Here is a 57,671-nt window from a genome sequence, read left to right as displayed (position 1 = left end):
CCAGCAGCAAATGGTTGATTTCGTCACAAAGAATGGTGAAAAGCCAGCATATGGATTTGTTTCTTATGGTTTTGCTGATCCTTCAGGAAAAGATTTCCGTGAAGTTTCGGGAGATCTTGTAAAAACAAATGCAGAAGAAGCAAAGGCATTACTTGAAAAAGGCATGGAAGAAGAAGGCTATGATAAGCTTCCGGAAGTTACCTTAACATACAGCACGGATGATACACACAAGAAAATAGCTGAAGCACTTCAGCAAATGTTCAAAGAAAACCTTGGCGTGGAAGTAAAGCTTGCCAACATGGAATGGAATGTATTCGCTGAAGAACAAAAAGCGCTTAAATTCCAATTATCACGCAGCTCATTCCTTGCTGACTATGCAGACCCGATCAACTTCCTTGAAAACTTCCAGACAGGACATTCCATGAACCGCACTGGCTGGAGCAGCGAGAAATACGATCAGCTGATTAAAGATGCAAAGAATGAAGCAGACGAAGCCAAACGCTTTGAACTGATGTATGAAGCTGAAAAGATCTTATTCGAAGAAATGCCGATTATCCCTATCCATTTCTACAACCAGGTTTATCTCTATAATGATGCTGTTTCAGGAATTGTCCGCCATCCGGTTGGATACATGGAGCTTAAATGGGCAGATAAGAAGTAATACATTCGGCTTGATGTGAAAGTGACAGGAAAAGGGGTGTTCGTGTGAACATCCCTTTTTTTCAGAAGATCATTTTTTTGAAGAACAGGGATCTTTGAAACTTGATAACTGTCTAGCTCCGAGCACCATCGGCTCGAGGTCTTAAGCTTGTCGCCGATAAGCGGGCGCTCTGCGCTTTTCGAATTATTTCCCGAAAAATAATACATTTTCCCGAATTTTAGCTTATATCCTCGACAATCATTTCATTTCCCAAACAATGCTTTTGCTGAAGGAGCATATAATGCTAATAAACAATTAAAAGGATGTGGCAGCATGGCAATGAAACCTCAGCGCCTGGAAAAAGGCGATGCGATTGGAATTATAGCACCGGCAAGTCCGCCCAATCAGGATAACCTGAAGCGATCCCTGGCCTTTTTGAATGAACTTGGCGTAAAGGTTAAGATGGGCGAGCATGTGACTGATCAATATGGTTACCTGGCCGGGAAGGATGAAGACCGGCTGGCGGATTTACATAACATGTTTAAGGATGAGGAAGTCAAAGCCATTATTTGCGCAGGCGGCGGCTATGGCACAGGAAGAATTGCATCCCAAATTGACTACAGCCTTATTAAAGAAAACCCGAAAATTTTCTGGGGCTACAGTGATATTACTTTCCTGCACACCGCAATTCGCCAGCAGACGGGATTGGTCACCTTCCATGGCCCGATGCTGGCATCCGATATTGGCAAGGAGGATGCGGATCCGCTATCAAAGCAATATTTTAACCAGTTATTCAACCCTGTAAGCCTTGACTATCCTGACGGTATTTCCAATCTGGAGACAATGGTAAGCGGGAGTGCCTCAGGAACCTTAACTGGCGGAAATTTGTCTCTCCTGGCCAGTACAATAGGAACACCATATGAAATAGATACAAAAGATAAGCTTGTGCTTATTGAAGACATCAATGAAGAGCCCCGTGCGGTCGACCGCATGCTAAACCAGCTGCATATGGCCGGGAAGCTTGAGGATGCGGCCGGCTTTATCATCGGGGACTTTAATAATTGCGTCCCGGAAAGAGAACTTTCCTTAGAACTGGATGAAGTGCTGGATACGTATATAAAAAGGGTGAATAAGCCGGCTGTAAAAGGCTTTAATATCGGCCATTGCTCTCCTCATATTTCTGTGCCTTTAGGTGTCATGGCGGAATTGGATGCGGCCGGTAAAAAGCTGATAATCGAAAGCGGCGTTAAGTAAAAGGGTGGTATAGATGAAAATAAACACGATCGAAACATTTAGAGCTGCGGTACCACTGAAAAAACCATTTAAAACAGCTTTGAGAACGGTTGAGACAGCTGAAACGATTGTTGTAAAGGTAACTTGCGATAACGGTATTGCCGGATGGGGGGAGGCCCCTCCAACTGTGGTGATCACAGGAGACAGCCTATCAAGCATAGAATCCGCCATTCATCATGTATTAAAGCCAATGCTGGTCAATAAGAGCCTGCTAAACTATGAGGATATCTTCCAGGGAATTCAGTCAGCTTTAATAGGAAATTCAAGTGCAAAGGCAGCAGTGGATATGGCATTGTATGATTGTCTTGCACAGCAATGCAAACTGCCCCTTTACCAATTTTTGGGCGGTCATAAAAATGAGGTGGAAACGGATTATACGGTAAGCGTGAATGGGCCGGAGGAAATGGGAGAAGATGCTGTTTCTTATGTTCAGCAAGGCTTTAATGTCCTTAAGGTGAAGGTCGGCAAGGATGATATTTTAACAGATATTGAGAGAATTAGAGAAATCCGCACACGGGTCGGATCTAAGATTAAAATCCGGCTGGATGCCAATCAGGGCTGGAAATCAAAGGATGCTATCTATGCCATCCGAAAAATGGAAGCATTGGACTTGAATATTGAGCTAGTCGAACAGCCTGTGAAGGCCTGGGATATAGAGGGCCTTAAGCAGGTTACCGATGCGGTAGATACACCGATTATGGCAGACGAAAGTGTCTTTTCCCCGAAGCAGGCATTTGAAGTCATTAAAACGCGAAGTGCTGATTTAATCAATATTAAGCTGATGAAATCAGGCGGCATTTATCAGGCGCAGATCATCAATCAGCTCGCTGAAGTATGCGGGATGGAGTGCATGGTGGGCAGCATGATTGAAACCAAGATTGGCATTACGGCCGCAGCACATTTTGCCGCAAGCAAAAAGAATATAACCCGTTTTGATTTTGACGCCCCATTGATGATGGCAAAAGAAATTGTGGAAGGCGGAATCCATTATTCCGGCCGCAAAATCACCCTTCCGTCCGAACATGGTCTTGGCATCAGGAATGTATCGTTAATAATGAACAAGCAGGAACTGACTTCCTGATGAATTAAGAATATTAAAAAGGAGGAATTCGTTTTGGCAATTCAGCAAAAATGGCTGGTTTCGGTTCCTGCTGCGACCTTGTGGACAGCAAGCGATTCATCGAGAGAAATAGACCTTGAAGCCATCACTAATCCAGTTAATCTGGATTCCTGGCTTGAAAAGCTCACATATGAGCCCCGGCTGGAACTTTGCAACCGGAATCTTGTGCAATCACAAGTTCTGTACGGAGAAGAAGTGATTGTATTGGAGGAGAAGGATGGGTGGGTACATGTTGTTGTCCCGAGCCAGCCTTCTTCAAAAGACGAGAGGGGATACCCCGGCTGGGTGCCAAAAGCCCAGCTGACGAAAAATGAAGATTGGAAGCTTGATAGCAGAAAGACTGCGGTCATTCAGAAGAAAAAGGCAACTCTCTATTCTAATGATAGAGAGCCCGAACTTGTTCTAAGCTATCAAACCATACTCCCAGTGTTGAAAGAAGAGGCAGATTGGATTCAGGTGCAGATACCAGAGGGAGCAGGATATCTAAAACCTGAAGATGTGCAGGTGTATGAATCAATAGAGGCTATAGGGAAAGGCAGCGGAAAAGACATCATCGATGCGGGGGAACAATTTATAGGCCTGCCATATCTATGGGGCGGCATGAGCAGCTTTGGATATGACTGCTCAGGCTTCAGCTATTCTATGTGCAAAGCAAATGGATTTATCATCCCCCGTGATGCCCATGATCAGGCGGAAGCAGGAAATCCGGTTGAACTTGACGCTATTGAATCCGGGGACTTATTATTTTTTGCTTATGAAGAAGGAAAAGGTAAACTCCATCATGTAGGAATCTATTATGGTGATGGAAAGCTGCTTCATTCTCCTAATACCGGTAAAACCATCGAAATTATTGACTTGAAAGACACCATCTATGAAAAGGAATTGTGTGCAGCTAGACGTTACTGGCAAGAGACGGGGGAATAAACATGTCAAAAGAAGCACTGTTAAAGGTCAATCATTTGAAAAAGCACTTTTCAATGGGGAAAGGACAGACTCTGAAGGCTGTTGATGATGTCTCCTTTCAAATCAAACGAGGAGAAACCTTCGGGATTGTCGGCGAATCCGGCTGCGGAAAGTCAACCGCGGGGCGTACGATTATTGGTTTATATAACCGTACAGAAGGCGAAGTCATTTATGACGGAAAAAATGTCCATGCCATGACTGAAAAAGAAAGATTTGCTTTTCATAGAAAGATGCAGATGATCTTTCAGGATCCATATGCTTCGTTGAATCCGCGTTCAACCGTCCAGGAGATTATTTCGGAGCCCATGGAAGTGCATGGGTTATATCGGAACAAGAAGGAACGGCTTGAGCGGGTCTATCAGCTTCTGGAGGATGTGGGTCTTAACCGCGATCATGCCAACCGCTATCCGCATGAATTCAGCGGCGGACAGAGGCAAAGAATTGGAATTGCCCGCGCTTTGGCGCTTGATCCGGAATTTATTATTGCTGATGAGCCGATCTCCGCACTGGATGTATCGGTACAAGCCCAGGTAGTAAATCTGCTTAAGGGGCTTCAAAAGAAAAAAGGCCTGACCTACTTATTTATCGCCCATGATCTCTCGATGGTTAAACATATCAGCGACAGAATTGGCGTTATGTATTTGGGGAATTTAGTGGAATTAACAACAAGCGAAAACTTATATAAAAATCCGCTTCACCCTTATACACAGGCCTTGCTGTCTGCGATTCCCATCCCTGACCCTGATGTCGAGGATCACCGGGAAAGAATCATTTTGGAAGGGGAACTCCCGAGTCCAATGAATCCGCCAAGCGGCTGCGTATTCCGAACGCGCTGTCCTTATGCGATGGAGGCTTGTGCTTCCATGAAGCCTGAATGGCAGGAGATTGAGAAGGGTCACTTTGTGGCCTGCCATTTATATAATGAAAAGGTAACGGGCGACCATAACCGGCCGCAAGTAGCCGCTGCGAAATAAAATGAACTTTCATACTCTTAAAAAAGAAATTCTTGATTTGGCCAGCTGCTGTGAAGGACGTGTGGCCGTATACATCCATACAGAGGATGGTGTAATCGAAACAAATGCCGATGACGTTTTTTCATCCGCAAGCTTAATTAAGGTTCCGATTTTACTTGCAGGGCTTTCACAGGCGGAGAAAGGGCTGCTTCAGCTTGATGAAGCAGCAGAAGTGAAGGATGCTGCCCGGGTTGGCGGAGCCGGGGTATTGCAGGCCATGTCCAAGGGTCTGAAGATGAAGTTCATAGACTTAATGACGCTCATGATCATTGTATCTGATAATACAGCGACTAATCTCATCATTGAAAGACTGGGAATAGAGAAAATCAATCAGCTAATCAAAGGTTTGGGATATAATTGCACAGAATTAAACAGGAAGATGATGGATTTTGAGGCATTGAAAAACGGCATGGACAACACCACGACTGCCAGGGATATAGTTTATGGCATAAAGGCATTGGCAGAGCAGTCCCTTTTATCCGGGAAATATACACAAAAAGCACTGGAGATATTGGAAAAACAGCAGTATAAGAACAAACTTGCAAACACAATGGATACGGAAAAAGTCAAGGTTGCCAGCAAAACAGGCGAACTTCCCGGAATAGAGCATGATTGCGCCATATTTACCCATAAAGGAAACACAGTTTACGCCGCTGTACTTGTTGACCAGCTTCAAAGTCAGGCAGCCGGCGGAGAAGTACTGTCCTCAATCGGCAGTCGCATTAATCAATATATAACTCATAAATAAGGAACCGTTTACAAAGAACGGCTCCTTATTTATTTATGCAGTTTTTGCACGCCAGGCAGATCACCGATTTACCCGCTTAGTTCATTGGAGCGGAAGGCGGAAGATCCTCCAAAATAATTCGTGCGCAAGGCGCTGTGCTTTCAAAATTATTTATGATGAAAAGGGCATTTCCCTTCGATTGGTTTAATGTCATCACCGATAAAGTATTGTTTCCACTCACGGTGTTCGGGATCGCCATAGTGGCTGATGTTTGGATGGGTAGGGAGGCCGTCCCATTTTTCAACCCGTTCCCTTACTTTTTCTCTGGACATGATGCCGCCTTTAGAGGTGCCTTCAAGGCCTTCAAAAATGCGGCGCGGCTGGAAACCGAGCACAAGGCTGCTGCCTAGATCCCTCGTCTTTCTCTGCTTGTAGGCAGGCGCATTTCCAAACACAAAGAATGGCTCCTCCGCAAAAGAAAATGCCCATAAATGATGGTCAGGATCTGTCGGATAATCCTTCGGCCAAGGCTTTGTATCAACCTTATGCAAATACTGCAGGATATTCCAGAAATATTCTCTGTAATGTTCAAGCGGTTTTTCGTCTTTTTCCGGCTCCACAAATACAAACAGTCCATGGCGAATCAGTTTTGGTGCGTCAAAAAGCTCGATAAATGATTCGAGGGCTTCCGGCAGGTTAGACCAGTCCTCCTGTGTAATATAGGCATATCTCAATTCGCCGCGCATTTCAGCAGTCATTCCAAAATAGCACGGGAAGGTTTTATCTGTAACCGTATCATGAAATGTTTTATATTCTTGAATAACCCACTCTGGCACAATTTCGGGGTTAGTCATATCTTCTTTTGTTAAAAGAAACTTACTGGCAGTTTTCATTTTTTCACCTCAGAATGATTTACTTATGAAATATGTACCCCTTAAAAAGTCCTTTGAAACTAGCTGGGTGGAAAAGGAAAAGAAAAAGACAGCCATGGTGGCTGCCTTAAGCTTTATCTAACGATTTTCGGTATTTATATTGATTGAGCTGAAAGCGGATAAAACAGCCTATGCAAAATCCCAGAATGGCAATAAATGCTGATAGAGCTACCATAGCTGTAAAAACATACCCTGCAGCTGTCCAGCCCAGGAGAAAGCTGATTAGGCCAAGCGCCAGGCAGGCAACGGCAATCACTTGATTAAATTGCTGCTGCTCCCAGTCTTCGGGAATGTAATCAGCAGGATTTTTTCTTAGAAAATGTTTTGCTGTACGCATAATGGGATTGTAGCCGAACAATAGGCCCATTATACCTGAAAGGAGGGGAATGGCGAGAATCCATGCTTCTCCGGTAAGCCACGAAGCTAAAACACTTAATACGATCGACCATTGATTGGTTCTTACGAGCGGACGGGGAATAGAAACCGGTGTATTTGCCAATTATTTTCCGACCTTTCTCATTGGTTTTATAGGTATTATTAGTTTACTTAAATTGCAGGTTTTTGTGAAGAGAAAAAGCCTGGAAAATAAAAAAGCACGCCCAAAGGGACGTGCTTCCAATATTATTTCAATGGCCCATTGTTTTCATCCATCCGGTTATTGCGCGGATTTAACGGGTCATTTGCCGGATTCATAGATGGATCCGGACTTGTTGGGTTAATCGGTTTATCAGCACTGCCAGGGGCATAGCCTGGTTTCATCTCCGGCATAGCCTTTTTAATCACTGCTTTCGTATCAGCATCTTTATTAATGGTTGTTTCTTCAATTTTCCGATCAAGCTTTTGAAGATACTTGGCAGCAAAGTCTTTCCCTCCCAGACCAAATGATAAGCCGAATGCCAGTGCAAGTGCACCAAGCGTCAGAATGAACGCAGCATTGACAATGGAAGCGGCAAGACCAAGCTGATCAAGTGCCATAAAGACTGAAATCGCGATAATGGCTGCCTGAGCGACATTGGCAAGGAAATTATAATGCGGTCCTTGAAGAACCGTGCTCAGCAATTTCTTAACCAGACTGCCCAGCCACAAACCTACACCAAGAATGACAAGAGCTGCAATCACATGAGGAAGATAGGCAATTACACCTGTCGCCAATGTTACCAGGAAGTCAAGTCCAAGGATATTAAGAGCCTGCACCACAAACAACAGGACAATAATCACTTCTGCAATATAGCCAATTACCTGGGAGAAGCTTAAACCATTGCCTGCTGCAGCAGACTTGTTTAATCCCATACCGGAGAAGTAAGAATTCAATCCGATTCGCTCGAGTAAACTGGAGACGAATTTGCGGACCCATTTTCCGAGCCAAACACCAATCAGCACGAAGAATATAGCTACAGCAATATTCGGCAGCATCGTCAGGACATCATTCAGCATGGCAATAGCAGGTCCTGAAATGCCTTCAATATCCAATCTCTCGAGAGCGGCAATGACTGTTGGAATTAGAATAAGAACAAACACAACTGTGCCAATCACAGATGCCAGGCTTGTCCCTTCAAACAATCGGTTTAAGCCTAATCTTGCCGTCAGTTTTTCACTCCCAATAGCCTGCAGGAAATTCGTTACGATATCGCGGACGATTTTCGCAACAAACCAGCCGACAAATAAAATCAGGGCTGCTGCGAGAAGCTTAGGCAAAAAGGCCAGGATGCTTTCAAGCATGCCGGTGAACGGTCCGGCGATTCCATTCAGGTTTAGAGCTCCCAATACAGCCGGCAGGAATACCAGCAATGTCAGGTAGAAAACAATTTTAGCTAGGTTATCAATAACATTGGCAGGCTGCTCTTTATTGTCTGTTAAATTCCATTTGTTCAGCTTTTCATGAACTTTGAGCGTTTTGCCGCTTTTTCTGATCAGCAGGCTGAGTCCAGTGGCGATAAGCCATGCGAATAATAGAATTAGAGCTGCCTTTAAAATGCTCGGAACTGCTGCCATTATGGAAGAGAACATGCCCACAAGCGGTGCAGCAATAATATCGAGATCTAAAATATTGAAGAACAGAATAAATACGAACACTAACAGCAGATAAAAAATAATCTTGCTGATTATTTTTTCAGAAGAATATTTTCTATTTGCTTTATCGGGGAATACTCTGTCATCAAGGCTGGTTTTGCGCAGACCCTTTAAAACGGCCTTTTCGATTGCTTTTGCAATAATCCATCCAACTAATAATACTAATAATGCTAATAATAAATCAGGCAGTTTGGCCAAAAGGTAATCAAATCCGCCCCAGTACCGATTATTGTCCAATATTGTCACTCCTTAAAAGAATTTGTAGAATTGCATACTTTCATATACCCACTGCTTTTAGGAGTAAACAGTCTTCTTTAAATAGACTTTTATGAAAGAGAATATCGTAAAGAACCCTGCGCTAATTTCGGACAGTAGGAGGTGAATTCTGGTCAAGAGAGTCCGAACCTGGTGCAACTTCGGACAGTAGGAGGTGAATTCTGGTCAAGAGAGTCCGAACCTGGTGCAACTTCGGACAGTAGGAGGTGAATTCTGGTCAAGAGAGTCTGAACCTGGTGCAACTTCGGACAGGGGAAGATGAATTCTGGTCAAGAGAGTCCGAACCTGGTGCAACTTCGGACAGTAGGAGGTGAAATCTGATCAAATGAGTCCGAACCCGGTGCAACTTCGGACAGTATGAGGTGAAATCTGGTCAAGAGAGTCCGAAGCTGGTGCAACTTCGGACAGTAAGAGGTGAATTCTGGTCAAATGAGTCCGAACCTGGTGCAACTTCGGACAGGAGAAGAAGAAATCCGCAGGAGAGAGTCCGAACCCATGCAACAGCCTTTAAAGAAAAAAGACTTTGGAGTGGATCTCCAAAGTCTTCTGAAAATAATTTTTGCCGTAAAACTCCTTACGTGCTAAAACGATTCTTTGCTGCTTTTTTAAATGAGAACTGCGGAATGCTGATTCCAATCAGGATCAGCACAATTCCAAAAGTCTGTGCTTCAGATATTCTTTCGCCAAGAATCAGCATGGCAGCAGCGACAGCAGCCGGGAGTTCGGCAGAACCTACAATTGTGGCAAGCCCTGAATCTAAATGGGGTGAACCGATTGCAAAGAATACAATTGGGAAAATGGCGCCAAACAATGCCATCAGCAGCCCGAATTTCCATAGGCCTTCAAGCTGAATGCCGCCGCTTATTAAGACCGGGCCGGAAACAGCTGCAACCAAAAGAAGTCCGCCAAATGTGATGAAGATGCTCCTCTGGATGGTTGGAATTCCTTTTCCAGCCTTGCCGCTCGCAAAAATGAATACGGCAAATGTAACCGCTGATAATAAGCCATAGATCAGTCCATCAGCTTGAATAGGATGTGACCCGGAATTCATCAGGTTGCTTGCAAATACAGTTCCTATAATAAGCAAGATCGAAGAAATGATTTTTGTTTTGCTGGGCATCTTTCTTTCATATAGGGCTTCTAAAAGAATCCCTATCCAGGTGAACTGAAATAAGAGAACAACAGCGATGGAGGCCGGATTCCGATCAAGGCTCATTCCATACAGAATGCCTGTTAAACTTAAGGAAGCACCGGTCAATAACAAAGCTGCTGTTTGTTTAAGGGTGATTCTCGTTCTTTTGATAAATGGGAAAGAAAGCAATAGCAAAAGGAGCCCAAATAAATATTGGCTTCCGGTCAATTCAGGGACAGAGTGGCCGGCCTGTAGTCCGAGCTTTACAATGGATGCCAGAATGCCATAACTGCATGCGCCAAGAAAAATAAATAAAGAATATTTTAAGTTTGCCATTATGGATACTCCTTTCTGAAGATGATATCAGGCAATCAGGTCAATCATAACATCTCAGTGAGCCTTCAGGGGAAAGACTTTTTCTGCACAAAAATAAGAGCCAGTGATTTTTCTCACTGACTCTTTCTTTATTATCGATTATTCTCCTAAGTAGGCATTTAACATCCAAATATGCGTATCCAATTTTTCCATAAGACCGATGGCAAAGTCGCCTGTCACTTGATCTTCCTGCTCCTCAGCAAGCTGGGCTAAAGAAATTAATTGTTCTTTAATATGTCTATAATCGGAAGCAAGAGCGGCAACCATGTCTTCTGCTTTCTTTTCCCCATTGGACTCTTCAAGAGTTGTGATGTTTAAGAATTCCTTAAATGTCGCTGCTGGTGAGCCGCCGATTGCAAGCAGGCGTTCAGCTGCCTCATCCACAACTTCCGCTGCTTCATTATATAATTCTTCGAACTTTTCATGAAGGGTAAAGAAAAGCGGGCCTTTTACAAACCAGTGGTAGCGGTGCAATTTAGTATAAAGAACACTCCAGTTTGAGATTTGTACATTTAATGCTGCATGTAATTTTTCCATTTTTATATTCCCCCTATGTCATTTATATAATTATTATAACAAATATTAAATTAAAATCAATACTTATTTATAATAATTATAAATAAAGTAAATTCATAATCCACAGTATAACCTTGGCTGATTATGGTAAAGTGGTATAGTGCCGCTCAATTGGCAAGACATACAGGTTAGTGAGGATTTTTTTCATGGAATATTTCTTATTTATTACGCTCGGAGCGCTTATTAGTGTGCTCTCTGGATTTTTTGGGGTAGGGGGGGGATTCATTCTTACTCCGACACTCATGCTGTTTGGCTTTTCTCCGGTAGAAGCAATCACCACGAGTTTGCTTTTTTCAATTGGAACCTCTCTTTCAGGCATCTTCGCTCATATCAGGATGAAGAATATACGGCTTAAGCAAGGGCTGATTCTTGGACTAAGCGGCATGGCAGCTACTCAGGCCGCCCATCCCTTTGTGCTGTTTCTTGAGGAAAAGGGATGGGATATGTGGGCAGTTCCTTTGTTTTATATCATTCTGCTGTCTTATTTTGCTTTAGGTATGTTAAAAAGAGGGAAAAAGTCCGGCTCAGGTGCCAGTCAGCCTTCTGAACATTCTCCGGCCATTGTAAAAATGTTGCTGATTGGATTTTTTGCAGGGTTTGTTTCTACAACATTAGGTGTGGGCGGGGGCTTTATTATGGTGCCTTTATCGGTTGCCTATTTAGGGATGATGCCGAAAAAAGCAGTAGGAACCAGCTTGTTTGCTATTCTGCTGATCGTCACTGCAGGCTTTGTTTCTTATGCTTCCACCATATCCATTGACTATTGGATTGGCATTTCCCTGGTAGGAGGAGGCCTGGCTGGGTCACAATTTGGAGCGAAGCTTACCTCCTATTTTGAAAACGAAGAGATCACCTATATGCTCGGAGCCTTATATATGGCTACTGTGGCAAGTGTGATTCTGAAATTAATACACTTGAATTATACCGGCTTACTGGTGATGGCCATCTTTGTCGGCGGATTTTTAGTAAGAAGCCTTGTGAAAATGCAGAAAGCAAATACCCGCACAAAGGCAAAAAAGGAGAGACCATAATGGCCTCTCCTTTTACATTTGACGGGGCACCTTCATGCCGAGCGTTTGCATGCCGTCGGAAAGAACAATTGTGACTGCTTTGACAAGGGCAAGCCTTGATTTGATGCCGTTATCTTTCTCCAATATTCTTACCTGTCCGTAATATTTATTGAAGGCTTGAGCCACATCAATCAAATATTTAGCCAGGACAGAAGGGGAAAGCTGCATATACGACTGTCTGATTTTTTCAGGATACTGATAGAGCAGCTTGATAATTTCCCAGCTGTAAAAATCAGATAGCCCATTTTCGGCAGATGGGAGGTCGTCTGCCTTGCGGAGCAGGGAATAGGCCCGGGCATTAGTGTATTGCAGATAAGGCCCTGTTTCTCCTTCAAATGTCAGCATTTCTTCAAGTGAAAAATCAATATTATTCATGCGGTCATTTTTCAGATCATGGAACAGAATAGCCCCGATGCCGACTGCTTCAGCGACTTCATCTTTATTTTCCAAGCCGGGATTTTTAGCCTCAATATTATTCTTTGCGAGAAGGATTGCTTCATTCAGGACCTCCTCAAGAAGGATGACTCTGCCTTTCCGGGTAGACATCTTTTTTCCATCTTTTAAATAGAGGCCAAACGGGACATGTGTCATATTATCCGCCCACTCATAGCCCATCTTTTTGATAACGTTTTTAACCTGCCTGAAATGGATGCTCTGTTCCTGACCGACAATGTATAGGGAGTGATCAAACTGATAGGTTTCTTTTCTGTAAAAAGCGGCAGCCAGATCCCGTGTTGCATACAGAGTCGCTCCGTCGGATTTTTTTATCAGGCATGGAGGAAGGTCTTCATCAGGCAGCTGAACCACCTCTGCACCATCAGACACAGCCAGCAGGTCTTTTGCCATCAGCTCAACTATGACGGGTTCCATTTTATCATTATAAAAAGCTTCGCCATTGTATGAGTCAAAATGTATGCCAAGCATATCATAAACCCGCTGGAATTCTTTCAATGATTCATCTCTAAACCAGCTCCAGAGTGCTTGAGCTTGCTCATTTCCGTTTTCAAGCTCTTTGAACCAGGAACGCGCTTCATCTTCAAGGGCTGGGTTAGCTTCTGCTTCTACATGGAAGCGTACATAAAGGCTCAGGAGTTCCTTTATTGGATTTTCCTTCACTTTTTCCGGGCTGCCCCACTTTTTATAAGCAGTGATCAGCTTGCCGAATTGTGTGCCCCAATCGCCTAAGTGGTTAATTCTGACCGCTGTATAACCGCATTTTTCGGCTAGGCTGCCGAGGGCGTTTCCAATGACCGTAGACCGCAAATGGCCCATGGAAAAGGGCTTTGCGATGTTTGGCGAAGAGAAATCAAGTACGGCTGTTTTGCCTGCGCCATCATTCAGCTGCCCATATTCTTTTCCTTCGTTCAAGATTTTTTTCATTATGACGGCACTGGCTGACTCTTTGGAAAAGAAGATATTAATGTAAGGACCAGCAGCCTCTGTCTTTTCTATATGCGATCCCTGAATCAGGCACGCTGTCTCTTCAGCAATGAAGGCAGGTGATTTCCTGAATGCTTTTGCAAGTGTAAAACAGGGAAAAGCAAGATCGCCATGTGCCGGATTCCTTGGCGTTTCGATTAAGTCTGCAATTGCTTCTTCAGAAAGCTGACCTTTCAGCACTGAAGCCAGCTGAGCTGTGAAAATAGCTTTGAAATTGATCATATTAACACCTCCTGGAAAATAAAAAAGCCCGTCTCTATATAAATATAGAGACGAGCTGAAATCCACCCGCGGTACCACTCTGATTGTCCAAAGGACCTCTTCTGAAAGGACGTTTCAAAATATGTTTGAACGCATTTCCTAAAGGGGTTTGGTAACGGGACTCCTTACCCGGCATAGCCTATTTTTCTTTCAGCTATGCATCTCCGAAGTGCGCTTCACGAAAGGGCTTTCCGACAGGCTTGCACCCTCCCTGTCTCGCTTTTAGGAAAGAGCCCTTTGCTACTCTCTTCATCATAGACACTAAATATATTAATGTTATTATACGCTGTTGGAATTATTTTGCAACATAATTTGAATCGGTTGAAAACATATAAGTTCTGTGATGGTAGCGAATGCTGAAAATCAAACCCATCGCCATCATGTTCCCCATAAGCGAGCTTCCGCCGTAGCTGATAAACGGCAGCGGAATGCCGGTGATTGGCAGCACCTGAATAGTCATACCGATGTTTTGAAATACATGGAAGGTGATCATACTGATGACCCCGACGCAAATATAGGTATTAAAAGGGTCGGTCGTCTCCAAGCCGGTTTTAGTTAAGTGATAGATGAGCAGAAAGAAAAGACTGATTACTACACTGGCACCAAAGAAGCCGTACTCCTCGCCAATGACGCTAAAAATAAAATCAGTATGGGCATCAGGCACATACACCTGTCTGTCAGTAAACCCTTTTCCGGATATTAATCCTGAGCCTATTGCGAGCATGGAGTTGTACAGCTGCATTCCGGCTCCCTGCTTGTGGTTAACCGGGTCAAGCCAGGAATAAATCCGGCTGAACTGATAGGGGTCTATCCCAAGATACTTCTCCAAAATTTCCGGTGCTATGATGACCAGATAGAGCACCGTTCCCGCGAAAGCGCCAAGGATTCCATAAATCGGAACAAGGATTTTCCAGGTGATCCCGGAAACCAGGATGATTCCAGTTAATATGGCGATGATGACAAGGGCGGTACCAAGGTCTTCAATAATAATCAATCCTAATGGAGGCAATGTGGCTGCCCCTAATTTGATTAGAAGGAAAAAGTCCGTGCCTGCGGTCTTTGCCTGATATTTCAGATGGTGGTCAGCGATGATTTTGCTAAGGGCAATGATAAGGAATACCTTAACAAACTCTGAGGGCTGCACAGAACCAAGTCCAGGAATGATATACCACAATGTAGCCCCTTTGCGCTCTGGTGCAATGCTTTCCGGTGCAATGAATAACCCGACAAGCAATAGGATGCCTAAACCGTACAGCGGCCAAGTAAGCCTTCTGATTTGCTCGCTGTCAAAATACATGACAATTGCCACAATGATAGCTCCGACAACATAATTTTTTATTTGTGAGATGACAAAATTCCCTTCATATTGATTGGAGGATTGTCCGCTGTAAATAGCGATGCAGCTGATGAGGAAAAATAGCAGCAGTAGAAAGCATAACGTCCAATCGAATCGGTCTGAGAATCTATTATTCTTGTTCATTTGTATACACCTGGTTTCTTTACCTTTTTACATTTTTATCCTAACAAAGAAAAATAGCCCTTACAATGGAGAGCAGATTACATTTTTTCTTTGCATGTAGTTAGACGAATGAATCAGCATGATGGTTTCTTGTATTTTCAAAAAAACCGGGCATTCTGTTATTTAAAATTTTTTCTCATCAGCAAAGATATTTTCAGCCATTTTTGCTACAATAGGAGAATAAAATACTGGATGTTTGACAGGCAGTTTCAAAAAGAAGCTGTCTTTTTACTAATTTGTGGAGGCGCTTGCGCTATTTTTATCTGCCTAGCCCAGCGCTTTTTTTGAAAACACCAATTTGGGTAACGGTTCGGAGGTTTCGTCATTGAAAAGAAGGAATCATGCTATTCGTGATCTCATCTACATCCATCTAAATGAACAGAATCAGTATGTGATGACTTATGGAATTGAGTTTGCAGAGTTTGCCCAAACTCTTTCAGATTCTATTAATAATCTGCTGTTGTTAAAGCATCGTTTTGAACATGGGGACTTTAATACCCACACGATGTTCGATTATGTGTCAAGGGACAAGCTGGGCAGGCTGGTTGAGGATGATGTATACGGCTATGGCGATTTTTGCTGGATCGACTTTGAGGAAGAGGAAGCGGTGAATGAGCTTCCCGGCCAGACAATTGCAGAGCTTCTTTATCTCGGCCATGTCAAAGAACATCTTAAGCCGCCTTTTTACAATTACCTGAGCAATCGTTATGTGTACCTTGCTCATGATGATGGCTGGTTTAATCGCACATATTATCGTGATCTGAACGATTTTTACCGCATGCTTGGGGAAGTAATCCCCGGTAAAATGGGACAGATGAAAGTTGAAAAAACGCTCCTTGGCATAAAAAAGAAAAAGACGTATCCTCCAATCACCAGAGATGTCCTGCTTTCCTTAAAGTCTCTTATGAAAGAAGGAGCGGTCCTTTCCATTAAGGATATCGAACAGAATCGGGTCCGGATAGAAATTCCTATTTGGATTATTGGGGACTTTGCGAATATGGATGATATGTATGATGAGTATGAAGCTATTGTGAAAGAGCCATGTGAGGCGAAGGTTGTGTTTGATAAGAAAACAAGGGAATGGAAAATATACTCGCGTTAGAATTCTGAACTTTTTTACAACATTCAGCAAATTTCTCTTACTTTTTCTGCGTGATGGTGTATAATCGGAGATAGAAAATTTTATATTCGCATAGAACAGGTGTCTTCTCAAAAGGGTTTTAAAACAGGCTCTTTTGAAGACTTAATAGGGAAGCTGGTGAAATTCCAGCGCGGTCCCGCCACTGTAAATGGAAGCTGTCTGCAAATCCACTGTACAGGAATGTATGGGAAGGAGCAGAACGCACTGACCATGAGCCAGGAGACCTGCCTGAGTCTTAAGCACCCATAAACCTACGAGGATAGGGAGGTGTTTGGTCCGGCCATCCTTTCTCCACTAACTGATAAATGACCATACCAACATCTCCTTACCGTTCGAGGAGATGTTTTTTATTTGGTTGTTTCTAAAAGTCTATGGGTGGCTAACTTAGCTTCTGCCACTGAGTTGATTGCAGCGAAGGGCACTTGACTCCTGCGGGAAGTGAGGGAAGTGAGAGACCCCACAGGCGAAGCCGAGGAGGCTCTCATCTCTCCCCGCGGAAAGCAAGTGCCTGCAGCGGAAATCAACGCGCTTGGTTTGTAAGCTAAAAAATATTATGAGAACCAGCCTTTAATTATTTTAAGATGGTGTTAGACACCACCCGAATTTTGTCGAAAGTTCTAGGAGGATTGCTGAGTATGAAAAAGTTTTATGCATTTTTATTAACGATGCTACTGGCTGCAGGAGTGCTTGCAGGCTGCGGCGAGAGTGCTGAACAGCCTAAAGAAGAGAAAAAGGTTGAGGAAGGGCAGAATGACGGCGGGGAAGAGGCTGCTTTTCCTGTAACGATAAAGGATGCTCTTGATAATGAAATCGTCATTGAATCCAAGCCTGAAAGAATCGTGTCCATGATTCCGAGCAACACCGAAATTGCTTTTGAATTGGGGCTTGGAGAAGAAGTTGTCGGTGTCTCCGATTTTGATAACTACCCGCCCGAAGCTACAGAAAAAGAAAAGATTGGCGGCATGGAATTTAATGTCGAGAAAATTATTTCTTTAAACCCGGATCTTGTCCTTGCTCACGCTTCAAGCGCACATAATTCGGAAGCAGGTCTTCAGCAATTAAGAGATGCAGGTGTGACCGTCCTTGTTGTCAATGATGCGAAGAGCTTTGATCAGGTTTTTGAATCCATTGTAATGGTTGGAACCGCAGCGGGAGAGAAAGATAAAGCAGAGCAGCTCGTTTCAGGCATGAAGAGCAAGCTCGAGGAAATCAAAACAAAAGCTCAGGGCATAAAAGAAGAAGACCGCAAATCGGTATTCGTGGAAGTCTCACCTGCTCCTGAAATCTATACAGCAGGTACAAAAACATTTATGGACGAAATGTTAAGTGCCATCAATGCAGAAAATATCATTACCGAAGAAGGATGGCCAAAAATGGATCCGGAAGCGATTATCGAACGGAATCCGGATGTAATCATCACAACTCATGGCTATTACACTGAAGATGCTGTCGGCAATGTAATGGGCAGGGATGGCTGGCAGGATATAACCGCAGTGAAGAATAAGCAGGTTGCCGATGTTGATTCCGATATGGTAACCCGCTCTGGCCCTCGTATTATTGAAGGAGTCGAGGAACTTGCAAAAGCAGTATATCCGGACGTATTTAAATAATAAGTTTTTAGCTTATATAACAGCAGCGGCTTTCCTGCTTTTTGCCATGCTGATGGGGATTTCAATTGGAACAGTGTCTGTTCACCCCATGACGATTATCAGAGTAATAAGCTCTGAGTTATTTCCTTTTATTTCATTGGAAAACACGGATGCTATGCATTCAAATATCATTATGAATATTCGCCTGCCGCGCGTATTGCTGGCTGGCTTAGTGGGGGCGTCTCTTGCAATTGCGGGAGCCGCCTTTCAAGGTTTACTAAGAAATCCGCTGGCAGATCCATATACAATTGGGGTTTCGTCCGGGGCTTCACTCGGTGCTGTTTTAACATTGTTCTTGGGATTATCCATTCCGTTTGCAGGAATGTTTACGCTGCCGTTATTCAGCATTTTATTTTCCTTTTTAACCATTTTTGCCGTTTTGCTATTTGCCAGAAAAATTGAAAGATCCATGAAAGTGGAAACGATTATTTTAACAGGCATTATCTTCAGTTCTTTTCTTGGCGCTCTAATTTCTCTGATGATTGCCCTGACAGGAGAGGAGCTTAGACAGATTATTGGCTGGCTTCTTGGCAGTGTATCCATGAGAGGCTGGGCGTATATTAAAATTATCATTCCGTTTTTTGTTCTAGGTGCCATCCTTCTCTTAGTGAACAGCAAAGAGCTTAATGCCATGAGCTTCGGAGAAGAAAAGGCTCAGCATATAGGTGTGGACGTTCAGAAAAGAAAGATGATGGTCCTGATAGCTGGCTCCATCTTGACTGGTGCGGCTGTAGCTGTGTCTGGAACGATAGGGTTTGTCGGGCTTGTGATCCCTCATCTGACCAGGCTGTTATGGGGACCGGATCATAGGCATCTATTGCCGCTATCCATTCTGATGGGTGCAGGTTTTCTTATTATTGCCGATCTGGTTTCACGGACGATCATTGCACCTACCGAGCTTCCAATCGGTGTGATTACAGCAATAATCGGAGCACCTGCGTTTGCCATTATTTTAATTAAAAGAAAGAATAAACTTTGAACTTCGATAACTGTCCAGCGCAAGCGTCCACCCATTCAAGGGGGAGTGCCAAGGGGAAGGCTTCCTTGGATTTTCTTCGCAGGAACAAGCGGTTTTTGCTTGTTTCGAAGGCGTATCTTAGTTCAGAAAGAAGTGGTTAATCATGCTAAGCGTTCAGCAAGTTACTGGGGGATATACCGGTGCACCGGTTGTGAAAAATATCAGCTTTGAAGTGGAAAAAGGGGAGCTTTTCGGAATATTGGGGCCGAATGGAAGCGGAAAGACCACGATTCTGAAGATGCTGAGCGGCATTCTGCCTCATAAGTCAGGAGATATACTGATCAAAGGAAAGAACCTTTCACAGTATACACCGAAAGAGCTTGCAAAAATTATTGCTGTTCTGCCACAGCACTCCTCTCAGGCCTTTTCTTATACCGTAAAGGAAACGGTTTCCCTCGGCAGATATGCCCATCAAAAGGGGTGGTTCCAGAGCTGGTCCAGCAAAGATGAAGAAGCGGTCAATCGGGTCATGGAGCAGACAGGCATCTCCCGTTTTCAGGATTATGATATTCAGCAATTATCCGGCGGCGAAAGACAGAGGGTGTTTTTAGCCCAGGCCCTTGCCCAGGAACCGGAAATATTATTGCTGGATGAGCCGACTAACCATCTTGACTTATCCTATCAAAAAGAATTGCTTGATCTCCTTTCTGTATGGTCAAAAGACTGCGGGCTGACGGTCATTTCCATTTTTCATGATTTGAATTTGGCCGGCCTGTACTGTGACCGCCTATTGCTGCTGGAGAATGGCGAAGTCAATATTAACCACGTTCCCAATGAGGTTTTAAAAGAAGGCAGAATACGTGAGGTCTATAGGACGAAGATTGAAAAGCTTCCGCATCCAAGAGTCCCGGCCCCCCAGATGGTTTTGGTGCCCGAACGCTCTCAGGCGGAAAGCCAATCAGTGAATCGAATTGATCGATCCAGTCTTGAGGTAAAGGAAGACTTACTTGTCCTTCGCTCCCCATTTCCGCTGAAAACCATGTCATCAGGTGTAACCGGATCAGGCACCGGCTGGAATCGCATATTTCTAAACCGGCATGTGAGCAAGAATTATGATTGCAGTGATCATAGAGCGGAGATGGCTGATTTTGTCCGGGAGATCGGCTTTGAACCCGGTGAAACCGTGGGGATGATGACCGCTGTATATGTTGAGGATCATAGCAGTAAATTTTATGAAGATGAAACCTTCTCTGTGTATGTGGTTGTGACAGCAGGTGTCGGCAATGCTGTTGATGCCTCGAAAAGTGAAGCACATTCTTATCATCTGACTCCGGGTACAATCAATACATGGGTTTTCGTTAATGGCAATCTGACAGAGGAAGCTTTTATTCAATGCATTATGACTGCAACCGAGGCAAAGACAAGAGCCTTATATGATCAGAAAGTAAAGGATGAAGTCACAGGGACGATAGCGACCGGAACATCGACAGACAGTATTATGATTGCGGCCACACAGCAGGGAGAAAACCTGGAGTATGCGGGTACCATTACACCGCTTGGCAAAGTGATCGGAAAAGGTGTCTACGAATGTACTGTTGAGGCGATAAAAAAATCGCAAAGAAGGATAAAGAGATGATTTTATATCACCTGATCGCTCTAACCTTTGCCTGCATCATAGATAAGCTGATAGGAGACCCGCCAAACTGGCCGCATCCGGTCAGATGGATGGGTGCCCTGATACATAAACTTGAACAAGTTCTTAATAAAGGCCGCCTAAGAAAATTAAAAGGAATTATCATGCTTTTTGTAGTTCTGCTGGCGGCGGGAGGTATAACTTTTTTAATCATCCGTCTCTTCTATGGAATTCATCCGATTGCCGGCATTCTGGCAGAGGGCATTCTTATCTTCACAGCCATTGCACAAAAGAGTTTAAAAGATGCAGCATTGGAGGTCTATGAGCCTCTTGCAGAAGGAGATATGGAAGAAGCAAGATTAAAGCTTTCATACATTGTCGGCAGGGATACAGATCGATTGGATGAGCCAGGCATTGTCAGGGCTGCCGTGGAGACAGTGGCTGAAAACACCAGTGACGGCATTACAGCTCCATTATTTTGGGCCATGATTGGCGGTGCGCCTATGGCCCTTATCTACAGGGCCATTAATACATGCGATTCGATGGTTGGCCATAGAAATGAAAGGTATATAGATTTTGGGTGGGCATCTGCCAAAGTGGATGATATCGCGAACTGGATCCCGAGCCGGCTGACATCGGTTTGCATCATGCTCACACAAAAGCCGGAGCATTCTCCATATGAGGAAGCATGGGGAATCCTTTTAAGAGATGCACCAAAGCACCCGAGTCCAAATAGCGGCTGGGGCGAAGCAGCTGTTGCAGCTCTTCTGGGGGTACAGCTTGGAGGTATTAATTTTTATAAGGGTGAAATCTCTAACCGTGCAACGATGGGAAAGTCAATGGTGCTGCTTGAAAAAGAACATATCATAAAAAGCATTTCGATCATGAACAAGACGGTTTTCTTATTCTTGCTTTTATTATGGACAGGAGGGATGTTCCTTGACTTGGCCTTCACACGGATCTAATCCGCAATATTTATATGAAGCGATGGATAAACCAATGCCGGCAGATCGGATTGATTTTAGCGCCAATATCAATCCCCTTGGACCTCCCCGCGAAGTAAAAGACAAGTGGGGAAACCTTTTCCAATATATAACTGATTATCCGGATCCCCATGCTGCTTATTTAAAAAGCAAATTGGCGGCTGAAGAGGGAATAAAAGAAACACAGATTCTGGTCGGGAATGGAGGCGCCGAGCTAATCACCCTGATTGGCCGGATGATAGCCGGAAAAAGGGTGCTGATTATTCAGCCGGCTTTTTCGGAATATGAAGAGGCCTGCCGGGTTAATAACTGTACGGTTTCCTATCATCAGCTGGAGCCTGAAGACTGGGGTCTGAATATGGAAGCGTTATCCGAAAAGCTCAAATTTACTGATGTTCTTTTCTTCTGCAACCCAAACAACCCGACCGGTGTATTTTACCCCTTATCCATAGTTGAGGAACTGATAAAGAAGTGCAGCATCCATAATTGCCTGCTCATTATGGATGAAGCTTTTTATGACTTTGTTGAAGGATATCAATCTATCGTTCCTTTCATTGGAAGGGATTCGAAAGTTGTGGTTTTGCGCTCCATGACAAAGATGTTTTCGATTCCCGGCCTGCGCCTAGGATACATGATGGCAAGTGAGAGGTTAATTGAAAGAGCGGCTTCTCTGAAACCCCACTGGAGCGTGAATGCCCTTGCTTTAAAAGCAGGAGAATGGTGTCTGGACAGCAAAGAGCATGTCAGGCTGACAAAGAATTTGATCCGGCAGGAGAGAGATAGGCTGGTTCCATTTTATCAGCTATTGGACTATGAGGTTTCTCCTTCTTCAGTTAATTTCTATTTGTTAAGAGATCCGGGCGTTGATGTGCAGCTGCCTCTTTTTCGATTTTTGCTTGAGAAAGGAATTATCCCGAGGCACACAATGAATTTTCCTGGCCTGGAAGGAAGATGGCTGCGCTTTGCGATTAAAGGGCCGAAAGACAACAATGTGCTGATGGAGGCGATGCAGCAATGGCGGAAGGATCGCTGATTTTTATCTCCGGTGGAGTACGGAGCGGAAAAAGCTCCTTTGCAGAGAGGACTGCTGCCGGGCTGGCAATAAAGACGGAAGGTAAGCTTCATTATATTGCTGCAGGAAAAGCATGCGATTCCGAGATGGAGACACGGATTCAGAGGCACCAGGATGACCGGGAAAAGAGCGGTTTAAGCTGGACAACCTGGGAGAAGCCTTCCGCACTTGAAGAGATCTCGGGAAACTTTAATAATCAGGATATTATTCTTTTCGATTGCTTGACCACTCTCTTGAATAATGAACTTTTTAGAGAGGAAGACGTTTGGCGGAACAGAGAATTCCAGGGAAATCTGTCATCTGAAATTCTCAAGGCCATCACTGAAATCCGCAAAAAATGCAGGGCCTTGATCGTTGTCAGCAACGAAGTCTTGAATGAGCCAATTGGCAGAAATGAACTGGTGATTACATATTCAAAAATACTTGGGACGCTTCACAGGAATATAGTTGATATGGCTGGTGAAGCCTATCTTGTTGAAGCTGGTATCCCCATACAAATGAAAGGAGAACCGGAATGAAAGGGATAATGATTCAGGGGACTTCATCTGATGCCGGTAAAAGCCTGATTGCTACGGCTCTTTGCCGGGCATTCTCCAATGAAGGTTTCCGCACGGCTCCTTTTAAATCCCAGAATATGTCCAATAATTCATACGTGACAAAGGATGGAAATGAAATCGGCAGGGCACAGGGCATTCAGGCTGAAGCGGCAAGAACTGAAGCTGCTGTCTGGATGAATCCCATTCTCCTTAAGCCTCAATCCGCTCAGAATGCGGAGGTTATTCTCCTTGGAAAAGCAGTCAATTCCCTATCAGGAAGAAGCTATCGGGAATCCTTTTATGAAAAGGGGCTGGAGACCATCAGAGAGGCACTGAGTCTGCTTGATGCTCAATATGAGCTGCTTGTGATAGAGGGAGCTGGCAGCCCTGTTGAAATTAATTTAAAAGATAAAGAGCTTGTTAATATGAAAGTCGCTGAAATGGCGGATGTGCCAGTCATCCTTGTTGCCGATATTGACAGGGGCGGTGTTTTTGCCAGTATTGTTGGAACCCTGGAGCTTTTCACCAAACAGGAAAGACAGCGGGTTACGGGCATTATCATTAATAAATTCCGCGGAGATATCACACTGTTTGAGGATGGCATCCGCTGGATCGAGGAAAAGACGGGCATCCCTGTCCTTGGCGTTCTGCCTTACTTGGATGACCATATGATCGATGCAGAGGATTCCCTATCCATTCAAGCTGCTGTTCCAAGGGCTGGAGGAGGTATTCTGGATATTGCTGTGCTGCGGCCGCCATTTATTTCAAACTTCAGTGACATCGATCCGTTTTACTATGAAGATGACGTGAACATTAGATGGGTAAGGCATTTATCGGAGGCTGGCTCGCCTGATGCGGTGATCATTCCCGGCACAAAGAGCACGATTCGCGATTTGCGCTATTTCAAGGAAAAAGGTCTGGCTGACTGGATTGTGCGCTATGCTGCCGATGGAGGTTCAATTGCGGGCATTTGCGGAGGATACCAGATGCTTGGCAGGAGATTAATCGATATGGCAGGTTCTGATACCGGGAATCCTTATGAAAAGGAAAAAGGCTTGAATTTGATACCGGCAGATACCATTTTTCATGAACGCAAGAAGACCGTGCAGGTGAAGGGCAGTCTGCATTCAAGCACGAACCTTCCCGTAAAAGAAATCTTGGATGGATATGAAATCCATTTGGGTGAAACAGTTCTTGAAAAAGACTTTGATGGCAATCGCCTTCTTCTGCTTCAAAATGGCGAAGAAGATGGATTCTATGGAAATGAAGGCCGTCTGGTAGGGACGTATATGCACCACATCTTCCATAATGATGAATGGAGGGGTGCGTGGCTTAACTCCCTGCGCAAACAAAAAGGCATTCCAAGTAAAGAGCCTGTCCGAATAAAAGCCCTGAAGGATAGGAAATACAACGAACTGGCGGAAAATATGATTCAGCATCTTGATTGGGAAAAATTAAAGGAAATCGTCTTTAGCTGGAGAAAACAGAATGAAATGGCTTAAAGGATTATTGATCAACCTTCAATTTTTTACAAGCATTCCCATTCCAATATCCCTGCCCATGGATAAGCCTCATTTGGAGAAGGCCATCAGAACCTTCCCTATAGCCGGCCTCATTCAGGGAAGCATATACGCATTTATTCTCTATGCTTTTCTTGAATGGACTCCTTTTTCACTCCTGGCTGCGGCCTTTGCCGTCTGGCTGGCCGGCATTTTGCTGACCGGCGGGATTCATCTTGATGGGTGGATGGATGCGAGCGATGCGTTCTTCTCCTATCGCGATCAGGAGAGGCGGCTGGAAATCATGAGTGATCCCCGGGTGGGGGCGTTCGGGGTGCTGTCCATCATCGTATTGCTGGGTGCCCGTTTTCTATTTATCTATGAAATTGTACTTTTATCAAATCCATATTCCTATTTTTTAATCACAGTAATTCCTTTTTTAAGCAAGATGGTAATGGGGGTATTGCTGATAAAAGTTAAGGCAGCCAAAAAAGAAGGGCTAGGCTCATTATTTCAGCAGGCTGCTTCTAAAACCACCTTATCTATTTACCCTATCTTCCTTCTGGCCGCCGCGGCAGCTGCTGGGCTGGCTGGTTATCCTGCCATTGTTGGATTTCTTTTCATGGTTCTTTTTTCAATATTGTTATTCGCATTCTTATCAAGGAAAGTCATTGCCTGGTTTGGGGGAATGACAGGGGATGTGCTTGGGGCCAGTGTGGAAGGGACGGAGGTGCTTTTATGGATGATACTGTGGCTGTTGCATTATTTCGTCATGGGCTGACAGAAGCCAATAAGTCCCATGCTTATCTGGGATGGACAGATTCCCCTTTGTGTCCGGAACATAGGGATAAGCTTGCCGCGGCGCCTCGGGACTATAGAAGAATTTTTGCAAGTGATTTAGGCAGATGCATGAAGACGGCAGCTATTCTTTTCCCGGATCATTCTATTGAATCCTGTCCCGAATGGAGAGAAATGCATTTTGGTGAGTGGGAAGGCAGGACTTATCAAGAGCTGAAAGATAACCCGGCTTATCAAAAATGGCTGGAAGCTCCTTTCTCAGAAGTGATGCCTGGAGGGGAATCCTTTTCAGCATTTTCAGCAAGAGTTGATAAAGGGTGGCAGAATTTAACCGATCAATTGCTTCGGAAGGATATTCGTGATGCTGCCGTTATTACACACAGCGGAGTCATAAGATACCTTCTTGGAAAGTATGCACCGGAGAAAAAAGAATTCTGGGAATGGCAAGTTCCTTTTGGAAGAGGCTATGAGCTTAGATGGACACGGGAAGAGTTTAGGAGGGGAGAGAGATGCACTTCATTACAGGAGGCGCCTTTAACGGGAAATCCCGATGGGTGAAGGAATTTTATCAATTGGATGATACTCCTCATAAATGGATTTCAGCTTATCATGGTGAGTTGGCTGGCGATTTGGGTCAAAAACTAATCGTCTATGAGGGAATCGAGCTGATGATTCGGGAATGGTCACAAGCGCTGGAGTTTGAAGAGATTCGGGACAAATGGCAGGAGATGCTGGCAGAATGGCAGGAGTGGGAAAAAACAGCTGTCAATCGAAAGATCGTTTTAATCGGATCTGATATTTCAAAAGGCATTGTACCAATGGAAGCAGCTGACCGAAAGTGGCGGGATGCGTCAGGCTGGGCCTTTCAGGATGCCGCTGCTGCTGCAGATAGAGTTGATTTGATTTGGTATGGCATCAGTCAAAAAATAAAATGAAATGGGGAATTGCTGATGAAACTTTATACACGAACTGGTGATGAGGGAAAAACAAGCATTATCGGAGGCAGGGTGGAAAAGGATGATGTAAGGGTTGAAGCATACGGAACAGTGGATGAAGTCAACTGTTTTGTCGGGCAGGCTATGACACAGCTGGATCCGTCCATTTTTCAGGATGTCCTGGAGGATTTGGAGAAGATCCAGCATGAGCTTTTTGACTGTGGCGGCGACCTTGCAAATGTTTCGAAAAAGCGGGAGCTGAAATTGTCGAAGGAATCTGTAGACTATTTGGAGACTAAGATTGATCAATTGATTGAGGAAGCGCCAAAGCTTGAAAGGTTTATTCTGCCTGGGGGAGCACCTGCATCTGCATCCATTCATATTGCCAGGACAGTAACCCGGAGAGCGGAGCGGCTCGTGGTCTCACTGAAAAAAGCGGATCCGGAAACCTCTGCAGTGGCACTGAAATTCCTGAATCGTTTATCTGATTATTTCTTTGCCCTGGCAAGAGTGGTTAATTTCCGTCTTAACCAGAAAGATGTGGAGTATGTGCGCAGTGCTAATGTATTCCGTGAAGGAAAGCGCAAGGAGGATAAGGAATGAAAAGCATGCGATTGGGCATGGCAGCCATGCTTGTTGCACTGACAGCAATCGGTGCAGCGATTAAAGTTCCGGCCATTATCGGAAGCGTGGCACTGGATGCATTTCCTGCTTTGCTTGCAGCCGCGCTGCTTGGAGGCTATGGCGGTGCGGCCGTTGCGGCCATCGGGCATTTGCTGTCGGCGTTATTGGGCGGCATGCCTTTAGGGCCTCTTCATCTCCTGATTGCTGTTGAAATGGCACTGTTAGCCTTTATTTTCAGTTCATTGTATCAGAGAGGCCGGCACTGGCTGGCGGGAATTCTTTTTGTGTTAGGCAATGCCTTTGCAGCTCCGCTTCCATTTATCTTTTTAATGGGCCAGGCCTTTTACCTGGCAATTGTGCCTTCTCTTTTTATAGGCTCTGTGATAAATGCTGTTATTGCTTATATAGCGATACCGAGACTTGTCAAGCTTGTGGGCCCGGCTCTTTCCAAAGCGGGTGCTGAGCAGTGAGGGATGTCTTAAGCTTTCCTATTAATTCTGAAGAAATGATTGTGGTAGCAAGTGATAACAGCGGAGCAATCGGCGAGAAAGAACAGGACGCTGTGCAGGTTCCTTACGAGACCGTTTCGTATTATTCCTTCCGAGTCGCTGTCATGGAATGTATGTCAGCGGGTGCTCAGCCATTTGCTGCAGTACTTCAGAATTTCTGCGGAGATGATGCCTGGGACCAGCTTATACGGGGCATTAAGAAGGGGGCCGATGAATTAGGCCTTACGGAACTGCAAATCACCGGCAGTACGGAAAGCAATTTTAACCTGCTTCAATCTGCGGTAGGGTTATCTGTACTTGGCAAAAGGCAGGGAGCACTTCCTGCTGAGACCCTAACGTATACAGATGATACAAGGATAGCGGTTATTGGTTCCCCTTTAGTTGGCCAGGAGCTGATTGAAAGGGAGGCGGAGGCAGCACCCCTGAAGCTTTTTAAAATAATCAACTCCATTGAAGAAATTGAGACGCTTCCTGTAGGTTCAAAAGGCATTCTGAACGAGCTGAACGGGCTGTTCTCCAATAGGAAGTTTGAGGTTATGGACCTTGAATCAGCAGTGGACTTGGGAAAATCATCAGGCCCATCAACTTGTTTTATAGCCGTTTTTCCCGAAGCGAAATCGGAAGAAATCAGGAAGCTGGCAGGAAGCTATTTTCATATATTGATAAGAAGGGCATGAAAAAAGGAATGCTGACTATATATATCATCCGGCACGGTGAGACGGAATGGAATAAAGAGAAAAGAATGCAGGGGCGCCTGGACTCTGATTTAACGGAGAAAGGCAGACGTGATGCGAAACTGCTGGGAGAGAGAGTAAAGGATATAGAATTTAAGCGTATTATATCTTCACCGAGCAAGCGGACTTTACATACAGCCCAGCTTGTAAGAGGAACAAGGGAGATTCCGGTCGAGACAGATGAAAGGCTTATGGAAATAGATCTTGGTGATTGGCAGGGAAGAGTGGAAAGTGAAATAAGGGAGCTATATCCGGCTGCCTTCGATGCCTATTGGAACCGGCCGGAGTCCTATGAAAGTGCAGGAGGAGAAAGCTTTTACGATGTGGCAAACCGCGTTGCTTCCTTTCTGGAAGACCTGCAAAAGACCTTATCAGAAGGCAGTGTGCTGATTGTTACCCATGCTGTTGCTGTCAAAGCTCTATATATGCTTTGCCGCAATGCTGCTGTTGAACGCATTTGGGACCCGCCCTTCATTCATGGAACCAGCCTGACCATCCTGCAGATCGACCGGGATAAAAAGGAGTTCCTCTTAGAAGGATGCATGGCTCACTGCGAATAAGGCTCGCTAAAAACGAGCCTTATTATTTTTTATAAGGTTCCTCAGAACACTTTGGTTCCTTCATTATATCTTAGCAAAAACCCTTGTCTTGCTCGCTCCTTCTGTATTTTGCTCTTCATCCCAAACTGAATGGATCTCAAAAGTCCCTTCTTCGAAAAAAAGCGGCAGCTTTCTCTTGAACCAATCCTGCATAGGAAGGTCCAGTGCATCTTGTCTTGAAACCCACTGCAATTCTCCTTCAGGAGGATCTGCAAGAAGGCTTCCTTCAAAGGAGTCTGCCAGATAATTAAATACCATGTAGCGGACATTCATCTGGGGGTTTACGTACTCATCCCAGCCTTTAAAAATAATATTTTTGACATGCAGCCCTGTCTCCTCAAGCACTTCGCGTTTTGCTGCGTCCGTAATGCTCTCGGGAAACTCTACTTTTCCGCCTGGTGCGAGATAGCCAGGGAAGCCTTTATAATCTGGGCGTTTTATGAGAAGGATCTGATCTCCGTCTGCAATCATGCACATGGTGTACATCTGATGTTCAATTTCTTTCCAGTTCATTGCTGCACCTCTATTAAATGATTACAAAGATTATACATTCTTTTAAAAGGAGAAAATACCTCCTATATTGAAATCATATCATGAATAGAAAATTTGAAGAGGTGAACATAAGTGGAATTGAAGATGGGATATGTCATTTTATATGCGGAAAGCCTGGAAAGAACGAAGCATTTTTATGGTGAATTGCTGGGCCTGAAGCTTAGGAATGAATTTGGAACTTACATCGAGTATGATACAGGCAGCACCATTCTTTCTTTTAATACGAGAGAAGGAGGACGGGAAGTCACCGGGCTTCCAATACCGGATGGATTAAGAAAGGAGCAGACATTTGAGCTGGGATTTATCACAGAAGAGGTAGAAGCGGCTGTGGAAAAGCTAAAGGCCGCAGGAGTGCCTGTCCTGCTTGAGCCTGTTGAAAAGCCTTGGGGCCAGAAAGTGGCATATGTGCAAGACCCGGATGGACATTATATTGAGATTTGTTCGCCTATCGGATAATAAATGACTCTGCTCCAGGGTCATTTTTTTGTTGGAAATTATTTTTTATATGCATAGTAATCTGTTGATTTCGAAAGAAAAACATAGATTTTAAGTATTTTTAGCGCTTACCTAAGAGTTTGTAAATATAAGTAAATATGTTATGATTCTATATGTTTTTGTCGGCCCGACTTTGATGAGAGTTCAAAGTCATTACTACAAATCTATTAATAAAGAGGTGTTTATTTGAAAGTTTTATCAAAAAAAGAACAATGGTTCGGCAATGTTAAGGGAGACATTCTTGCTGGAATCGTAGTGGCATTGGCACTAATCCCAGAGGCGATTGCATTCTCGATTATTGCTGGTGTCGATCCAATGGTTGGATTGTATGCTTCTTTCTGTATTGCTGTAACCATTTCAATAGTTGGCGGAAGGCCTGGAATGATTTCTGCTGCAACTGGTGCGATGGCGTTATTAATGGTTACATTAGTAGCTGATCACGGACTGCAGTATTTATTTGCTGCGACCATTTTGACGGGAATTCTGCAGATCTTATTTGGTGTGCTTAAGCTGGCCCGCTTTATGAAATTCATTCCGCGTGCGGTTATGATTGGGTTTGTTAACGCACTGGCAATATTGATTTTCATGGCACAGCTTGAACAGTTTGCAGATGCTTCATGGGTAATGTATGCGATGGTTGCCGGTGCATTGGCGATTATTTATATTTTCCCGAGATTTACTAAAGCAATGCCATCTCCTCTGGTGGCTATTATTGTTATTACTGTCATTGCCATCATGACAAAGAGTGATGTGCGCACAGTTGGCGACATGGGAACTATCACATCGGCCCTTCCGGCATTCTTTATACCGGATGTTCCATTTAACCTTGAGACTCTGAAGATTATTTTCCCATACTCTATTGCCCTTGCGATCGTGGGCTTGCTTGAATCTTTGCTGACTGCATCCATAGTTGATGACATGACCGATACGGCCAGTGATAAGAATATGGAAAGCCGCGGACAGGGAATTGCGAATATCGTGGCAGGTCTATTCGGCGGAATGGCAGGCTGTGCCATGATTGGACAGTCCGTTATAAATGTGAAATCTGGCGGGAGAGGCAGACTTTCGGCTTTGACAGCCGGCACATTCCTTATGTTTCTGATTTTAGTATTAGGAAATATTGTCGTTCAGATCCCGATGGCTGCATTAGTTGGCGTTATGATCATGGTATCGATCGGTACATTTGACTGGTCATCCATTAAAGGCCTTGCTAAGACGCCTGTCACAGATTCGATTGTTATGGTGACAACGACTGTTACAACTGTTTTCACTCATGACTTATCCAAAGGAGTGTTCGCGGGGATCATCCTAAGTGCGATCTTCTTTGTCGCTAAAATTTCGAAAGTGCATGCTGCATCACGAATTGAAGGAGATAAGAAAATATACGCTGTAACAGGCCAGGTTTTCTTTGCTTCTGTAGATGAACTTGTAGCAGCATTCGAATTTAATGAAGTATTAAACGAAGTTGAAATTGATTTTACACAGGCGCATGTCTGGGATGACTCAGGTGTCGCTGCCATAGATAAGATTGTATTAAAGCTTCGTGACAACGGTGTGCTAGTCCGCCTATCAGGATTAAACGCGCCAAGCTCGAACTTGATTGAGCGTTTGGCCGTTCACCGCAAACCTGGTGCGAAATTATCCGGCCATTAATAAATGCTGTAATTAATACCACAGTCAGTTTTGACTGTGGTATTTTCTTTATAAGAATAAGTTAGGGGTGAGGCTGTGTTTAAAAAGATACTGATTGCTGCAGATGGATCCGATCATTCCATTCGTGCAGCCGCTAAAGCCATTCAACTGGCTGAACAGAATCCTGATTCTGAAATAACCGTAGTGTATGCTGTTGATGGCCAGACCTCAAAAGAAGATATCCTTCACCATTTTGATAAGAGTATAGTGGACCAGGTGAGGAAAAAACGTTTAGAGCCAATAGAAAACTTATTAAAAGAAAAGGGCATTTCATATGAAATAAAAATCCTGCAGGGAGAGCCTGGACCAGCCATTGTTGAGTTCGCCAACAAGATGGATTTTGATGTTGCTGTAGTAGGAAGCCGGGGTCTGAATACACTTCAGGAAATGGTGCTCGGAAGTGTTAGCCATAAAATAGCCAAACGTGTGAAAGCGCCTGTTTTGATTGTTAAGTAAAGTCCAGATATACACTTTTCACTTTCCTGGTAATGTAAAGCTGATGTCGCGCCAAGTGACCGATAAAATTTAAAACTGACCGATAAATTAAACTAAGTAACCGATATGCCGGCTAGTGCAGCAAAATTTATAAAAACCGCACAAAAAAAAGATGCCCCCACAGGGACATCTTTTTTCAATTAGCCAGCTTTCACAGCAGATTGAGGCTGAAGTTTCTTATCTTTGCCGCTTGCCTTATCTGATAATAGTGTCAGCGCACCGTCGCCGGTTACATTGCACGCAGTTCCAAAGCTGTCCTGGGCAAGGTATAGGGCAATCATAAGCGCAAGCATGGTTTCGTTGAATCCTAGCATGCTTTCAAGCAGACCCAATGCGGCCATGACAGCTCCTCCAGGGACGCCGGGAGCTGCAATCATCGTGATGCCAAGCATTAAAATAAAAGGCAGGATTTCTGCAAATGATGCTGTTTGACCCTGCAGCATCATCACGGCGATCGCACAGCTCACAATGGTGATCGTACTTCCGGAGAGATGAATCGTTGCCAGTAATGGAACAGAGAAATCCGCGACTTTTTCACGTGCACCAAGCTTTTTAACCTGTTTAAGCGTAACAGGAATGGTGGATGCGGATGATTGGGTTCCAAGTGCCGTAAAGTAGGCAGGCATCATATTTTTCATGAGTCTAAGCGGATTGGCTTTCATAAGGGTACCGGCCGCTGAATATTGAAGCAGTAAAAATAAAAGGTGAAGAGCAATAATCATGACAAATACTTTGGCAAATACAGAAATAATGGCGCCAACCTGTCCGCCCTGCGTCATATTGGCAAAAATCCCAAAAATATGGACAGGAAGCAATGGAATGATGACCTTTTCAATCAGTTTTTCAATAATATCACGGAAATCATTCATAGCATTTTGCAGAGTATTTCCCTTGATCGCAGCCAATCCAAGGCCTAGCGTGAATGAAATCAGCAGTGCCGTCATGACCCCCATTACAGGAGGCATGTCCACCTGGAAAAAGGGTGAAAGCAAAGCATCCTCAGGATTCTCAAACTCTTTGAAGCTTTGGTTTTTTAAAAGAACAGGGTATAACACCGTCGCAGAAAAATAGGCAACTAAACCAGCAGTGATCGTAGAAGCATAGGCAAAGCCAGTTGTAATCCCCAGCAGTTTCCCTGCGCCTTTTCCCATGCTCCCGATACCTGGCGCGATAAATCCGATAATAATTAATGGAATCGCAAAACCAAGAAAGTTTCCGAACAGTCCATTAAAAGTAGCAAATAGCTGAATAAGCCATTCAGGGGAAAAAGAACCTAATAAAATACCCAATGCTATGGCTGCAATAATTCTGGGAAGCAAACCGAACTTCATTTTTGTGTCCTCCTAAAAAATACAGTTGTTTTTGTTAGGAGGATTATATCCTGTTTTACGTTAAAAGTTAATAGATAAAACTTTTGTTATAATAATAAAATAAGTCCGATTATTTACCAGGGATTAAGGGTTTTTCTCTTTAATTGCTCTATCGCAGGCGGTTAGACGTTTTTTCAAGATAACAAATTGTAGAAAGTGAGTTTAAATTAATGCCAGAAAAGGAAATTATTTTACTGGATTAGATAAGAAAAGTTTCCTTTTTCAGGGCCATTTCATACATATAGGAATATGGGCGTATGCGGAGAAAAAAATTCCTGTGGAATTGAACATGTAATCACTCCCTTTCTTAAATGTGAAAGTGTTACAATAAAGAGTAGCTTGAAAGAGCATAAAAATCAGTTAAGTAAAATAACGGAATAAAGCGGCATGAGAAGCCGGTAAGTCCATGATTGAATATTGGAGGTTCTTTTATGAAAACGAAGGTTGGCCTTTTATACGGCGGAAAATCTGCAGAGCATAAAGTATCGATGCAGACTGCAATGGCTGTGATTAAAGCATTGGATTTAGAGAAATTTGAAATTCATCCTATTTATATATCTGAAGAAGGTCAATGGGTAAAGGGCCCTCAATTGCAAGGACCTGTTTCCAGTGTGAAGGAGCTGGAATTTTCCCAGGGGGAAGCACTTCCTCCAACTGCTTTGGCACCGACTCTTTTCCAGGATGCACAGAATAAAGGTCCATTTGATGTAATCTTCCCGCTGCTTCATGGTCCAAACGGGGAAGACGGCACTGTTCAAGGTTTGCTTGAGCTGCTTAACCTGCCATATGTGGGGAATGGAGTATTGGCTTCATCTGCAGGGATGGATAAGGTCATCATGAAGAATATCTTTGCACAGGCAGGCCTGCCACAGGTGAAGTATGTCTGGTTTATCCGCAGCGAGTGGGAAAATGAGACGGAAGCAGCCTACGATCAAGTGGAAAAGGAACTCGGATATCCGTGTTTTGTAAAACCGGCCAACCTGGGTTCAAGTGTAGGAATCAGCAAGTGCATGAACCGTTCAGAGCTTGAGGGAGCATTCAAAGAAGCTTTCCAATTTGACCGTAAAATTATCATTGAAGAAGGCGTTACAGCCAGAGAAATTGAAGCTGGCGTATTGGGCAATGATTATCCGGAATGTTCTGTTGCCGGTGAGATTGTCCCGAAAGTTGAATTCTATGACTATAAAGCCAAATATGAAGATGGGGACACAGCATTAATCATTCCTGCTGAAATCTCAGAAAATGAGTACAGTGAACTGAGGGACATGGCCATTAAAGCATTTAAAGCCCTTGACTGCTCAGGTCTGGTCAGAGCTGATTTCTTTTTAACAAGAGAGGGTAAGCTATACATTAATGAGGTTAATACAATGCCAGGCTTTACACCTTTCAGCATGTTCCCGCTTCTATGGAAGCATACGGGAGTGGAATATCCTCAGCTGATCGAAAAGCTTGTCGATCTCGCCATCGAACGCCATGCTGAGAAACAAAGCATCAAACACACAATGTAAAATGGCATAATTGTTGAAGGAAACACGGCATCTTTGTCGTGTTCCTTTTGTTCATACATAACTGGCAATATTAGATATACTATGAAATTATGATATTGCCGAATAGGAGGCGCCATATGATTAAGAAAACACTTCAGGAAATTACACAGATGATTAAAGTAGATAATGATGTATCATCTTTTAATGATACATCCATACAAGGCGTTAGCATTGACTCCAGAAAAATCAATCACGGCAATTTGTTCGTTCCATTCAAAGGGGAAAATTCGGATGGCTATCGATTTGTAGAAGATGCTATCGAAAAAGGGGCAGCCGCGGCTTTTTGGCAAAAGGACGTTCCTAATCCCCCGCTTCATCTTCCAATCCTGATCGTCGAAGATACACTAACGGCTCTTCAGGAATTGGCAAGAAGCTATCGTGATGAATTAAAGGTAAAAGTGGCAGGGATTACAGGAAGCAATGGTAAAACAACAACCAAGGATATGACCGCAAACCTCCTTTCCCTGCAATATAAGGTTCAAAAAACGGAAGGTAACTACAACAATCACATCGGTTTGCCTTTAACCATTCTGGCTCTTGAGGAAGATACGGAAATCGCTGTGCTGGAAATGGGAATGAGCGGCAGGGGGGAAATCGATTTTCTTACGAAGCTTGCCCGTCCGGACGCTGTGATTATTACGAATATAGGCGAATCACACCTGCAGGATTTAGGTTCCAGAGAAGGGATTGCAGAAGCAAAGCTGGAGATTGTAAATGGGCTCCAGGAAAATGGTCTGGTTATTTATTACGGAGACGAGCCTCTCCTGGATGAAAAACTGAAATCCTACAGCGGTTCTGCAGCTTTAAGAACTTTTGGAAGAACCGGGAAAAATGATGTATACCCGATGGATATTGAGCAGAATGACAGCGGCAGCACGTTTGGTATCAATGTGTCCAGCGGGAAGTTTTATCTGCCTGTGTTAGGTACCCATAATGTTCTCAATGCCCTGGCAGCCATGATAGCAGCATCCCATTTCGGCGTTCCGTACGAAAAGATGAACGAAGGCTTCGCAAGCTTAAAGCTGACGAACATGAGGATGGAACTTCTCGAGGGTCAAAGTGGAGAAAAAATCATCAACGATGCTTATAATGCGAGTCCAACATCTATGAATGCGGCGATTGAACTGATCGCCAACCTGCCAGGATATAAAAAGAAAATTCTTGTTCTCGGCGATATGCTGGAGCTTGGTCCGCAGGAGGAGGATTTCCATTATTCCACAGGTAAATCTGTGGATCCTGAAAAGGTTGATTATGTATTTACTTACGGCAAGCTTGGCGAATATATCGCCAAGGGAGCGAAGGAGGTACTGCCTCACGAACGGGTGGCCGCCTTTACTGACAAACAGCCGCTGATCGAAGAGCTGAAGAAACATGTGGATCCGGAAACGATTATACTGGTTAAGGCATCCCGGGGCATGAAACTTGAAGAAGTTGTCTCAGCCCTTCAATAATTGCTAAGAAAAGAATAATAACAACACTTTAACAGATAGAATGATAAGACTGAAACAGCTGGAAATAACATATCATTCTCATACTTTGTTAATTCTGTTTTTGTATATATCTGTTATTATAGGAAATAAACCCCTGTTCCACGTGAAACAGGGGTTTAAATTATTTTTATATAGTTCCTTCGTTATAATTTTTATCTTCCAACAGGTTTGATTAGTATGGCAAAAAGGAAAAAGTGTAAAATAGAAATTGACATATATTATAAAGAATGGCGGTGACTCGAGAATGATTGGCTGCATGTGCATACATGGTTTTACAGGAGCTCCATTTGAAGTAGAACCTTTAGCAGAATATTTGAAAGAACATACAGACTGGGAGATTTCCGTGCCGACATTGCCGGGTCATGGCGATGAACTGAAGCTAAAGGGAATTGCCTATAACAAATGGATTGAGCATGCTGAGGAAGAGCTGAAAAGGCTGATAAGCCGCTGTGAAAAAGTGTATGTAGTCGGCTTTTCGATGGGCGGCCTGATCGCCAGCTACTTAACAGTGCATTACCCTGTGGATAAGCTGGTCCTGCTTAGTGCTGCTGCTTATTATGTAAATCCAAAACAGCTTTTCTTCGATATTAAAGAGATGGCAAGGGATGCCTTCAAGGGAAACCTGGCCGACAATGAGCTGTTCGTCAGATATAAGCGGAAAATAAGTGCGACACCGATTACGGCAACTCTTCAATTCCGCAGGCTTGTGGCCTCTATCAAACCTATCTTAAATCAGATCACTGTGCCGACATTGATTGCGCAAGGTGAAAGTGATGGAGTTGTGCCACCAAGAAGTGCCAAATATTTATACAATAATATTAGTTCATCAGCCAAAAAATTAATTTTTATAAAGGACTCGAAACATCTTATCTGCCATTGCGGGGAAGGGGAACGCCTCTTTCAGGAAATCCTTGGTTTCCTTCAAAAAAAGCCGGAATGATAAGGTTTTCAGCCAGCCTTCAAGTTTGCAATGCTTACTTGGAAATGGTAATATAAACACCAAAGTGCCAACAGGAACTTCTTTTGAGAACCCGGACATACTCCAGCAGGAGAATGTCTTTTTTCATTAAATACAGAGGTATTGCTGAGAACGTCATACTTCAGTATGGCCATAAATATATGAGTGCTTTCTCTTTGAAAAACTCATCTTTAGAGACCTGATTGTCCGTGAACAATTTGGATAGAATTTACCCTCATCCTTTCCTCAAGCGGGTTTCATAGTGAGTGGGACTCTTCTTAACGAAACATAACCGCACTTTTTATAAAAATAAGAAGTTACAGCATCTAGAGACCGGATACTGCCGGTTAAAAGGCTCCTTACGGGGTGCCCTAACTTTTCTTATAATCGTCCGGAAGAGTGACTCATAGGCCAATTTTCAGGAGAATTTCCTGCCTGCAGGTTTGCAGGGACAAAATTTTTCTATGATTAGAAGGAGAATGAATACATTGACAAAGTTTCAAGACTTGGGCATCAGCCCGGCGACAATGAAATCACTGAAGCGAATGGGATTTGAAGAAGCGACTCCTATTCAGGCCCAGACCATTCCGTTAAGTTTAGAGAATAAAGACCTGATCGGGCAGGCGCAGACAGGAACAGGAAAAACTGCTGCATTCGGAATCCCGATGATTGATAAAATCGACAACACGAAGGATTTCATTCAGGGAATTGTGATTGCTCCGACTCGCGAGCTGGCAATTCAGGTATCGGAAGAACTGTATAAAATCGGCTATGGCAAAAGAACGAAAGTCCTATCCATTTATGGAGGTCAGGATATTAATCGCCAAATCCGTGCCTTGAAGAACAAACCGCATATCATCGTTGGAACGCCAGGACGTATTTTGGACCACATAAACCGCAAAACAATGCGTCTTGACCATGTCCATACAGCTATCCTTGACGAAGCGGATGAAATGCTTAACATGGGATTCATTGATGATATTGAAGCAATCCTTGCACAAATTCCGGATGAGCGCCAAACGCTGCTTTTCTCTGCTACAATGCCTGCGCCAATCCGCAGAATGGCAGAACGTTTCATGAAGGACCCTCAAATTGTCCGTGTAAAAGCGAAGGAAATGACTGTATCATCTATTGAACAATACTATATTGAAGTGCATGAAAAGAATAAATTTGATGTGCTGACAAGACTTCTGGATATTCAATCACCGGAATTGGCAATCGTATTCGGACGTACAAAGCGCCGTGTCGATGAACTGGCTGAAGCCTTGAATCTTCGCGGATATATGGCTGAAGGAATCCATGGTGACTTAAGCCAGGCTAAGAGGATTTCTGTTCTTCGCAAGTTCAAGGAGGGAAGCATTGACGTCCTTGTTGCAACAGATGTTGCTGCGCGAGGCTTGGATATTTCCGGCGTCACACATGTATACAATTTTGATATTCCTCAGGATCCTGAAAGCTATGTTCACCGCATCGGCCGTACAGGACGTGCTGGAAAAACAGGTGTTGCGATGACATTCATCAATCCGCGCGAAAAATCGTATCTCCATGTCGTAGAACGTACAACCAAGAGAAAAATGGAACGCATGGATGCTCCAACACTGGATGAGGCCCTTGAAGGCCAGCAAAAAGCAGTCATGGAAAAAATCATGCAAACCATTGAGGAAAACAATCTTGAGAGCTATAAAGAAGCAGCAGATGAGCTTCTGGCACAAAAGGATGCTTCAACAGTGGTTCAGGCCGTACTGAAGATGCTGACAAAAGAACCGGATACAACTCCTGTTAAATTAACAGAGGAAAAGCCGCTTCCTTCTAAGCGAGACAGAAAGCCGAATGACCGCAGCCGCGGAGGCTATAACGGAAAAGGCAGACAAGGAGGCCAGAAAGGATCATATAAATCCCGTCAAGGCCACACTGGAAAACGTCAAAGCCACAATAACCGTTCAAATAGCAGCAGCTATCGTTAATAAATTTGGAGAGCAGAGATTCTGCTCTCTTTTTTATTTAGCTCTGCATGAAGGGCCATCCATGTGCAATTTCTCAGCGGCAGCCGTACATACTAAGGGAAATGCTGTACGGGAGGAATCGACATGACGATTGTACGCCTTGGGTATGTCGCGATGAGCATGAATCTGAAAAACGCGTCACCATCGCAAATGATGACGTTCAAGCAATTCTCGGCCATTAAAGACCGCGAGGCGGCTATAGCAAGACTGGAGCGGATTGCTGTATCAAATCTTGAGAACTGCCTGAGGCTGCTAAAGCACAATGCAGCCCATGATATCCATTTTTTCCGCTTTAGTTCCCGGCTGATTCCTCTTGCCAATCATGAGGAACTCTCTGATTGGAAGTATATGCACCCTCTTAAAGAAGCTCTATCCAAAATAGGTGACTTTCTGGATGAACACCCCATGCGGGTGGATTTTCATCCGGACCATTTTGTGCTCCTTAATACGCCGAAAGTTGATACATTGAATATGTCCATTAAAACACTGGCAATGCATGAAGCCCTGCTGAAAGGCATGAGGCTGAATTCAGCTCACCGCTGTGTTCTGCATGTGGGCGGAGGCTATGATGATAAAGAGAAGGCTCTTGAACAATTTATCCATAATTGGGGCTATACACCTTCAGGAATCCAGCAAATGATTATCCTTGAGAATGACGATACCACCTTTACTCTTGATGATACGCTTTACCTTTGTGAAAAACTTGGGATTCCGCTTGTATTTGATTACCACCATCACCTTGCCAATTTTGAGAATGATAACTGGATGGGGCAATGGGGAAGGGTAGCAGCGACATGGGACCATTCAGAACTGCCTGTGAAAATGCATATTTCCAGTCCGAAATCAGACAAAGATTTCAGAGCTCACGCCGATTATATTAATGCTGATATGTTCATGGAGTTTCTTCAAAATATTAAGGGTTCAGTGCCTGAAATCCATTGTATGATCGAAGCGAAAATGAAGGACAGTGCCCTATTTAAGCTTGCTGAAGATTTGAGAATGAACCCTAATCTTACTTTTATTGACTCATCCAGCTTTGAAATATAAGATGCACCCCACTTTTTTCATAAAAGGGAGACACTTCTTTTTTCTGTCATGTATACTTAAAGAAGTGAAAGTGCTGATTCAAAACGCCATGTAATGAAGAGGTTTTGAGCGAGAACTGACTCTGGGCGTTTTTGAAAGACTATTAATTTTATGGAATTGCGGGGGGTACTGCATGATTACAGAGCCGCATAAAAGGATACCGGCAAGGGGGCTGCTTGCATGGAGAATCTCCGGCACAATCCACTCGGTTTTTCCTTTTGTGTTATCAGGGGGCGCTATTGCTGCTGCTTTCCTGTTTAATTGGCCTATTTGGGTTATTGGAGCTTCCTTAATGTTTTATTCCGCTTATGCCTACCTGGTCATTATGACTTTCCCCTCTTTAAGGTGGAAAAGATGGAGGTATGAGGTCCGGGAAAATGAAATAGAGCTTAAACATGGGATATTTGTGATTAAAAGGACCCTTGTTCCCATGATTCGGGTGCAGCATGTGGATACCAAGCAAGGGCCGATATTGCGTAAATTTCGTCTTGCTACTGTCACCATCTCTACAGCTGCAACTGTTCACGAGATACCGGCATTGGATGTGGACGAAGCGGAGGAATTGCGCTTTTTCATTTCCTTGCTGGCAAGGGCTGCAGATGATGATGTCTAATCCGAAACGGCTGCACCCAATATCAGCGGTAGCCAATTTCCTTAAACATCTAAAGGAAATGCTGGTGCCCTTTCTTGTTTTTGTCGTCTTTGGAAGCAGAGGAGGAAATGGGGAGATTGTTCAGCTTGTCCTGTCTTTAGGGGTCATAATCGCGGTTTTTATGATAGGGATCCTTACCTGGTGGAGATATACCTATAGACTGGAGGAAGGCGAGCTTCGAATCGAGTATGGTGTTCTGATAAGGAAGAAGAGATATATTCCACTTGAAAGAATTCAAAGTCTCGACTTATCGGAAGGTTTGCTGCAAAGGCCATTTGGCCTTGTGAAGATGAAAGTGGAGACAGCCGGTTCAAGCGGGGCTGGTGAGGCAGAAGCGGTATTAACGGCTATTTCTAAAAAAGATGCAGCGTTCATTCAGCAGGCATTTTCAGCCGCTAAAAATAATCCTTCCGAAATGGAAACAGCATTGCAGAACCGGGAAGTGATTTATAAAATTTCTCCTGGCGAGCTGCTCCTTCTGGCATCAACTTCAGGCGGGGCAGGTGTCGTTATTTCAGCTGTCTTTGCTTTTGTTTTTCAATTTGAAGAAATCATTCCGTATGAAAAGGTGTTTGCCGGGTTCGAAGGATTTATTGCCAACGGAATTATATTTGTGAGTATCCTGGTCTTCATCGTCTTTTTTATTGCATGGCTGATCGCTCTTATTGGCAGTATGCTGAAATATGCCGATTTTACATTAATAAAGACTGAGAAGGAATTGATTGTCACAAGAGGCCTGCTTGAAAAGAGGCAGATGACGATTCCGCTGAATCGCATTCAGGCTATTCAATTCAGGGAAAATCTGCTTAGGCAGCCACTTGGCCTGGCGACTGTCTATATTGAAAGTGCAGGAGGTTCCATTGAGGACAATGAAAGCGCCCGCCTTATGATCCTGCCGATTGTGAAAAAAACACGGATTGCCGGGCTGCTAAAGCCCTGCTTGTCCCACTACGAACTGCAGCCCGGATTCTTTAAAGCTCCGAAAAGGGCGCTTAACCGCTATTTATGGAGAGGGTTTCTGTGGGTACTGCCTTTTGTGGCTGTGCCGCTCCTCTTTTTCAGGCCATGGGGATACTTTTCTTTGGTGCTGATGATCCTTTCATTGGGATGGTCGTATCTCAAATACAGGGATGCAGGCTGGGATATCAGCTCTCAGCAGCTTGTTCTCAGATATCGAGGGATTGTCAGGACGACTGTCTTTATGAAAAGAAATCGAATACAGTCCCTCACCATGAGCGAAAGTTATTTTCAGAAAAAGCGCAGTCTGGCTACCATAGAAGCTGTGGCCATGTCAGGGATTGGGGGGACAGGCGGAACGGTCTCTGATCTTGACCGGAAAGAAGTGTATGCTATTTATAAGTGGTATTCTTATACTGGATTAAACAGAAGTTATTTGAAAAAGGAAAAGCGCCCATGAGCGCTTTTCCTTTTTTGAATTATCTAGCTAAAAACCCCAGGACAGCCAAAATAATAATGATTCCCCAGAGAACAAGCCTTGATGCGGGCACCCCTTTTAATGAAGGTTTGATGCCGGAAAGACCTCCGGGCCGTATTATGCCAGATGAAGAAGATGTACGTCCTTTTGCAAGTGATGCCGCACCAATCAGGAAACCTGCAAGCAGGCCAAATAAATGGGCTGTAACATTAATGTTTGGCTGCAGAAAGGTCATGATTACCCCGATTATCGTGATGGTCAGAATGATTTGTGAGTTTTCCCTGGATAAAAGTTCTTTTCGGAATACGATGATTGCCGCAAAGTATCCGAACAGGCCAAAGATCGCACCACTGGCGCCCACATGAATATATGTCAATGGTTCAAGAAGCAGTGTTGCAATATTTGCTGCTGCACCAGCTGTGATGTAAAGCAGGATGAATCTGGTTTTTCCGAGCAGCCGTTCCAGTACAGGGCCAAAGAGAACGAGAGAAAAGCTGTTGAATAAAACATGGGGGAAACCGCTGTGCAGTATGATCGGGCTCAGCAGCCGCCAGTATTCACCTTGAACAATATATAAATTGACTCCTGCAAGCTTTTCGAAAATAAGTGTATTTGGGAATAGGGGAACGACTGTTAATAAATAGATGATAATATGGATACAAATGATAGCAGAAACAACAGGGTAGTAGCGGATAAATTCCTTAAAGCTTTCCGTTCTTGTAAACATGGCTCTCCTCCGTGCTTGAATTGTTGGACCGTGTATCTACATCATAGCCTGAAAAGCGTTTTTTCAGCATGCCATAACACTTATTCATTGGATAATGTGTACATAATAGTGCTTCTACTGTATTCTTTATGCAGCGAATAATATAAATAGAAGGAAGATGAGAGATGATTTCCGGTATTGGGATTGATATTGCAGATCTCGAGCGCATACGAAAAATTATCGCCAGGCAGGAGCGGTTTCCTGAACGGATTTTGACACCAAAAGAGCAGGCTGTCTATCGATGCTTGCCGGAAAAGAGAAGGGCTGAATATCTTGCTGGGAGGTTCGCGGCAAAAGAAGCTTTTTCAAAGGCATGGGGCACTGGAATTGGGGTAGAACTTTCCTTTCAGGATATTGAAATTGAAAAGGATGAAAAGGGAAAACCTTATATTTCGAAGCCATTTAAAGATGGGATACACTTATCGATTTCCCATAGCAGAGAATATGCGGTAGCTCAGGTGGTTATAGAAAAAACTTGACATTTGGTATGCTCAAGAATTTCAAAAGCTTGTCATTCCTCCTAGCATATTCCCTAAGGTTGTCTCATATATTCATAATGCGATAGGAGAGACAGGCCGGAAGTTTGGCCGATCTCACTGAAATGAGACAAAGGGGCTGAAGGAATGAAGAAAAAGTGGTTCATGCTGCTTGCCGGGTTTTTGGTAGTTCTTGCATTGTCTGCCTGTGGAACTAAATCACAGGAAGATGTCGTAAAGGATCTTAACAATAAGCTCGAAGACATTAAAGGATACAAGGCAGAGGCCAAAATGACTCTGCAGATGGGGACTGACCCGCAAACTTACGAAATAGAAGTATGGCATAAGGAGCCTGACTTTTACCGGGTAAACCTGAAAAACGCCCAAAAGGAACAAAGCCAAATGATTCTGCGAAACGATGACGGTGTATTTGTCCTCACTCCTGCGCTGAACAAGAGCTTCCGCTTCCAGAGCGATTGGCCGCAGAACAGCAGCCAGGCTTATTTATATGAATCATTAGTCAAGGACATTATGGAGGATAAAGAAGCTAAGTTCTCCGCTACCAAAGATCATTATGTGTTTGAAACAAAAACACGCTATCAAAATAATCAGATGCTTCCTGTCCAGGAAATCAAGCTTAAGAAGTCCGATTTATCCCCAGTCAGTGTGAAGGTTATGGATCCTGATAAAAATGCACTTGTAACAGTAGAATTTTCAAATGTAAAGTTTAATGCAAGCTTCGATAAGAAGGATTTTGACATGCAGAAGAACATGACAGGCGCCCAGCTCGAAGTGCCGGTGATGGCAGAGGTGAAGGATCAGGAATTCGCAGTTAAATACCCACAGATGGAAATGGCTGATGTAAAACTGGTTGATGAACAGGAAGTGCAAACAGAAGATAGCAAGCGTGTTGTATTGACGTACGATGGAGAAAAATCCTTCACTCTTGTGCAGGAAAAGGCCGCTGTCATGCCGGCATCATCTGTCGTTACTTCAGTTAAAGGCGAGCCTGTTGACCTTGGTTTTACCATTGGTGCACTTTCTGACAACACCATTTCCTGGACCTACCAGGGTGTGGATTATATGATTGCATCCAATGATTTGTCACCTGAAGAAATGTCCGAAATTGCCCGCTCTGTACAGGGAGACATGGTGAAATAAATCACTGGCAAAAAGCAGGTCTCATAGGGGCCTGTTTTTTTATGCTGGATAAAATAATCTTGCCTGAAGTAGAATCTGCAGCTTGAATCACCTTTTGTTCGAATGAAAGCCAGATTAGGATTCACGATTCATAAATTTCAGCAGCATCAGTCCAAATAAGTCCCAGGTTCTGACACACTTTCGCAGTTTTCACATTCATCAGTCCGAATGAGCCCCAGATTCGAACAAACTATCTCGGTTTTCGCTATCAACAGTCCGAATAAGCCCCAGATTCGGACAGACTGTCTCGGTTTTCACCAACATCAGTCCGAATAAGCCCCAGGTTCGGACAGACTGTCTCGGTTTTCACCAACATCAGTCCGAATGAGCCCTAGGTTCGGACAGACTGTCTCGGTTTTCACCAACATCAGTCCGAATAAGCCCCAAATTCGGACAAACTATCTCGGCTTTCGCTATCAACAGTCCGAATAAGCCCCAAATTCGGACAGACTATCTCGGTTTTCGCTATCAACAGTCCGAATAAGCCCCAAATTCGGACAGACTATCTCGGTTTTCACCAACATCAGTCCGAATAAGCCCCAGGTTCGGGCAGACTATCTCGGTTTTCGCTATCAACAGTCCGAATAAGCGAGGCTTCGGACTGATTTAACTTAGTACCGAACAAAGAGCGAAGTACCATTATTGATGTCTAAGTTCCCTTTGTTCCAGTTAACTCATTAGGTTAAAGAAGAGGAAAAGCATCAAACATTGCGATAAAGAAATAACCATTTGACAAACCCTCTGCCCGAGTTTGATAATCGACATGTAGAGAAGCAATGGCTAAAGGACGTGAAGACATCGATGTATGAACAAACAAAAATGTACCGGGACACTTGGGCAGAGATAAATCTGGATCATATTTCATATAATGTAGAGTCAATGAAAAAACATGCAGAAGAAGGGACAAACGTCATTGCGGTTGTGAAGGCAAATGGGTACGGTCATGGAGATGCTGCAGTGGCGGAAGCGGCCCTGGAAGCGGGCGCATCCTCTCTGGCTGTTGCCACACTCGATGAGGCGATGGCATTGAGGAATAAAAAGATTTCAGCTCCGATTTTAGTAATGGGAGCGAGCCGCCCGGAGCATGCAGGCGAAGCAGCGGCAAAAAATATAGCCCTGACCGTTTTTCAAAAGGAATGGCTATCACAAGCATACGAATATGTGGAAGATGGAGAAGTCCTGAATATTCATTTAAAGTTTGATACAGGCATGGGCCGCCTGGGTATTCGAAGCCGTGATGAACTTGCGGGAATTGAGAGCGTTATCAAAAAGGACAAGCGTTTTCTGCTTGAGGGGGTGTTTACGCATTTCGCCACAGCGGATTCATTGGAGAATGCTTATTTTGAAAAGCAGCTGAGCAGATTTGAGGAAATGACCAGCTGGCTGGAGATTTTGCCGAAGTACATCCATACCAGCAACAGCGCGGCGGGCCTTAGATTTCCCAAAGCCCACTTCAATGCTGTCAGAATGGGGATAAGTATGTACGGCCTGGCTCCTTCCATGGAAATTAAGTCTGACCTTCCTTTCCAGCTGAAAGAAGCTTTTTCTCTCCATACCTCTATTGTTCATGTGAAAAAGCTTCATAAAGGCGAGAAAGTCAGCTATGGTGCGACTTATGAGGCACAGGAAGATGAATGGATTGCAACTTTGCCGATTGGCTATGCGGATGGCTGGATACGAAAACTTCAGGGGCAGGAGGTTCTTGCTGAAGGATTGAGGGTTCCAATTGTTGGAAGAGTTTGTATGGATCAATGCATGATTAAGCTTCCACATGAAATGCCTGTCGGTACAAAAGTAACCCTGATCGGCGAGCAGGGGAAAGAAAAGATTCCGGTTGACGAAATCGCCGAAAAACTTGAAACCATCAACTATGAAGTAACCTGCATGGTATCTTCCCGGGTTCCGCGCATATATAAAAGAGATGGTAAAATTATCGGGGGAATTAATTATCTGCTATAATCGAAAACTTTATTTGCTGAGCAGCTGAGCTATCGTCCGGAAAAAGGGATGGGATAAGCGCGGCGGCTTTCTGAAAAGATAAAAATGATAAATTCTGAAGTTAGTTAACTGTCTAGCTTCAGCGCCTACCCCCTCGAGGTCACAAGCTTGTCTTGTTTCGGCTCCTAGGTACTCGAGACATAAGCCAATCCCTTCCAGAAGGAAAGAACACCTTCTTGCAGGGCTCGTCTTATGCTTGTCGTCCCTGAGCAGTCGCCTCCACATTTCGGACATTCCTCCCAAAAAGGCAAAGAACGCCTTTCCGTGAGGCTCGTCTTGTTCTTGTCGGGGGTGAGCAAGGCGCTTCCGCTTTTCTGAAATCATGCATAAAATACTATTTTTTTGGACGATAATACAGAAGAATTAAAGAATCCCCTTTGCATTGGGCTTTATTAATGGTAATATTGAAAATGGTAGATATAAAAATGGTGTGTAGTGATGGTGGAGGTGTATGTTTGTGTCTGATTCCAGCACAACAACAGAGATAATGGTGAAATTACCGCAGCATCTTTTAACCGAGTTAGACGGATTTGCAAAACAGGAAAACGTTAACCGGAGTGAATTCATTTATCAGGCAACCAAAATGTATTTGCGCGAACGCAAAAAGAGACAAATTCGCGAGTCCATGAGACGAGGCTACATGGAGATGGCGAAAATAAATTTGACGATTGCATCTGAAGCATTTCAAGCGGAATACGAGGCAGAACACACAGTTGAACGTCTAGTAAGCGGAGGATAATCCTTTGATTGTCAAACGTGGTGACGTTTATTTTGCAGACCTATCCCCAGTTGTTGGTTCAGAACAAGGCGGCGTCCGTCCAGTGCTTGTCATCCAAAACGACATCGGGAATCGGTTTAGTCCCACAGTAATTGTTGCAGCAATCACAGCTCAGATTCAAAAAGCGAAGCTGCCTACTCACGTTGAAATTGATGCGAAGCGTTATGGTTTTGAAAGGGATTCGGTCATCTTATTAGAACAGATTCGTACAATTGATAAACAACGCTTAACCGATAAAATAACCCATCTCGATGACGAAATGATGGAAAAAGTGGATGAAGCCGTGCAAATTAGCTTAGGCCTCATCGAATTTTAACAAACGCTCTTTTGAAGGGCGTTTTTTATTTTTTATACAGCAAAAAGGTTTAGTTTTTTATAAAGAGGGTAAAAAAGAAAGTCATTTATTATATAAAATTGACTGGTTTTGTAAATATACCCGTTTCATATAGAGCATACACTTCAATATTCGATGGAAATCTGCTGAGTTGTGAAGGGAAAAAAGGGATTTAATTAAAAATTGTCGAATTAACCAAAGGTTGGAGTTTATTCATTCGGCAGCATATAGGTATCATTTGACTGGCATTCACTGTTATCATTTAATTGATATACGGGACAGAAAGATTTTTTTATCTTCTGTACAATAAAGGGGAATTGGAAGGCTAATAATAGATATATGCTAAAATAGGAGGAACAAATGAATTCCACAATATTGAATTATATACAAAATAACAAAGATTCCATATTCAATGAGTGGCTTGAGGCCACAAAGGAAAATGCGGATGAAAGAGTTACGAAGGTAGTATCTGATCAGGTATTTATCGGGACAAGCCGGGAATTCATTGACCTGATTATTTCAAATATAAAAAGTTCAAATGAGGAATTCACTTCAAAATTGAGTGATTTCTCTGAGAAAATCGTACGGTTGGGCTGGCCGCTCAGTTTTGTGACAAAAGGTCTCCAAACCTTCGGAAAGATTGTGTTTGAGGACATGCAGAAAACGGGGATTGTCACTCAGGAAAACCAAATGAAAGTCATTTACGAGTTTGACAGCTGGATGACTCCCATGGTCAATGAAGTGGTAAATATGTATTCAACCACTTGGGAAAGAACTGTGTCCCTCCAAAAAATTGCGCTTCAGGAACTATCTGCGCCGCTGATTCCTGTATTCGAAGGAATTACAGTCATGCCTCTTGTCGGTACAATTGATACGGAGCGGGCGAAGCAGATTATGGAGAACCTTTTAAATGGAGTAGTAAAACACCGTTCCGAAGTGGTGCTTATTGATATAACAGGTGTGCCGGTTGTTGATACGATGGTAGCCCATCATATCATACAGGCAGCTGATGCTGTAAGACTTGTCGGAGCGAAATGCATGCTTGTAGGCATCCGTCCGGAAATTGCCCAGACCATCGTAAACTTGGGAATTGATTTAAATCAGTTTACTACAAAGAATACCTTGAAAAAGGGTGTAGAAGCGGCACTTGAGTTAACGAGCCGCAAAATTGTGAATGTGGAGGGAGTGGAATGAGAGTGAGAATCCCAATTTTAAAACTGAACGATTGCTTATTAGTCTCCATCCAGTGGGAATTGGATGACCAGACTGCTCTGCAGTTTCAGGAGGATCTGCTCCATAAAATCCATGAGACCAGCGCAAATGGAGTCGTGATTGATTTAACATCCATTGACTTTATTGATTCATTCATCGCAAAAGTTCTCGGCGACGTAATAAATATGTCCAAACTGATGGGTGCAAAAGTAGTCATAACCGGGATACAGCCTGCCGTAGCAATTACGCTTATTGAGTTAGGTATTGGGTTAGATGATGTCCTTACTGCATTAGATCTAGAAAAAGGTTTGGAGAAATTACAACAGGAATTGGGGGAGTAACTGTATGGAAAACCAATCCTGCGTTAAAATCATAAACGAATGGGACATCGTTGCAGCCCGCCAGCTTGGGCGGAATGTTGCTAAAGAGCTTGGTTTTGGTACAGTTGACCAGGCTAGAATCACTACAGCCATTAGTGAACTTGCCAGGAATATATATTTATACGCCGGACAGGGGCAAGTCTGTATTGAAAAAATATACGACGGCGGAAAAGCGGGATTGCGTATAGTTGCGGTAGACAGCGGCCCTGGAATCAATGATTTACGCCAAGTAATGGAAGACGGATTCTCGACATCAGGGGGATTAGGAGCCGGTCTGCCGGGTGTGAAGCGGTTAATGGATGAGTTCTTAATTGACTCCAATCCTGGAACCGGAACAGATATAAGAGCAACTAAGTGGCTTCGTTAGGGGGAAGCGGTATGGATTTCCGAGAAATGATGGAATCAAAGTATCGGGATATTCTTGAGAATTATATTAAGGAACAATCTGAACAGGCTTTGTATCAGGGCCAGAAGTTCAGCAGGAAGTCGATCGAGCACAAAATCTCTCCTGAAGAGATTATCAGCGTTCATAAAAGCCTGATGGGTGAACTTTATCCGGACTTGCCTGAGTATGTTCACCATTCTTTTGATATCCTTTTGGAAGTCATGATAGGTTATGGGTTTGCCTATCGGGAACATCAGAACTTAAAGCATATTCAGCAGGAACTCAGGACAGAAATGGAGATAGCTGCGAACGTCCAGCAAACCCTGCTGGGGACGCAGGTTCCTTCTGTTGAAGGTTTGGATATTGGCGCCATAAGTGTTCCTGCCAAACATATGAACGGTGATTATTTCCATTTTGTTCAGGATGAAAACAGCACAATCAGCATAGCCATTGCTGATGTAATAGGTAAAGGGCTGCCGGCGGCCTTGTGTATGTCCATGATTAAATATGCCATGGACAGTTTGCCTGAAAACCGCAATGACCCTAAAACGGTTCTGGAAAATCTTAATCGGGTCGTAGAACAGAACGTAGATTTAACGATGTTCATTACTATGTTTTATGGAATATATGATACGAACAGCCATATGTTCTCTTATGGTTCTGCCGGACACGAACCAGGACTTTTCTTTGCTGCTGAGACGGGTGAATTTACCGAACTGGCAGCGAAAGGCCTCCTTCTCGGCATTGATAAAAAAACTAAATACCGCCAGTACGAAAAAGGAGTAAATCCCGGAGATATGATTATATTAATGTCAGACGGGGTTACTGAATGCCGTACAGAAGAAGGGTTTATAGAAAAGGAATCATTGCTGGAATTAATCAAAAAATACATTCATTTAAGTGCACAGGAAATTGTTAATAGCGTATATAAAGAACTTGAAAAACTTCAGCATTTTCAATTGCGGGACGATTTTACCTTAATTATTTTAAAAAGAAATGTTTAATGGGTTTTAAAAGCGGGTAACTAGTAAAAAGCAGTTGACATGTAAAGAGGTGGGTCAGTTATGAATATTACAATAGATGTAAAAGAAAATGATATGCTGATTGAAGCAATGGTAAGCGGAGAAATTGATGCGTATACAGCTCCTAAACTCCGTGAAGAGCTGTTTCCTTTAACAGAAAAAGAGGGCGTAGAAATGGTGGTCAACCTATCTGAAGTCTCTTATATGGATAGTACCGGCTTAGGTGTATTTGTTGGTGTATTTAAAAATGTCCGTGCCAATAACGGCAAATTCCAGATTGTTGGCTTGTCGGACCGTTTAAAGAGACTTTTCGAAATTACGGGCCTGGCCGATATTATTGATATTAACAGCGGGATTGAAGGTGGAGTACAATGAACGAGCCATTTGATTATATAGAGGTGAAAATTCCGGCCAAGCCGGAATTTGTTGGGGTAATCCGCCTGACGCTGTCAGGGATTGCCAGCAGAATGGGATTTGCATATGAAGAAATTGAAGATCTTAAAATCGCTACAAGTGAAGCTTGCACCAATGCAGTCCAACACGCATACAAACAGAATGAGCAAGGAGAAGTAGTCATCGGGTTCGGTTTATACACTGACCGTCTTGAGGTAATGGTCGCAGACAGCGGGAAAAGTTTTGACTTCCAATCTGCAAGACAAGGCATTGGGCCATACGACCAGACTGATTCTGTGGAATTCCTGCGTGAAGGAGGCTTGGGTCTATACCTGATTGAAACATTGATGGATGAAGTAAGAATTCATCACAAAGAGGGTGTTACGGTCTTCATGACCAAATACCTAGAGGGAGAGCAGGTGGAGAGGGATGCAAAAACAATCTCAACCTAACCAAAAATCCAAGGAAGAAACAAATGCTTTAATAAAAGCCTACCAGCTTCACCAGGATGAAGAAGCTCAAAATGCCCTGGTCCTTCAATATCAGAATTTAGTTGAAGCCATTGCACGCAAGTACTCAAAAGGAAGATCTTATCATGAGGATATTGTCCAGGTAGGCATTATAGGCTTATTAGGGGCTATCCGCCGTTATGATGAGTCTTTCGGCAAAACGTTTGAGGCCTTTGCTGTTCCTACAATTATCGGCGAAATTAAGCGCTTCTTAAGGGATAAAACTTGGAGCGTTCATGTTCCGCGCCGCATAAAGGAATTGGGCCCAAAGATTAAAGCGACCGTTGAAGAGCTCACAACCGAACTTCATAGGTCTCCAAGAGTGGACGAAATAGCCGATGTGCTGGGTGTATCAGAAGAAGAAGTGCTCGAAGCAATGGAAATGGGAAAAAGCTATCAGGCGCTTTCTGTTGACCATTCAATCGAGGCCGATTCTGATGGCGGAACAGTCACATTGCTGGATATCGTCGGAAATGAAGACGAGGGCTATGAGAAAGTAAATCAAATGCTTGTGCTTGAAAAAGTCCTGCATGTCCTGTCTGAGAGAGAGAAATTAATTATACAATACACATATCTTGAGAATATGAGCCAAAAAGAAGCTGGAGATAAACTGGGGATTTCCCAGATGCATGTCTCGAGACTTCAGCGCCGTGCAATCAAAAAGCTTCAGGAAGCGATCCACTCTGAAACAAATAACTCGGAGTGCCTTTCATGACCAAATTGGTTAGAGATAACATCGAAGTGATTGCTCACCAGACAGCAAAAGATGGCAAAGCTTTTTGCGGTGATGGATATTACTTCACCGCAACTGATGAATACTTTGTATGTGTGCTGGCAGATGGCCTTGGAAGCGGGGAATTCGCATATGAAGCTTCTTCTGCTGTTGTTTCTGTCGTAGAGCAGCATCATGAGAAAGATGTAGATACGCTCATGAAGCTTTGCAACGATGTTCTTTTACAAAAAAGAGGAGCAGCAGTAGCGCTTTTTAAAGTTCATTTTGCCTCCATGGAATTTGTATACAGCTGTGTAGGGAATATTCGGTTTTTCCTTTATTCATCTACTGGAAAACTCACTTATCCCCTGCCTGTAACTGGATATTTGTCAGGAAGGCCGCAGGTGTTTCATACCCAGCGGTTTACGTATGAAGCGAAATCTAAGTTTTTGATATACTCAGATGGCTTAAATATTCAAGGGGTTAAATCTTTGCTGAAAGCATTTCTCCCTATTGATCTTATCTCGGAAGATATAAAAAAGCAGTATTCATCTACCTCAGATGATGCTACTTTCATACTTGGAAGCTTACTCTAGAACAGGGTAAGCTTTTTGTTTTTCTTTTTGATAAAATGAAAAGTGAGACTCTATGATGGAGGAATGATCTTGGAAAAAACTTTGGATAGACAAAATCAAGTACTAAACCTAATCGCTGGAGAATTATCAATAGCCATTAAACAAGTAAAAAACACAATCAGCTTATTAGAAGAAGGGAACACAGTCCCGTTTATTGCCCGATACAGAAAGGAACAGACAGGCGCCCTGGATGAAGTTCAAATCCGGGATATCATGGAGCGCTGGCAATACATACAAAATCTCAATCAGCGTAAAGAAGAGGTAGTCCGCTTAATTGAAGAACAGGGCAAGTTGACAGAAGAGCTAAAATCCAACATTGAAAAAGCGGTGAAGCTGCAGGAGGTAGAAGACTTATACCGGCCATATAAGCAAAAGCGCCGTACAAAAGCAACTGCAGCAAAGGAAAAAGGGCTTGAACCGTTTGCTGAATGGCTTCTCACCTTTCCCCTTAATGAAACCCCTGCTGCAAAGGCGAAAGAATTCTTATCTGATGAAAAGGAAGTAACTACAACGGAAGAGGCAATTGCTGGAGCGAAAGATATTATCGCAGAATGGGTGTCAGATGAAGCAGAAAGCAGAAAATGGATCCGTATGGAAACAGCCAAAAAAGGGACCATTGAGTCTTCTGTGAAGAATAAAGAGATTGACGAAAAAGGCGTTTTTGAAATGTACTACGAGTATGAGGAACCAGTGAGCAAGATTGTTCCGCACCGCACACTTGCATTAAACCGCGGTGAAAAAGAAGAGGTTTTAAGGATTAACATTAAGCCAAATACCGAATTTATTTTAAAGTACTTGAATAAAAAGTGGGTGAAGGATGAACGCTCCCCTGCAGTACCTAGTGTAAAGGAAGCCATTGAAGATGGATACAAGCGTCTGATTATGCCTTCGATTGAACGTGAAATCCGCAATGAACTAACTGAAAAAGCAGAAGAACAGGCAATCATGATTTTTTCTGAAAACCTCAGAAAACTGCTGCTTCAGCCCCCATTAAAAGGCAAGATGGTACTTGGTGTAGACCCTGCCTACAGAACTGGCTGCAAGCTGGCTGTTGTAGATGAAACAGGAAAAGTACTTGATATCGGTGTCATATATCCGCATCCGCCTGTTTCCAAAACGAAACAAGCACGAGAGAAAGTAGTTCATATTCTAAACACCTTCAAAGTAGAAATGGTTGCCATCGGCAATGGAACCGCCTCAAGGGAAACCGAGCAGTTCATCGCTGACATTTTAAAGGACATGAAAGAGGAGATATTCTACCTAATTGTCAATGAAGCAGGAGCGAGCGTATACTCTGCCTCAGACCTTGCCAGAGAAGAGTTTCCTGATTTTCAAGTAGAAGAAAGAAGTGCCGTATCCATTGCCCGTCGCCTTCAGGATCCTCTTGCAGAATTGGTTAAGATTGATCCCAAGTCCGTGGGGGTTGGTCAATATCAGCATGACGTATCCCAGAAAAAGCTGTCAGAATCACTCTCTTTTGTTGTAGAGACAGCGGTAAACCAAGTGGGTGTCAATGTGAATACAGCGTCATCTTCACTGCTGCAGCATGTAGCTGGCCTTTCAAAAACAGTTGCTGCTAATATAATCAAGAAACGGGAAGAAGAAGGGAAATTTACAGACCGCAAGCAGTTGAAAAAGATTCCGCGCCTTGGGGCCAAAACTTATGAACAGGCAATAGGTTTCCTGCGAATTATTGATGGGAAAGAATCTTTGGACCGGACTGGAATACACCCGGAAACGTATGCAGTAGTAAATAAATTGCTTGCTAATCTCGGCTTTAAATCCAGTGACCTTGGAACACAATCATTGAGGGAAGCGCTAAAAGGCATAAATATCAGCCAGACAGCCCAGGAACTTGAAATTGGTGAACTTACACTGAGAGATATTATTGATGCCTTAGTGAGACCGGAAAGGGATCCACGTGATGAGCTGCCAAAGCCGCTGCTAAAGAAAGAAGTGCTGAAACTTGAAGATCTGCAGGAAGGGATGGAGCTTCAAGGGACAGTGAGAAATGTTGTCGACTTTGGTGCATTTGTTGATATCGGGGTCAAACAGGATGGCCTTGTTCATATTTCCAAACTTAGCCGCCAATTTGTCAAACACCCGCTGGATGTCGTGTCTGTTGGGGATGTAGTAACAGTCTGGGTTGACTCAGTTGATAAGCACAAGGGAAGAGTCGCCTTAACTATGCTTGAACATTCTGATTAACTAAAAAATATTGTTTTGTTTTGCTGGCTTCGAATCTTGACTCCTCGGGTCATAAGTCAAATCACACCGGAAATCAATATTTCTAGCGTGATTTGGCCTATGCTTGTGAGGTTTGCTAAGAATGTGTTTTGCTGATCTAAGGACTTTCAGGCAGCAAAGCATCTCAGGCTCTCCGCATTTTATGAGCAGTGTTTCTTTCTATAGAAAAACCAGCACTGATTCAGCAGTTTGATCTGATAGCGGTCTTTTTCATAAAAAGCACGCTGGATTTGATTTTGAAACCAAACAGGCATAAGATTTACCTCCCGTGTATTGGAATCTGATGATTGCTCACTCGGACTGCAAAGCGAGTTCAGAGCTATAAAAGGTATATATAATGTATGCTATAATAGGTTGTCATGTTTACGATAAGAGAGGAAAAACATTGCTATGAATGATCAGGAGCTTCAGACCCTTGTTGAAAAGATATCATTAGAAAGCTTCGGCAAGCCCTTTCGCCATCAGGCTTATTTTAATTCACGCCTCAGATCGACTGGCGGAAGATATATGCTGAGTTCACATCATGTTGAAATAAACAAAAAGTATTATGAGCAGCTTGGGGCCGGAGAATTAGAGGGAATTATTAAGCACGAACTCTGTCATTATCATTTGCATTTGGAGGGAAAAGGATATAAACATCGTGATCAGGATTTCAGAATGCTTATGAAAAAAGTGGGAGCACCACGATTTTGTTCTGCCTTGCCTGATCGTCCAAAAACAAATAGATCTGCTAAGATTCTTGTTTATATGTGTAAGGAATGCGGTCAAACTTATCAAAGAAAAAGAATTATTGATACGAAGAAATATGTCTGCGGTAAATGCAAAGGGAAATTAGTATTAAAAAAAGAATTGACATTAAATTAAATACGCTTTATATTTAATAATTGTCGCAGGACAAACAGGACAAACGGCTAATAAATTCTTCTAAAAACAAGCTTGACTTTTATAGCCTGCGTCCATATAATATGAAGAGTCGATAAGATGTTAACTGTTTTATCGATAAAGTTCATTATTATTCCGCAGTAGCTCAGTGGTAGAGCATTCGGCTGTTAACCGAACGGTCGCAGGTTCGAATCCTGCCTGCGGAGCCATATTTGGGGAAGTACTCAAGTGGCTGAAGAGGCGCCCCTGCTAAGGGTGTAGGTCGCGTAAGCGGCGCGAGGGTTCAAATCCCTCCTTCTCCGCCAGAAAATTCTAACAATGGCCCGTTGGTCAAGCGGTTAAGACACCGCCCTTTCACGGCGGTAACACGGGTTCGAATCCCGTACGGGTCACTTTTTTTTGTTTCCGACGGTTTTTATCTGGATGGTCCCGTGGTGTAGCGGTTAACATGCCTGCCTGTCACGCAGGAGATCGCGGGTTCGATTCCCGTCGGGACCGCCATTTGTTATTGGGCTATAGCCAAGCGGTAAGGCACCGGACTTTGACTCCGTCACTCGCAGGTTCGAATCCTGCTAGCCCAGCCATTTTTGATGAGCCACTAGCTCAGTCGGTAGAGCAGATTGCAGCATCAGTGAATTTCTTCATCCGAATAGCAATCTGTGACAAAGCGGTTTAGCTTTGGAGCATCTGACTGCACTTATCAGGCTTTAGGAAGTCTCATAAAAGTATGAGCCATTAGCTCAGTCGGTAGAGCATCTGACTTTTAATCAGAGGGTCGAAGGTTCGAGTCCTTCATGGCTCACCATTTTAATTTCATATTGCGGGTGTGGCGGAATTGGCAGACGCACCAGACTTAGGATCTGGCGCCGCAAGGCGTGGGGGTTCGACTC

The 57,671-nt window shown here is 43.7% G+C and carries 58 protein-coding genes, 7 tRNA genes, 1 riboswitch and 1 other annotated feature (2 of these 67 running past the window's edge); of the genes, 54 read left to right on the top strand and 11 right to left on the bottom strand.

The window, feature by feature from the left end; all coding sequences use genetic code 11:
- From QUF73_16580 to QUF73_16555, 6 genes are all read left to right on the top strand, one after another.
- A protein-coding gene (locus QUF73_16580; GenBank protein ID MDM5227779.1) for a peptide ABC transporter substrate-binding protein crosses the window boundary here: on the top strand, positions 1-661 show its end. 968 nt of this gene lie to the left of the window's left edge; the window shows 661 of its 1,629 coding nt (coding positions 969-1,629); the start codon falls outside the window, past its left edge; the stop codon is at positions 659-661.
- Positions 662-973: 312 nt separating this feature from the next.
- Positions 974-1,894 carry an LD-carboxypeptidase gene (locus QUF73_16575; GenBank protein ID MDM5227778.1) on the top strand — a complete coding sequence of 307 codons (921 nt, stop codon included), beginning with the start codon at positions 974-976 and terminating at the stop codon, positions 1,892-1,894.
- Between the two features lie 13 nt (positions 1,895-1,907).
- Positions 1,908-3,014 carry a dipeptide epimerase gene (locus QUF73_16570; GenBank protein MDM5227777.1) on the top strand — a complete coding sequence of 369 codons (1,107 nt, stop codon included), beginning with the start codon at positions 1,908-1,910 and terminating at the stop codon, positions 3,012-3,014.
- 33 nt (positions 3,015-3,047) lie between these two features.
- On the top strand, positions 3,048-3,977 hold the full coding sequence (locus QUF73_16565) for a C40 family peptidase (protein MDM5227776.1): 930 nt from the start codon (positions 3,048-3,050) through the stop codon (positions 3,975-3,977).
- Positions 3,978-3,979: 2 nt separating this feature from the next.
- Positions 3,980-4,990 (top strand): dipeptide ABC transporter ATP-binding protein, encoded by a 1,011-nt coding sequence (locus tag QUF73_16560; GenBank protein ID MDM5227775.1) that lies wholly within the window; start codon positions 3,980-3,982, stop codon positions 4,988-4,990.
- Position 4,991: 1 nt separating this feature from the next.
- On the top strand, positions 4,992-5,777 hold the full coding sequence (locus tag QUF73_16555; protein MDM5227774.1) for a serine hydrolase: 786 nt from the start codon (positions 4,992-4,994) through the stop codon (positions 5,775-5,777).
- Between the two features lie 146 nt (positions 5,778-5,923).
- On the opposite strand, the gene QUF73_16550 is transcribed toward QUF73_16555, so the two are convergent.
- The 5 genes from QUF73_16550 to QUF73_16530 all read right to left on the bottom strand — a co-directional run bounded on the left by QUF73_16550 (position 5,924) and on the right by QUF73_16530 (position 11,078).
- The gene (locus QUF73_16550; GenBank protein ID MDM5227773.1) at positions 5,924-6,649 is read right to left on the bottom strand and encodes a YqcI/YcgG family protein; all 726 of its coding nucleotides are present in this window, start codon (positions 6,647-6,649) and stop codon (positions 5,924-5,926) included.
- 106 nt (positions 6,650-6,755) lie between these two features.
- Positions 6,756-7,187 (bottom strand): DUF4395 domain-containing protein, encoded by a 432-nt coding sequence (locus QUF73_16545; protein MDM5227772.1) that lies wholly within the window; start codon positions 7,185-7,187, stop codon positions 6,756-6,758.
- A gap of 122 nt (positions 7,188-7,309) precedes the next feature.
- A complete protein-coding gene (locus tag QUF73_16540; GenBank protein MDM5227771.1) occupies positions 7,310-8,995 on the bottom strand; it encodes a mechanosensitive ion channel in 1,686 nt (561 codons plus the stop codon).
- A 613-nt stretch (positions 8,996-9,608) separates the two neighbouring features.
- A complete protein-coding gene (locus QUF73_16535) occupies positions 9,609-10,502 on the bottom strand; it encodes an EamA family transporter (GenBank protein ID MDM5227770.1) in 894 nt (297 codons plus the stop codon).
- 138 nt (positions 10,503-10,640) lie between these two features.
- Positions 10,641-11,078 (bottom strand): DNA starvation/stationary phase protection protein, encoded by a 438-nt coding sequence (locus tag QUF73_16530; protein MDM5227769.1) that lies wholly within the window; start codon positions 11,076-11,078, stop codon positions 10,641-10,643.
- Between the two features lie 185 nt (positions 11,079-11,263).
- Between QUF73_16530 and QUF73_16525 the strand changes: the two genes are divergently transcribed.
- Positions 11,264-12,148 (top strand): sulfite exporter TauE/SafE family protein, encoded by an 885-nt coding sequence (locus QUF73_16525; GenBank protein MDM5227768.1) that lies wholly within the window; start codon positions 11,264-11,266, stop codon positions 12,146-12,148.
- A gap of 12 nt (positions 12,149-12,160) precedes the next feature.
- On the opposite strand, the gene argS is transcribed toward QUF73_16525, so the two are convergent.
- The gene (argS, locus tag QUF73_16520) at positions 12,161-13,849 is read right to left on the bottom strand and encodes an arginine--tRNA ligase (GenBank protein MDM5227767.1); all 1,689 of its coding nucleotides are present in this window, start codon (positions 13,847-13,849) and stop codon (positions 12,161-12,163) included.
- Between the two features lie 43 nt (positions 13,850-13,892).
- Positions 13,893-14,153 (bottom strand) — a binding site (T-box leader).
- 30 nt (positions 14,154-14,183) lie between these two features.
- Positions 14,184-15,368, bottom strand: coding sequence for an FtsW/RodA/SpoVE family cell cycle protein (locus QUF73_16515; protein MDM5227766.1), 1,185 nt, complete (start codon positions 15,366-15,368; stop codon positions 14,184-14,186).
- Between the two features lie 364 nt (positions 15,369-15,732).
- Here QUF73_16515 and QUF73_16510 point away from each other — a divergent pair, with 364 nt between their 5' ends.
- From QUF73_16510 to QUF73_16440, 15 genes are all read left to right on the top strand, one after another.
- Positions 15,733-16,509, top strand: coding sequence for a hypothetical protein (locus QUF73_16510; protein ID MDM5227765.1), 777 nt, complete (start codon positions 15,733-15,735; stop codon positions 16,507-16,509).
- A gap of 80 nt (positions 16,510-16,589) precedes the next feature.
- Positions 16,590-16,795, top strand: a riboswitch (cobalamin riboswitch).
- Positions 16,796-17,183: 388 nt separating this feature from the next.
- Positions 17,184-18,158 carry an ABC transporter substrate-binding protein gene (locus QUF73_16505; GenBank protein ID MDM5227764.1) on the top strand — a complete coding sequence of 325 codons (975 nt, stop codon included), beginning with the start codon at positions 17,184-17,186 and terminating at the stop codon, positions 18,156-18,158.
- On the top strand, positions 18,124-19,176 hold the full coding sequence (locus QUF73_16500; protein MDM5227763.1) for an iron ABC transporter permease: 1,053 nt from the start codon (positions 18,124-18,126) through the stop codon (positions 19,174-19,176). Before QUF73_16505 ends, QUF73_16500 begins: the two co-directional genes overlap by 35 nt.
- A 142-nt stretch (positions 19,177-19,318) precedes the next feature.
- The gene (locus tag QUF73_16495; protein MDM5227762.1) at positions 19,319-20,791 is read left to right on the top strand and encodes an adenosylcobinamide amidohydrolase; all 1,473 of its coding nucleotides are present in this window, start codon (positions 19,319-19,321) and stop codon (positions 20,789-20,791) included.
- Positions 20,788-21,753, top strand: coding sequence for an adenosylcobinamide-phosphate synthase CbiB (gene cbiB, locus QUF73_16490; protein ID MDM5227761.1), 966 nt, complete (start codon positions 20,788-20,790; stop codon positions 21,751-21,753). Before QUF73_16495 ends, cbiB begins: the two co-directional genes overlap by 4 nt.
- The gene (cobD, locus tag QUF73_16485) at positions 21,728-22,804 is read left to right on the top strand and encodes a threonine-phosphate decarboxylase CobD (protein MDM5227760.1); all 1,077 of its coding nucleotides are present in this window, start codon (positions 21,728-21,730) and stop codon (positions 22,802-22,804) included. The genes cbiB and cobD overlap by 26 nt, the downstream gene beginning before the upstream one ends.
- Entirely contained in the window at positions 22,786-23,361 is a 576-nt protein-coding gene (locus tag QUF73_16480; protein MDM5227759.1) for a bifunctional adenosylcobinamide kinase/adenosylcobinamide-phosphate guanylyltransferase, read from the top strand. Before cobD ends, QUF73_16480 begins: the two co-directional genes overlap by 19 nt.
- Positions 23,358-24,881, top strand: coding sequence for a cobyric acid synthase (locus QUF73_16475; GenBank protein ID MDM5227758.1), 1,524 nt, complete (start codon positions 23,358-23,360; stop codon positions 24,879-24,881). The genes QUF73_16480 and QUF73_16475 overlap by 4 nt, the downstream gene beginning before the upstream one ends.
- Complete coding sequence (gene cobS / locus QUF73_16470; GenBank protein ID MDM5227757.1) at positions 24,868-25,659, top strand: adenosylcobinamide-GDP ribazoletransferase; 792 nt, start codon at positions 24,868-24,870, stop codon at positions 25,657-25,659. The genes QUF73_16475 and cobS overlap by 14 nt, the downstream gene beginning before the upstream one ends.
- The gene (locus QUF73_16465; protein MDM5227756.1) at positions 25,617-26,234 is read left to right on the top strand and encodes a histidine phosphatase family protein; all 618 of its coding nucleotides are present in this window, start codon (positions 25,617-25,619) and stop codon (positions 26,232-26,234) included. Before cobS ends, QUF73_16465 begins: the two co-directional genes overlap by 43 nt.
- The gene (locus QUF73_16460; protein ID MDM5227755.1) at positions 26,186-26,611 is read left to right on the top strand and encodes a bifunctional adenosylcobinamide kinase/adenosylcobinamide-phosphate guanylyltransferase; all 426 of its coding nucleotides are present in this window, start codon (positions 26,186-26,188) and stop codon (positions 26,609-26,611) included. Before QUF73_16465 ends, QUF73_16460 begins: the two co-directional genes overlap by 49 nt.
- Positions 26,612-26,626: 15 nt before the next feature.
- On the top strand, positions 26,627-27,214 hold the full coding sequence (locus QUF73_16455) for a cob(I)yrinic acid a,c-diamide adenosyltransferase (GenBank protein MDM5227754.1): 588 nt from the start codon (positions 26,627-26,629) through the stop codon (positions 27,212-27,214).
- Complete coding sequence (locus QUF73_16450) at positions 27,211-27,705, top strand: ECF transporter S component (GenBank protein MDM5227753.1); 495 nt, start codon at positions 27,211-27,213, stop codon at positions 27,703-27,705. Before QUF73_16455 ends, QUF73_16450 begins: the two co-directional genes overlap by 4 nt.
- A complete protein-coding gene (locus QUF73_16445; protein MDM5227752.1) occupies positions 27,702-28,421 on the top strand; it encodes an ATP-binding protein in 720 nt (239 codons plus the stop codon). The genes QUF73_16450 and QUF73_16445 overlap by 4 nt, the downstream gene beginning before the upstream one ends.
- On the top strand, positions 28,418-29,038 hold the full coding sequence (locus QUF73_16440) for a histidine phosphatase family protein (protein ID MDM5227751.1): 621 nt from the start codon (positions 28,418-28,420) through the stop codon (positions 29,036-29,038). The genes QUF73_16445 and QUF73_16440 overlap by 4 nt, the downstream gene beginning before the upstream one ends.
- A 63-nt stretch (positions 29,039-29,101) precedes the next feature.
- Here QUF73_16440 and QUF73_16435 read toward each other — a convergent pair whose 3' ends face one another.
- Positions 29,102-29,590, bottom strand: a complete 489-nt coding sequence (locus tag QUF73_16435) for an 8-oxo-dGTP diphosphatase (protein ID MDM5227750.1) — start codon at positions 29,588-29,590, stop codon at positions 29,102-29,104.
- A gap of 111 nt (positions 29,591-29,701) precedes the next feature.
- On the opposite strand from QUF73_16435, the gene QUF73_16430 reads away from it, so the two are divergent.
- The 3 genes from QUF73_16430 to QUF73_16420 all read left to right on the top strand — a co-directional run bounded on the left by QUF73_16430 (position 29,702) and on the right by QUF73_16420 (position 32,272).
- Positions 29,702-30,085 carry a VOC family protein gene (locus QUF73_16430; GenBank protein MDM5227749.1) on the top strand — a complete coding sequence of 128 codons (384 nt, stop codon included), beginning with the start codon at positions 29,702-29,704 and terminating at the stop codon, positions 30,083-30,085.
- A 225-nt stretch (positions 30,086-30,310) separates the two neighbouring features.
- On the top strand, positions 30,311-31,777 hold the full coding sequence (locus QUF73_16425) for a SulP family inorganic anion transporter (protein MDM5227748.1): 1,467 nt from the start codon (positions 30,311-30,313) through the stop codon (positions 31,775-31,777).
- A gap of 75 nt (positions 31,778-31,852) precedes the next feature.
- A complete protein-coding gene (locus QUF73_16420; protein ID MDM5227747.1) occupies positions 31,853-32,272 on the top strand; it encodes a universal stress protein in 420 nt (139 codons plus the stop codon).
- Positions 32,273-32,451: 179 nt separating this feature from the next.
- On the opposite strand, the gene QUF73_16415 is transcribed toward QUF73_16420, so the two are convergent.
- Entirely contained in the window at positions 32,452-33,642 is a 1,191-nt protein-coding gene (locus tag QUF73_16415; GenBank protein MDM5227746.1) for a dicarboxylate/amino acid:cation symporter, read from the bottom strand.
- 470 nt (positions 33,643-34,112) lie between these two features.
- On the opposite strand from QUF73_16415, the gene QUF73_16410 reads away from it, so the two are divergent.
- The 7 genes from QUF73_16410 (at position 34,113) to QUF73_16380 (ending at position 42,834) form a co-directional block, all read left to right on the top strand.
- Entirely contained in the window at positions 34,113-35,189 is a 1,077-nt protein-coding gene (locus QUF73_16410; GenBank protein ID MDM5227745.1) for a D-alanine--D-alanine ligase, read from the top strand.
- Between the two features lie 116 nt (positions 35,190-35,305).
- Positions 35,306-36,679: a UDP-N-acetylmuramoyl-tripeptide--D-alanyl-D-alanine ligase gene (murF, locus tag QUF73_16405; GenBank protein MDM5227744.1), complete on the top strand. Its 1,374-nt coding sequence runs from the start codon at positions 35,306-35,308 to the stop codon at positions 36,677-36,679.
- Positions 36,680-36,962: 283 nt separating this feature from the next.
- Positions 36,963-37,658: an alpha/beta fold hydrolase gene (locus QUF73_16400; protein ID MDM5227743.1), complete on the top strand. Its 696-nt coding sequence runs from the start codon at positions 36,963-36,965 to the stop codon at positions 37,656-37,658.
- Positions 37,659-38,164: 506 nt separating this feature from the next.
- Entirely contained in the window at positions 38,165-39,640 is a 1,476-nt protein-coding gene (locus QUF73_16395) for a DEAD/DEAH box helicase (protein MDM5227742.1), read from the top strand.
- Positions 39,641-39,763: 123 nt separating this feature from the next.
- Positions 39,764-40,726, top strand: coding sequence for a UV DNA damage repair endonuclease UvsE (gene uvsE, locus QUF73_16390; GenBank protein ID MDM5227741.1), 963 nt, complete (start codon positions 39,764-39,766; stop codon positions 40,724-40,726).
- A gap of 172 nt (positions 40,727-40,898) precedes the next feature.
- Entirely contained in the window at positions 40,899-41,378 is a 480-nt protein-coding gene (locus QUF73_16385; GenBank protein ID MDM5227740.1) for a PH domain-containing protein, read from the top strand.
- The gene (locus QUF73_16380) at positions 41,371-42,834 is read left to right on the top strand and encodes a PH domain-containing protein (protein ID MDM5227739.1); all 1,464 of its coding nucleotides are present in this window, start codon (positions 41,371-41,373) and stop codon (positions 42,832-42,834) included. Before QUF73_16385 ends, QUF73_16380 begins: the two co-directional genes overlap by 8 nt.
- 19 nt (positions 42,835-42,853) lie before the next feature.
- On the opposite strand, the gene QUF73_16375 is transcribed toward QUF73_16380, so the two are convergent.
- Positions 42,854-43,579, bottom strand: coding sequence for a rhomboid family intramembrane serine protease (locus QUF73_16375; protein ID MDM5227738.1), 726 nt, complete (start codon positions 43,577-43,579; stop codon positions 42,854-42,856).
- Positions 43,580-43,743: 164 nt separating this feature from the next.
- Between QUF73_16375 and acpS the strand changes: the two genes are divergently transcribed.
- The 14 genes from acpS (at position 43,744) to QUF73_16305 (ending at position 55,860) form a co-directional block, all read left to right on the top strand.
- On the top strand, positions 43,744-44,097 hold the full coding sequence (acpS, locus tag QUF73_16370; GenBank protein MDM5227737.1) for a holo-ACP synthase: 354 nt from the start codon (positions 43,744-43,746) through the stop codon (positions 44,095-44,097).
- A gap of 144 nt (positions 44,098-44,241) precedes the next feature.
- Positions 44,242-45,255 (top strand): outer membrane lipoprotein carrier protein LolA, encoded by a 1,014-nt coding sequence (locus tag QUF73_16365; protein ID MDM5227736.1) that lies wholly within the window; start codon positions 44,242-44,244, stop codon positions 45,253-45,255.
- Between the two features lie 840 nt (positions 45,256-46,095).
- Positions 46,096-47,253, top strand: a complete 1,158-nt coding sequence (gene alr, locus QUF73_16360; GenBank protein ID MDM5227735.1) for an alanine racemase — start codon at positions 46,096-46,098, stop codon at positions 47,251-47,253.
- A gap of 496 nt (positions 47,254-47,749) precedes the next feature.
- Positions 47,750-48,031 carry a CopG family ribbon-helix-helix protein gene (locus QUF73_16355; protein MDM5227734.1) on the top strand — a complete coding sequence of 94 codons (282 nt, stop codon included), beginning with the start codon at positions 47,750-47,752 and terminating at the stop codon, positions 48,029-48,031.
- A gap of 4 nt (positions 48,032-48,035) precedes the next feature.
- Positions 48,036-48,386 (top strand): type II toxin-antitoxin system endoribonuclease NdoA, encoded by a 351-nt coding sequence (gene ndoA / locus QUF73_16350; GenBank protein ID MDM5227733.1) that lies wholly within the window; start codon positions 48,036-48,038, stop codon positions 48,384-48,386.
- A 378-nt stretch (positions 48,387-48,764) separates the two neighbouring features.
- The gene (locus tag QUF73_16345; protein ID MDM5227732.1) at positions 48,765-49,598 is read left to right on the top strand and encodes an RsbT co-antagonist protein RsbRA; all 834 of its coding nucleotides are present in this window, start codon (positions 48,765-48,767) and stop codon (positions 49,596-49,598) included.
- The gene (locus QUF73_16340; protein MDM5227731.1) at positions 49,595-49,957 is read left to right on the top strand and encodes an STAS domain-containing protein; all 363 of its coding nucleotides are present in this window, start codon (positions 49,595-49,597) and stop codon (positions 49,955-49,957) included. The genes QUF73_16345 and QUF73_16340 overlap by 4 nt, the downstream gene beginning before the upstream one ends.
- Positions 49,958-49,961: 4 nt before the next feature.
- A complete protein-coding gene (locus tag QUF73_16335; protein ID MDM5227730.1) occupies positions 49,962-50,363 on the top strand; it encodes an anti-sigma regulatory factor in 402 nt (133 codons plus the stop codon).
- Positions 50,364-50,374: 11 nt separating this feature from the next.
- Positions 50,375-51,385, top strand: coding sequence for a PP2C family protein-serine/threonine phosphatase (locus QUF73_16330; protein ID MDM5227729.1), 1,011 nt, complete (start codon positions 50,375-50,377; stop codon positions 51,383-51,385).
- A gap of 60 nt (positions 51,386-51,445) precedes the next feature.
- Entirely contained in the window at positions 51,446-51,778 is a 333-nt protein-coding gene (locus QUF73_16325; protein MDM5227728.1) for an anti-sigma factor antagonist, read from the top strand.
- Complete coding sequence (gene rsbW / locus QUF73_16320) at positions 51,775-52,248, top strand: anti-sigma B factor RsbW (protein ID MDM5227727.1); 474 nt, start codon at positions 51,775-51,777, stop codon at positions 52,246-52,248. Before QUF73_16325 ends, rsbW begins: the two co-directional genes overlap by 4 nt.
- Positions 52,226-53,020: an RNA polymerase sigma factor SigB gene (gene sigB / locus QUF73_16315; GenBank protein ID MDM5227726.1), complete on the top strand. Its 795-nt coding sequence runs from the start codon at positions 52,226-52,228 to the stop codon at positions 53,018-53,020. The genes rsbW and sigB overlap by 23 nt, the downstream gene beginning before the upstream one ends.
- Positions 53,017-53,613 carry a PP2C family serine/threonine-protein phosphatase gene (locus QUF73_16310; protein MDM5227725.1) on the top strand — a complete coding sequence of 199 codons (597 nt, stop codon included), beginning with the start codon at positions 53,017-53,019 and terminating at the stop codon, positions 53,611-53,613. The genes sigB and QUF73_16310 overlap by 4 nt, the downstream gene beginning before the upstream one ends.
- Positions 53,614-53,682: 69 nt before the next feature.
- Positions 53,683-55,860, top strand: a complete 2,178-nt coding sequence (locus QUF73_16305; GenBank protein ID MDM5227724.1) for a Tex family protein — start codon at positions 53,683-53,685, stop codon at positions 55,858-55,860.
- Between the two features lie 179 nt (positions 55,861-56,039).
- Here QUF73_16305 and cmpA read toward each other — a convergent pair whose 3' ends face one another.
- Positions 56,040-56,153, bottom strand: a complete 114-nt coding sequence (cmpA, locus tag QUF73_16300; protein MDM5227723.1) for a cortex morphogenetic protein CmpA — start codon at positions 56,151-56,153, stop codon at positions 56,040-56,042.
- Between the two features lie 136 nt (positions 56,154-56,289).
- Between cmpA and QUF73_16295 the strand changes: the two genes are divergently transcribed.
- From QUF73_16295 to QUF73_16260, 8 genes are all read left to right on the top strand, one after another.
- Positions 56,290-56,763, top strand: coding sequence for a SprT family protein (locus QUF73_16295; GenBank protein ID MDM5227722.1), 474 nt, complete (start codon positions 56,290-56,292; stop codon positions 56,761-56,763).
- 152 nt (positions 56,764-56,915) lie between these two features.
- Positions 56,916-56,990 (top strand) — tRNA-Asn (locus tag QUF73_16290).
- Positions 56,991-56,995: 5 nt separating this feature from the next.
- Positions 56,996-57,086, top strand: a tRNA-Ser gene (locus QUF73_16285).
- A 15-nt stretch (positions 57,087-57,101) separates the two neighbouring features.
- Positions 57,102-57,173, top strand: a tRNA-Glu gene (locus tag QUF73_16280).
- Positions 57,174-57,206: 33 nt separating this feature from the next.
- Positions 57,207-57,282 (top strand) — tRNA-Asp (locus QUF73_16275).
- 8 nt (positions 57,283-57,290) lie between these two features.
- A tRNA-Gln gene (locus QUF73_16270) sits at positions 57,291-57,365 on the top strand.
- Positions 57,366-57,510: 145 nt separating this feature from the next.
- Positions 57,511-57,586: transfer RNA gene (locus tag QUF73_16265), tRNA-Lys, on the top strand.
- Positions 57,587-57,601: 15 nt separating this feature from the next.
- Positions 57,602-57,671 (top strand) — tRNA-Leu (locus QUF73_16260) (it continues 15 nt past the right edge of the window).

Origin of the sequence: Cytobacillus sp. NJ13, from assembly GCA_030348385.1 — a bacterium.
GTDB lineage: Bacteria > Bacillota > Bacilli > Bacillales > Cytobacillaceae > Cytobacillus.
The sequence above is the reverse complement of the archived record's forward strand: the minus strand, read 5'-3'. Positions and strand labels throughout refer to the sequence as shown.

Excerpts from the sequence above, each read along its gene's own strand:
- QUF73_16575 (MDM5227778.1), top strand. The coding sequence starts at position 974 with ATGGCAATGAAACCTCAGCGCCTGGAAAAAGGCGATGCGATTGGAATT.
- QUF73_16570 (MDM5227777.1), top strand. The coding sequence starts at position 1,908 with ATGAAAATAAACACGATCGAAACATTTAGAGCTGCGGTACCACTGAAA.
- QUF73_16560 (MDM5227775.1), top strand. The coding sequence starts at position 3,980 with ATGTCAAAAGAAGCACTGTTAAAGGTCAATCATTTGAAAAAGCACTTT.
- QUF73_16555 (MDM5227774.1), top strand. The coding sequence starts at position 4,992 with ATGAACTTTCATACTCTTAAAAAAGAAATTCTTGATTTGGCCAGCTGC.
- QUF73_16550 (MDM5227773.1), bottom strand. The coding sequence starts at position 6,649 with ATGAAAACTGCCAGTAAGTTTCTTTTAACAAAAGAAGATATGACTAAC.
- QUF73_16535 (MDM5227770.1), bottom strand. The coding sequence starts at position 10,502 with ATGGCAAACTTAAAATATTCTTTATTTATTTTTCTTGGCGCATGCAGT.
- QUF73_16530 (MDM5227769.1), bottom strand. The coding sequence starts at position 11,078 with ATGGAAAAATTACATGCAGCATTAAATGTACAAATCTCAAACTGGAGT.
- QUF73_16525 (MDM5227768.1), top strand. The coding sequence starts at position 11,264 with ATGGAATATTTCTTATTTATTACGCTCGGAGCGCTTATTAGTGTGCTC.
- argS (MDM5227767.1), bottom strand. The coding sequence starts at position 13,849 with ATGATCAATTTCAAAGCTATTTTCACAGCTCAGCTGGCTTCAGTGCTG.
- QUF73_16515 (MDM5227766.1), bottom strand. The coding sequence starts at position 15,368 with ATGAACAAGAATAATAGATTCTCAGACCGATTCGATTGGACGTTATGC.
- QUF73_16505 (MDM5227764.1), top strand. The coding sequence starts at position 17,184 with ATGAAAAAGTTTTATGCATTTTTATTAACGATGCTACTGGCTGCAGGA.
- QUF73_16495 (MDM5227762.1), top strand. The coding sequence starts at position 19,319 with ATGCTAAGCGTTCAGCAAGTTACTGGGGGATATACCGGTGCACCGGTT.
- cbiB (MDM5227761.1), top strand. The coding sequence starts at position 20,788 with ATGATTTTATATCACCTGATCGCTCTAACCTTTGCCTGCATCATAGAT.
- QUF73_16480 (MDM5227759.1), top strand. The coding sequence starts at position 22,786 with ATGGCGGAAGGATCGCTGATTTTTATCTCCGGTGGAGTACGGAGCGGA.
- QUF73_16475 (MDM5227758.1), top strand. The coding sequence starts at position 23,358 with ATGAAAGGGATAATGATTCAGGGGACTTCATCTGATGCCGGTAAAAGC.
- cobS (MDM5227757.1), top strand. The coding sequence starts at position 24,868 with ATGAAATGGCTTAAAGGATTATTGATCAACCTTCAATTTTTTACAAGC.
- QUF73_16465 (MDM5227756.1), top strand. The coding sequence starts at position 25,617 with ATGGATGATACTGTGGCTGTTGCATTATTTCGTCATGGGCTGACAGAA.
- QUF73_16460 (MDM5227755.1), top strand. The coding sequence starts at position 26,186 with ATGCACTTCATTACAGGAGGCGCCTTTAACGGGAAATCCCGATGGGTG.
- QUF73_16455 (MDM5227754.1), top strand. The coding sequence starts at position 26,627 with ATGAAACTTTATACACGAACTGGTGATGAGGGAAAAACAAGCATTATC.
- QUF73_16450 (MDM5227753.1), top strand. The coding sequence starts at position 27,211 with ATGAAAAGCATGCGATTGGGCATGGCAGCCATGCTTGTTGCACTGACA.
- QUF73_16440 (MDM5227751.1), top strand. The coding sequence starts at position 28,418 with ATGAAAAAAGGAATGCTGACTATATATATCATCCGGCACGGTGAGACG.
- QUF73_16435 (MDM5227750.1), bottom strand. The coding sequence starts at position 29,590 with ATGAACTGGAAAGAAATTGAACATCAGATGTACACCATGTGCATGATT.
- QUF73_16415 (MDM5227746.1), bottom strand. The coding sequence starts at position 33,642 with ATGAAGTTCGGTTTGCTTCCCAGAATTATTGCAGCCATAGCATTGGGT.
- QUF73_16410 (MDM5227745.1), top strand. The coding sequence starts at position 34,113 with ATGAAAACGAAGGTTGGCCTTTTATACGGCGGAAAATCTGCAGAGCAT.
- murF (MDM5227744.1), top strand. The coding sequence starts at position 35,306 with ATGATTAAGAAAACACTTCAGGAAATTACACAGATGATTAAAGTAGAT.
- QUF73_16400 (MDM5227743.1), top strand. The coding sequence starts at position 36,963 with ATGATTGGCTGCATGTGCATACATGGTTTTACAGGAGCTCCATTTGAA.
- uvsE (MDM5227741.1), top strand. The coding sequence starts at position 39,764 with ATGACGATTGTACGCCTTGGGTATGTCGCGATGAGCATGAATCTGAAA.
- QUF73_16385 (MDM5227740.1), top strand. The coding sequence starts at position 40,899 with ATGATTACAGAGCCGCATAAAAGGATACCGGCAAGGGGGCTGCTTGCA.
- QUF73_16380 (MDM5227739.1), top strand. The coding sequence starts at position 41,371 with ATGTCTAATCCGAAACGGCTGCACCCAATATCAGCGGTAGCCAATTTC.
- QUF73_16375 (MDM5227738.1), bottom strand. The coding sequence starts at position 43,579 with ATGTTTACAAGAACGGAAAGCTTTAAGGAATTTATCCGCTACTACCCT.
- acpS (MDM5227737.1), top strand. The coding sequence starts at position 43,744 with ATGATTTCCGGTATTGGGATTGATATTGCAGATCTCGAGCGCATACGA.
- QUF73_16365 (MDM5227736.1), top strand. The coding sequence starts at position 44,242 with ATGAAGAAAAAGTGGTTCATGCTGCTTGCCGGGTTTTTGGTAGTTCTT.
- alr (MDM5227735.1), top strand. The coding sequence starts at position 46,096 with ATGTATGAACAAACAAAAATGTACCGGGACACTTGGGCAGAGATAAAT.
- QUF73_16345 (MDM5227732.1), top strand. The coding sequence starts at position 48,765 with ATGAATTCCACAATATTGAATTATATACAAAATAACAAAGATTCCATA.
- QUF73_16340 (MDM5227731.1), top strand. The coding sequence starts at position 49,595 with ATGAGAGTGAGAATCCCAATTTTAAAACTGAACGATTGCTTATTAGTC.
- QUF73_16335 (MDM5227730.1), top strand. The coding sequence starts at position 49,962 with ATGGAAAACCAATCCTGCGTTAAAATCATAAACGAATGGGACATCGTT.
- QUF73_16330 (MDM5227729.1), top strand. The coding sequence starts at position 50,375 with ATGGATTTCCGAGAAATGATGGAATCAAAGTATCGGGATATTCTTGAG.
- QUF73_16325 (MDM5227728.1), top strand. The coding sequence starts at position 51,446 with ATGAATATTACAATAGATGTAAAAGAAAATGATATGCTGATTGAAGCA.
- rsbW (MDM5227727.1), top strand. The coding sequence starts at position 51,775 with ATGAACGAGCCATTTGATTATATAGAGGTGAAAATTCCGGCCAAGCCG.
- sigB (MDM5227726.1), top strand. The coding sequence starts at position 52,226 with ATGCAAAAACAATCTCAACCTAACCAAAAATCCAAGGAAGAAACAAAT.
- QUF73_16310 (MDM5227725.1), top strand. The coding sequence starts at position 53,017 with ATGACCAAATTGGTTAGAGATAACATCGAAGTGATTGCTCACCAGACA.
- cmpA (MDM5227723.1), bottom strand. The coding sequence starts at position 56,153 with ATGCCTGTTTGGTTTCAAAATCAAATCCAGCGTGCTTTTTATGAAAAA.
- QUF73_16295 (MDM5227722.1), top strand. The coding sequence starts at position 56,290 with ATGAATGATCAGGAGCTTCAGACCCTTGTTGAAAAGATATCATTAGAA.